This is a genomic window from Streptomyces sp. NPDC086989 (genome assembly GCF_044745505.1).
Lineage (GTDB): Bacteria > Actinomycetota > Actinomycetes > Streptomycetales > Streptomycetaceae > Streptomyces.
This window is the reverse complement of record NZ_JBIVAL010000026.1, coordinates 1-52,525: the sequence shown is the minus strand read 5'-3', so window position 1 is coordinate 52,525 and position 52,525 is coordinate 1. Positions and strand designations below refer to the sequence as shown.

Here is a 52,525-nt window from a genome sequence, read left to right as displayed (position 1 = left end):
GAACAACACCCACAACTCATCCGGCACCAGCCGCTCAACCAAATCCGTCATGCACGATTCAACGAACGATCACGCCATAAGAAACGGCGTCTAAGAAGCGGGGTGGCAGGGAGGCGCCGGCCAGTGGTCCACGGGGGTAGATGTTGCCGGGCGGGGCACCCCGTGATTCCACGCGCACCTCCAGCTTTCTGATGATCACGGCACGATCAACAGTGGCCTCAACAAGAAGATCCACGGAACTTCCCCCCAGCCACACCCACCCAGGAGACCTGCCCATCCAGTCACCGTAGGCCGACTTGTCTGACTCGGGTGGAGGGCCGATGTGTCCCTGCATACCACCGTACTGTTCAGCCTTCAGGATGATGGGGACTAGAGGTGTGGAAGCCAGCATGGCATCACGGCCACGCAAGATGGCTTTGTCGGCCCCGCGGGCCACGAGCCCGCCGAGAGCTGATGCGAGGCCCGCGAGAAGCGCCGCCACGATCCACTTACCAATCCCCGGCACTGCGAAAGCCACAGCAACAGCAGCAACCAATAGGGCAACGACGCCAGCTCGCAACCAGAGTCGACGAGACCCCACAGCTACCTCCTCTGGCTGCCTCCCGAAGCACCATGCTGCCTCTCCCCGGAATGGATTGGGTGAGACACGCTCTCCTGTGACAGGGAACCTTGAGCGTGTGCCATCGGATCGCCCCGGAACTGCGGTGCCGTGTGACCTTCGGGCCGCCACGGTCGGCCGCGCCGCCGGAGCGGTCCTCCTCGGGCGACAGGTTCGGCGACAGCAAGCCTCTGACCTGCTGTGATCAAACTGCGATGACACAAAATCGCATCCGTCAAAGTTCGATGGCGCAAGATCAAGGTTCGATGGCACAGGAGTGCGCCACGAGGCGCTACGTAATCGAGTGGAGGTGAAAGACCACCACCACCGGGTCGTCGCAGCGGCCTGGTGAAGCTGGGGGCAGCCTGATCCGGGGAACGCCGGGGAGGGCGGTAAGCAGCCCCGACAACGGCGGGACGGATCAATCCGGCGGTGCGGGGCTGGTGCGCCTACTTCCGGCCCGGGTGTCCTTCGCGACCTTCTCCTACCTGCGCAACTACATGTGGCACACGGTCTGGAGATGGGTCCAGCGCAAACACCCCAAGACGGGCCGAAGGAAGATCTTCAGCCGCTACTGCGGCCGTAGATCATGGTGGACCGGGGAGACCCGGGAGTTGTTCAACCCGATCACGGTAGGCACCACTCGCTACCGCTACCGGGGTGTGGCGATTCCCACGCCCTGGGACATCACGGGATAAGGGCAACCACCACGAACCCCTTCGGGGCTTGTGGAGAGCCGGGTGCGGTGCCAAGTCGCATGCCCGGTTCGGGAAGCGGTTCCGGGAAACGGGCCGGTCGAAAGACCGGAACCGAAGCGGTTCGCAGCGAAGACCGGGTACTGATGGTTCGTCTCACCGATGGTCAATCGAACACGTCAGCGGTGCATCGAACGCCGGACAGAAGCAATCAGGCACATGTGACCGTGTCGCCGATGCCACAAGGGCTCTGCGGACCTCTGAACTGCGGCACGCCCCCGTTCCGCTTTCATGCACCCCACCTCGCCGCGAGAGGACACTTCGCCGGACGGGGTATGCATCGGCTCCGGGGGAAGAAAGCGAGAGGAAACCCGTGGACGGTGAGGACCCCATGCCGCAGTGGCTCCTTCCGGAAGGTGATGGCCTTCCGGCGCGTCAGCTTGTAGAAGGGACCTTGGCCCCCGTCGTCGTTCTCGACGCGCAGCTGCGCCATCTGTACGTCAACCCGGCATGGGTCCAGGTCAGCGGCGTGCCCGCCACTGCGTTCCTGGGACGAACGCTCGGGGAAGTACTGCCGGACCTCCAGAGCCCGGACGACGTCCTGTTCGAGGTGCTCGCAGACGGTCAACCTCGGGAGGCAACCATCGCAGGAACGACAGGGGTCTCCTCACCGCTGGGGCAGAGGCTCTGGCGCGCGGTCTATCACCGGGTGGATCTACCGGGACAGGACGCGCGTCTATGCGGGATCGGCGTGGAGATCAGCAATCTGCGCCGCTATATGGACGACCTGGAGACCGCACATCAGAGGCTTGCCCTGCTGGACGCCGCTGCCGCGCGCGTCGGCACGACACTCGACATCGAAACCACATGCCAGGAGCTGGTCGACTTCCTGGCCCCCTCACTCGCCGACATGGCCGCGGTGGGAATCGTCGAAGAGGAGTTCACCGGCGCTCCCCCACCCCCTCCCGGCTTCCTGCGGCTGCGCAAGGTGAGGGGCTCAGCACCCCCTGGGATGGAATGGGTGCTGCAGCAGCTGGGCGGACCGGGACCGTACGTCGACGTTCCCCGTGGCGTCGCAACACGCCATTGCCTGGACAGCGGGCGACCATGGCTGGGCAACCTGGCCTCGGACGAGCTGTTCCAGAAGGTGACCACGGACCCCAAACGGACCAAGATCTTCCGAGCCGCCGGCATCCACTCGCTTCTCGTCACCCCGCTGATCACGGCAGGCCGCCCGGTCGGCGTCGTCCTTCTGGGTCGGGCCGGCGCATCGCAGCCCTTCGACGACAACGACCTCGCGACGCTCCAGGCGCTGGCCGGCCGAGCCGCCGTCTCCATCGACAGTGCGCGCCGCTACAGCTACGAACACACCATGGCGCTGGAACTCCAGCGGGCCCTGCTGTCCGAACCCCGCACCCCCCACCCCGCTGTGGAGGTGGCCGCCCGCTACCTCCCCTCCGGCCACAGCGTCCTCGTCGGCGGGGACTGGTACGACTCGATTCCCCTGCCGGGCTCCCGCACCTTGCTGGTCATGGGCGATGTGATGGGCCACGGCTTCCAGGCCGCTGTCGCCATGAGCCAGTACCGCTCCCTGCTGCGCACCATCGCCGCTTTCGGCGCGGGCGTCGACAAGATCCTCGGCGAGTTCGACCGCCAGGTCGCGCACCTCGGCCTTGACCGCCTCGCCACCTGTCTGCTCGCGGTCATGGATCCCGGTGCGGGCACCTGTACGACGGCCAGCGCCGGGCACCTGCCGCCCGCTGCCGTGCGACCGGACGGCACCATCGAGGTCTTGTGGCTCCCGGCCGGCCCGCCCATCGGCACCGGAATCGGCGGCTACGAATCGATCACCGTACGAATGGACCGCCGCACCACTCTGCTGCTCTACACGGACGGCCTGGTGGAACGCCGCGGCACAGACATCGACATCTCGGTGCAGGCGCTGGAGACGGTGAGCCTGCCGGCGGACGGCCCTCTCGACGACATGCTGGACACGCTCCTGACCCGCCTGGCGAACGGTGCGTACGAGGACGACGTCGCGATCCTCGCCGCTCGCCAGGCGACGGAAACGAACGACCCTCCCCGCCCGACCTTCGATGAGAAGCGCTCAACCTTCGCTGCGACAGAACAGTGACGAGGCGGCGCGGTGCAGGCGATCACTTGGCCAGGAAATCGAAGTCGGGTCGCCCGGAGGGGGCTCACCTCCGGGCTCCCACAGAACCGTGCGTGAACCTCTCGGTTCACACGGCTCTTGTCATCCTGGTCACCAGGCCCTCGGGGTCACCGCCCAGTGGGCGAAGAGTCTCGGGTGCTGGGTGGCAACGCTGACACCAGCGGCCAACCGGGCCGGACGGGCTTCGTCACTCCCGCGCCAGGGCGACGTCGCGCCGCCGAAGGTCTTGCACCGCCAAGGCCACACCCCGGCCATCGGGACCGCGTTCGGCATCCCGCGTGACATCCGCAGGCGGGAGTCGACGCCAGCTGGGGGGATGCGCACGGTTGGTCCTAGGCCCGCCTGGCCGACGAAATCAACCAGGGCCCCGGGACGACGTTTCGAGGGAGTACGTCGCCCGGTGGGAACGCGGCAAGGTCGCCTCCCCCGCCTTGTACCTCGCGGCACCATCGGCGTGCTGGATGGAGGACTCGGTGATGCGACGTGCGTTCCTCACCGATGTAGGCGCCACGCCGCCACGCGGTGATCGGCGCTGGGGCGGTGCTCACGGTCGGCCGGCAAGCGGTGCGGCCGGGAGCTCCTCGGTGGCGCGGGTGATGAAGTGGCGGGTGCTGTCCGGGGGCAGGGCCTGGACTTGAAGGTGGTCGTACATGGCGCCGTAGCGTTCGACGTCGGATCGTTTCTCCAGATACAGGTCGCTGGTGAACCGCTCCAGATACACCGTCCCGGCCCCGGGAGCTTCCGCTTCGAAGTGGAGGATGGAGAACTGTCCCGAGATGCCCGGGTGGGCCCCCGCAGCGTGTGGCAGGACCTGCACGGTGATGTGCGGCTGCGCGGCGAGGTGGTTCAGGTACTCGAGTTGTTCACGCATGACCTCGGGGCTGCCGACCACACGGCGCAAGGCCGACTCGTCCAGCACGACCCGTAAACGGAAAGAGCGGGCGGGGTGGTGGGCCCGGGGCTGGCGGCGCAGCCGGACCTCACGGCGTACCGCGATCTGTTCAGGGGTGGCCTGAGGGATCGTTTCCGCGATGACCGCGGCCGCGTAGGCGGGGGTTTGCAGCAGGCCGGGGATCACCAGCGGCTCGTAGGAGCGGATCGAGGAGGCCTCGGTTTCCAGGGCGATGTAGACGGCGTAGGGAACCTCGCCGCAGGCGACCCACCAGCCTTGGCGTTCCGCTTCCCTGGCCATCCGCATCAACGAGTCCACGACCTGCGGATCCGTGACCCCGTAGAGGGCGCACAGGTCCCGCACGTCACGGGCCTTGATAACGCGGTGGCCGTTCTCCAGGAAACTGATCTTAGGCTGGGAGATCAACAGCTTCTGGGCCACCTGCTTACTGGTCAGGCCGCTGGCCAGGCGGAGCCGGCGCAGCTCCGCGCCCAGCCGGCGCCTCCTGACGGTGGGATTTCCGTTCACCGCCACGGGCGGTCTACCTCCGGCTCGAACCCATCTACCAGCCGCGGAAATGACACGGTGCGGCCCCGGCGAGCGCGCTCGCCGTGCGGTAACGATCAACGAGGCCCGCCGACGAGCGTCACGTCCCACCAACGAACCGCGTGCCCAGCCAGGGCAGCATTCACCCAGACGCCATACCGGCTGCCCGCCTGCCTGCCGCGTTTCGCGACGCATCTGGAGCGGCATCGGGGGGTTGATGCTTGCCCGCTCCGGCGACCGGGCCGGCGGCATGGCCCACGCCACCCCCGCGTTGAACGCCCTGGCCCATGAAAAGCACAGCCTGGCCCTGCGCATGCTCCTCGCCGAAATCCAGGCCTGAGCTACCGGGGGACGATCACCGAGGCCATCCCCACACCCGCACGCCGGCGGCGGGTCAACGGCCCGCTGTTTTTGCCCCCCACTCCGGGCCAGGAGCGCGCAGCGGATACCGCCGCCGGCATGCCATTCCATTACCGGCGAGGCCTGCGTTCCGTGCTCTTGGCACCAGCCCACGGGGACGACGCCGCCGCAGTCGTGCCGCGTGCACGCAGCTCTGCCCCGGGCCCGCGTACGCCACCGCGTGGCGCTCCACACCGACGCCGCCGAGGCGGCGCCCCGCAGGCCGGCCGGTCAGGCCAGGCCAGGCCAGGCCAGGGTGAGAGTTGTGCGCAGCAGGTCCAGGAAGACGGTGGCCTCGCGGCTGGAGGGGCCGTCCGTCCGCGAGGCCAGAGCGACCCGGGCGCGTAGCGGCGGCTCGGTGATCTCCAGCGTCCGCAGCCCGAGGGCTGACGCCGCGCCGACAGGCAGAGCGGGAACCACCGCCACGCCGAGGCGCGCGCAGCGAGCTTGGCGAGGAACCGCAGAGCGGCTACCTCGAAGGCGATACGGGGCCGGAACCCGGCCTGCGCCGACGCACAGTCGAGTACTCCACGGATACCCGTGCCACGCGGCACGCTGATCAGTGAGCCTTTTCCAACCTGGTGGTGCTGGGGGCGTGTTGGACGGATCAACGGAACGACGAAGCTCCTGGTAGACGGGTTCACGACCAAGATCCGCCGTCCGCCAGGAGCTTCGCGTGCTTGTCTACCCGTCGTCGATCGACCTGTCCAGTCGCACCCTGCGGTACCTGACCGGACGACTCGCTGTACGGCGAGGGGAGATCGGGACCCGGTGGCGGCGTCTGACCACCGGCCGTCAGGCTCTCCTCGCCCTGGCCCATCTGCGGTGCGGTGACACCTACGCCCAGCTCGCCGCCGGGTTCGGGATCGGCATCGCGACCGCGTACCGCTACATACGCGAGGCCGTCGACGTACTGGCCGCTCTCGCGCCCACCCTGGCCGACGCGATGCACGTCGCGCGGACCAAGGCGTTCGTAATCCTGGACGGCACCCTGCTACCGATTGACCGGATCGCCACCGACACCCCGTACTACTCGGGAAAACACAAACGTCACGGCATGAACGTCCAGGTCCTCACCGACCCGTTCGGCCGCCTGCTGTGGGCCTCGCCCGCGCTGCCCGGCTCCACCCACGACCTGACCGCCGCCCGCACCCACGGCATCATCGATGCACTCACCGACGCCGGCCTCAAGTGCTGGGCCGACAAGGCATACCAGGGCGCCGACGGCTCCATCCGGGTGCCGTTCCGCGGACGCCGCCTCAAGCGGTGGCAGCGCCGCCACAACAGCACCCACGCCAAGATCCGCTGCCTCGGCGAGCAGGCCATGGCCACCCTGAAGGGCTGGCGCCTCCTACGCAAGCTCCGCTGCAGCACCAACCGCATCACAGCGGTCGTCCAAGCCGTCCTCGTCCTTCACCACGTGTCAACGTGAGGTTGGAAAAGGCTCACTGTCGCGGTCTGCAACAACTCGACATTCGCGAATTGGCCCGAAGGGGATACATGGTTCGGCCTCACCGACCGACACAAAGCCAGTGCATCCGCCCTCATTCAATGGACAAATGGAGCAACCGACGCGGTCAATTTCTTCGACCTGGGCGCATCGGTTAAATTCATGATTCCGGGATACAAGCCGGATGACATCGAAGGAGCCAAATGGCAAACCGTGCCACTTGGGCAGATCCGGTGCGACAGTAGACTCTCTACGGCACCCGCGTGTGTCATGTCTGGCCATAAGCCGGTTTGGAAGCTGGATGACCAACGCTATCCAGTAGCGGCCGCATACTACTGGCTGCTCCGGGAGAAACTCGCTTCCCACCCTGGAAGCCGAATGGAAAAATCCCCGCTACACCGAGAAGCCGACGGGCCGACTGCCACCGAAAATCGACGGCGGGTTTGCGATCGAGGTGTGACGGCGAATCTTGAACCATGGTCCGCCCACCCGGACGCCCTCGGCGACTCAAAAGGGATTCAGTGCGATGAATTCCCATTCGCCCGCACCAGGGAGAGTGGCGGCCAGACTTACACGAACGGAAAGCCGTGCGTGCAACTGTTTGCTAAGCCCGTGAATGGTAAGTGGATGCTCAACACGGACGGGCGCTACGCTCTACCCTCCGGCGCTACCTGGCCTCAAATATGTGGCCGCGCGGCCATTCCTGCCATTCAGAACGAAGCCGCTGGCTCCGACCTCGGAAACTTCTACCTGGCAAACCGCATGCTGCAGGATGACGGATTCTACTTCGAGTCGCCTCGATATGAAGGATGCAGCACGACTCAAGTCTGTACCATCCCGTAAGAGGATTTGATCACCGGGGGCGCGTCAGCCGACGTGCCCCCGGCTGGCTTTGTAAGCTTGTTATTTATCTACCAAGATCTTTTGGGTTTGACCTTGGCAGGTAATGAACAAGCTAAGAAAATCGCGGATCATACCACTCGATGGTTAGTTCGCCGGGCCGCACTCGCGGCATTAGCCCTCCGGCAGTCCCACGACCCCTGACGGAAGAATTCATTTCCCCTAGCATGCTCCGCAATGAGGGCCACTTCGGCTGATACTGCAAGCGCCCGTCGTCATAGGCAAGCACGGAACCGAGCAATGGGCCGGTACGATTGTCTAGAAACAGTTGACCTCCAGCTGAGTCGCTGGCAAGGGGCAGCCAATCTGAATGACAGGTAAGGCCGTAATTGTCCACAAGCGTACCTCGCCTACGCTCGTATTCTATATCCTCCAGCATGACGGTGCGATCAATCAAAATTTGATCGACACTCTTGAGAGAATACCCCCCGGGGAGATAGGCAGAAAGCGCGCCGCCTCGCGTGACAGGAGGGGCTCCATTGTGGCAGCGGAGAAGGGCCGGCAAGTCTGGGGGGGGAAGATACCCTACTGTGCCAAGCCTCTCGATCTCGCTTTCGCTGGCAGGTGGGTTCAGGGAGAGGAGAGTTCCCGGGGCGTTTGCTTCTAGCCAAGCGCGAAACATTTCCCACTCCTCGGCTATCGATAAAATCTGCATTGAAGGCTCCTTGTTGAGGTCGAACTTCCGGCACCCTATGGCATTTTTCGCTTTTCGCCGACAAGGTGGCAAAATGGATTGAAGGACCATGTCGTTGTCGGGGTCTTACCCTCAACTTACCTTCATTGCGCGGTCTCGTGTCTAAACGCCGGCAGAATCAGCCGCTCGCCTCTCGCTTTGCGCCGCCACCTATCCGGGAGTGCCTCCTTCACAGCCCTGGCTGCGGCCCTCGACCCGTGCGACGCCCGATCGCTCTGACCAGCGCGACCACGGCGACTCCCATCCCCTCTTCGGCGGCTTGGCAAGGCCAGCTCCGTACTGTCGGGCGCCCCAGGACGCCCACGTGATCAGGGCCCCCGGTCCCCCGGGTGTAGCCGGTCGGTTCAGATCCGGGTGCGGCTCTCGATCCGGACCCGGCCCGGAGGGTTCTCCATGTCATCCACGTGGTGAACAACGCGCGAATCCGTCGGTCGTTGCCCCCGTGCGCCGTCTCCCGCTGGTGCCGGCCATTGCAGGTCGAGCAGGCCCAGCTCGCGATCCGGGCGGCACAGCGGGCACGCAATCACGGAGGGCACGGTACGCAGCACTTCCATGGCCATGTCCCGGGTGACGGAGCGAGAGCGGGGTCCCTGGGGGCAGTCGCTGGTGTGGACGCGGGTCGGCTGTCGCTGGACGCCGATGCCGTACTCGCTCCACCACCGCGACGGCTCCGGGGCGGCCGTCGGCGAGCGATCTCGGCCTCGGCTTCCCGCACCGCCTTGATCTTGGTGTCGACACGTTCCACCAGGCCCGAGATCCCTGCGGCCGTACGCGCCAGGTCGGTACGGTCCCGGGCGGGGTGAGGCCGGCGCAGGGCTGCGGCGAGGAGCGCCAGGTCCTCGCGCATCTCCCCGAGGACTGCGTCGGGCGCCCGTCCGTTGTAGCCGCCCCGGTGCCGCTCGAAGGCGCCCTCCAGGTAGGCGAGATCGCCTGCGCTGTCGGCGTCCAGGCCGGTGTCGATGCCTTCCCGGGCCTGTGCGATGCCTCGCAGCACGGCGAACCCCGCCGTGGCCGCCACCAGGGTGAACAGCTGTCGTCGCTTCACGTCGTCGTCCTCCATCCTCTGCTGCCTGCGGTGGCGCCGGGTGTTCTCCAGGGCCTGGTCCAGTTGCTTGTCGGTCAGGCCGTAGACGGTGCGGGACGTAGACGGTGCGGATCTCCGGACGCCAGACCGGAGTCGGTAACCGCTTCTCGGTCTCCCAGCGCTTCAGGTTCTCGACCGTGCACACGAGGCCGGCGTCGGTCATACGCTTGGCCTGCTGTTCTCGGGTCCGCTCCGCCCGTTCCCTGATGGTGTGCCCTGCGCGCCAGCGTCGCGCGTGCCGAAAGCCCGAAGAGGACGGGCGGGAAGGCCACGGCCTCCGGGAAGACCACGGCCGGGAAGAAGCTGGCCGCGAAGAAGCGGATCCGCTCCAATCTGAGCGGCCTGTCGAAGGCAGACCTCTACAAGAAGGCGGCAGCCGCCAATTTCCCTGGCCGCTCGAACATGACCCGCGACGACCTGACGAAGGCACTGTCCCGACCATGACCCGGGAAGGCCACGACCCACGGCCTGCCCGCCTCTGCGACGAAGCGCCGGATCGGCGGAGGGGCGCTCCGCGAGCGGTCACCTCATGGTGGACAGCGACGGCGTTCCTCTTCCAAGGTCCGGGAAGCGCCCTCACCTGAATCCGCCAGAGCACTGGCCTGTGCCGTGGGCGGGCGGGTCATCGCCCGCCCACGGCACAGGCCGAGCAGGTCGAGCAGCTGCGCGAGGTCGGTGCGATCGATGGCGCGGTCAGCGACTGCCCGGCGCGCGGCGTCCCGGTCCACGGACCCCACCGGTGACAGCAGCGTCGATGCCTCCGTGGAGGAGAAGGGGTCTTTCATGGCGTGATGCCACCACAAACCACATCACCTGGCAGGGTGTACTGCTCCAACCGGCCTTGACCCGGCTCCGCAGGCGGGAGGCAGCGAAGCGGCAGCAGAGGCGCCGTTGGCCGTGGATTGTCTGTTCTCCCATCCCGCATCCATGATCCCCTTGATCCCTTGCGGACCAAGGGGGAAACGATGGACAAGGCGAGGCTGTTCCAGGACGGTCTCGTGGGTGCGAGGGTCTATGCCCACGAGATCGCTGATGAGCCCTGGTGGCGCCGGGAGAAGGTCCCGCTGGTCTGTCTGTTCTGCACGACACCCGTGGTGTCGCAGCGGGCCCCGGTGGGCCGCGCCCGCAGGAACGCGCTGTTCCGGCTGGCGGCAGGCCGGACCCATAAGGATGTTTGCCCTCTCAACCCGACCGAGGTCCAGCAGAATGCGTGGCTCCCAGGGCGTTGCCGTCATCAGCGGAGATGAGCTGCACCTCTTGCTGCCCGGCGACTTGACCCAAATCGATATTCCGACCGGTGTCGACGACGACTCTGCTGGGGCCGGCGGCCACGTCGGGGTGGACATCGCCACGGTACGGCCGCTGCTGCCCCCGCTGATCAACAGTGCAGTGGTCATCGCCCGGTTCCTGCAGAAGCACGATTTCGACCCCGCGGTGGTCGCCCGGTTCAAGGTGCGCCGCCCGGGCAAGGACACGGCGGCGGTGGCCTGGAGCGAGTTCTGCCACGGCCCGTCACCCGACGGCCAGGCCAGGCTGTACACGCGCCTGACCACCGGTCCCAAGCCCACCCATCCGGTCGCTCTGTACGGCCGCGTCACCTCCGTCAGCAACGACAGCCGCCACACGCCCGTCCTGCGGGAACGACTTCACCCTACGCATTCGCTCCGACCACCCCAGCCTTCTCGCACCGCTCACGGTCGGCGACTACGTCCTGGCTGTCGGCCCCTGGAAGGTCTGGACCCCGGACCAGGGCAGGCCAGAACTGCAGATGTTCGCAGAGGAACACTGGCAGCTCGCCCACTGGACCTACGACGACACCACCGGCCACAGCGGCCCACCCGCCTGCCCACCACCGCTCTCCCTCGCCCAGCGCACCCTGCGCCAGGTCCGCACCGCGGCAGCAGCACCCAAACCCGCGCCGGGGCCGCCCAGCAGTACCTCCGCGGTCCCCCGGTCGTTGCCGACCACTTTCCCCCCGGCCCCGGTTCCGGCAGCGGCACCAACGCCGCCCCCGCTCCTGCCCGCCGCGCCCCCGCCGACGCCCGTCACGCCGACACCCCCGTCGGCTCCGCCCATGCCGGGCCCCGCGATGCCCGAACTGCCGCCCGCACCTGCCGTGCCGCCGCGGCCCACGGTTCCGCCCCAACCCACGAGCCCGCCGCCCACTCGCACGCGCCGCAGCTGGTGGCTGTTCGGCCGACGCCGCTGAAGCCTCCATCGGCGGCGGGCGCCGACGCGGTTGAGGTTGGCGCGGCCGATCTCTGTCCACGGATATGTAGGCACTGGAACAGCGCTGTTTCATGGACGGACTACCCGTCAGCCCAGCCGCGCGCAGTTCCCCCGGACGCGCCCAGAGCCTGAACGCCGAGATCGATGCCGCGGGGCTGCCCTTCCTCCACCGGTTCGTCGAGCTCGCCGTCGCCTTCCAGCACGCCGTGCGCGAAGAAGACCAGGAGCTGGCCGCCGCCATCGGCCGGCTGCGCGAACTCACCGCGACCGGCAACTTCGCCTACTTCACCGACATCGCGCTCTTCATGGCTGAGACGCCCATGCCTGAGCCCTCTGCCGCCCGCTGGGTCACCGCCCAGGAGGACGTTCGCGCCGCCTGGCGCAGTCTTCTCCAGACGCGGCAGGAGCTGCTCGCCGGGCACTGACCTCGTGCAAGGCGGCTGCCCCGAACAGAATCGTGGCCGGGGCCGCCACTCAACCACTGTCGATTCAGGGGCCGAGCAAGGGCACGATCCGCGCTACGCGATGCCATCCGGCGATGAGGATGCCAGCGACAGCTGCCGCACCCGCGACCAGCCAAGGGCGCAATTCTTCGGAAATAAATCCGACTTTAGGGAGGAGTGCTGTCATCGCGACAGCGGCGATCAGTGCAGCAACAATACCGGCTGCAAAGTGCAGCGACTCCCGGAAAGCCATGCGAGTGGCAGACGGCGGGCTTAGCCCTGCCAGTTTTTCCTCAGGAAGCAGCCCGCCTACCATACCTTGCGAATACCGCTCTCCAATTTCGACAAGCATCGCGCCATACTCTTTCAGCCCTTTTTGGGGGTCGATATCGACACGGGCTAGCTGTGCGCGGAGGGCCTGAACGACGATCTGTCCATGTTGGCGTGCAGGTAGGCGCCGAGGAGAGCGGCGGGGAATGGACCGACAGGCGCTGTAGGCGTCTAGGATGTGCCGTTCGCCACTTCGGCAGTCGCGGTCAAGGCGGCGCACGGCTGCACTGCGTTCGGCAGGCTCCATATGGTAGGCGTCAGCGCATTTGGTCAGAACGCGAGTTGTCTCGTCAACAAGGGAGTATGGCAGATCGGGGCGGCGCTTCATTATCAGTGCAACAATGGGAAGCCCCAGCGCCAAAGATGCTGCAGCTCCAGTGGAACCCCCAACAATAATGCCTACGGCGGATGCAATAGATAAGTCCGGCGGGTGGTTGATGAAGTTACTCGTCTTCAGTCCTTCCCATCCCGCCTCCGCGTGGCTTGCGAACTGCTCTGAGGTATACCACCCGATGACGCGCATCACGGCCCCGATGACGCGATCGGTGAGCAGAACGCCGATTAAGGTGAATGTGCATATCATTCCGGCGGCTCCGAAGCAGGAGAACGCGGGAACTGATGTCCAGATAGTCAGCGCGGTGCGAGTCTGAGGTAGCCCGCTGGTAGTAATTCCCAGACGTTCCACGGAGTCGTCGAGCGCGGCCATACGACGTGCGGCTTCCGCTCGGCCGTTGCGACGTCTCTGTAGTCGAGTGCGCGCTCGCGCACGGCTGATGATGGTCAGCAGACTGTCGTTCGCCACTTCACTGTCCCCCTCTTCAACGGCGAGCTTGGCTCCGCGAGCCCGCCCCACATCATGGTCCAATTAGCGGTCCACGGCTGGCGGTTTGCTGCTATGCCACCTCATCGGCAGCTGGCTGATCGAGGAAGCCCTGCACTCAGGTGGTCCGAGGTACCCACCTCCTCAAGAGGCGACCCATGTCCGCAGCCGAAGGCTCCGCGACTCCGTCGATCCGAAGCTCTCCATCCGGCCTGCGGAACGGATAGCTTTCAACATCCTCGGGCAGGCTCCGGCCCTAGCGCTGGGCAAGCTCCTCCTCGCGGAGCGCGATCAGAACGCACAGGGGCCCGGACCAAATGTGGTCTGGGCCCCGCTCTCGTTCCTGGCCGGCTGTTCAGTGGCCGGGCGGTGAGGTCACTGGCTGTCGGTGTTCTTGCCCACGAGCGAGGACAGCAGCTCGACCATGGTCGCGTGGACCGTGCGCTGCTCGTCGATGAACCCGTCGATCTTCCGCTCCAGGCCGTCCAGACGCTGGGCGACGTGGCCGCTGAGGTTCTCGACCTTCTGTCTGACACCAGACTGCGGCACGCTGCGCGCCGGGGGGCCTTCCGTTCAGCCCTCTGCGGAACGACAGCGATGCCCGCGACGTCACCAGCTGCGCGTGGTGAGGGTCTCAGTGGCAGGGTTGCTGATTTTGACTGCGGTCTTCGACGATCTGCTTCAGCCGTGAGAGTGGAATGATCTTCTGGCCGGAGCGGTACTCGCTCCAGACGCTCCGGCTTCCCGTGTACCGCTGTTCGAGCTGGCTCACTGTGTACTCGGCGGTCAGGTCCCGCAGGAACTGCGCGAGCTCGTTCGCCTCGGCCGTGCGGCCCTTTAACGGGCCCGGCGGGCGTCCTGGTCTGCTCATTTGTCCCCCTCCATGGTCCAACTTGTTCACGCATGTTCGTGCAAGCTTGCGGATGTACGGAGTCTCTACCTTCGCTGACCTGCACAGACGCAGGTACGAGCCGCCATAATCAGATCAGGTCCGCGACCACCGGAGCCATCTTGCCCAGCCGCCCACGCCGGCCTCCGACACTGTGGCCCGAACCGCCTGGTGACAGCGGCGCCACTAGTCCTTCAACGTCGACCTAGCAGCCGGCCTGCTCGGTACCGTTCCGATGGAGCGGTCTTTCCACCTTGATCACCGTTCCGGCAGGGTAGGAGGGGAAGGCGATGCGCCAGAGGTTGTCAGGCTGGCCGTCGACCGTGAGGCGGGTCAAGGTGGTGGACAGGTCGGGCGTGACGTCCAGTACCGCGAGGGCGTAATCGGCGCCGGCTCCCTCTTCGGAGCCCACGGTCACAGACTTGGCGCTCCAGCGGCCCGCACCGTCCGTGCTGTCCTGGCTCACCGGTCTGAGGATGAAGAATTCCTTGTCGACGCGCATGCCGATCCACAGCTGGTGTCCCTGGGCGGGTTGCCCCTGGCCGGAGACGTCGATGCAGCGGGGAATCGGGCCGTCGGCAGGCTTCTCGATGGTGACTGCGTATTCGGGCGGGCCAGGGGCGGGCGTTGCGGGAGCCGGTGATGTTCCGGGCTCGGGCTGACTCTTGCCGGGTTCCGCCAGGCCGGTGGAAAGGGGCTCAGGTCCGGCAGCGGATTGTGCGGTACGGCTGGGGCTGGACGCGCCGGATGGTGACGTGTCGGACTGGCCCTTCGGTCGCTCGGCCTGGTTGGCGATGACGAGTACCGCGGCCAGGGCCGCCAGCGCTGCCCACTGTGCGGGTGTTCTCCAGCGCCTGAGCCGGTCCGTCCGAGGCTTCGGGCCTCGGGCGGATCCTGCGGGCCGGGGCGATGAGAGCCGTGTGCCGGGTTGCGGTGGCGCCGCGGACGCATCGCCGGGGGGCGCGGAGTCGGTGTCAGACGGGGTGTCCGGGTCCGCAGATAACGCGGCGAGTTCGCCCCGGAGTTCGGCTGGCTCCGGGACGGCACCGGGAGCGCCGACGGCTGGCCCCGGCGAGGGTGCGGGGGCCTCGACCGCTCCCGCCGGACGCCTCGCGGGGACGGCCGCGTCCGGGGGCGGGAACTGGCTGGGGGCCGACGCGGCGGCAGTCGCGGCCGTGTGCAGCCGGCGTGCTTCCTGCAGCCTGTGTCCCCTGGTGCGCGGGTCGCGGGCGAAGCCGTCCTCGATGATCTGGTTGAGCCGCGCGAACGGAATGATCTTCTGGCCGGAGCGGTACTCGCTCCACACACTCCGGCTCAGGTCGTAGCGCTCCTCCAGCCGGCTGACCGTGTACTCGGACGTCAGGTCCCGCAGGAACTGCGCGAGTGCGTTGGCCTCGGCGGTGCGGCCCTTTAACGGCCCCGGCAGGCGCCCTGGTCGGTTCACTTCTCCCCCTTCAGCGGCCCACATGTTCGCGGACGTTCGCACAAGTTCGCGGATGTCCGGTCTTCGCAGCCGCTCTGACCTGCACTGACGTGATCACGGTCCAACGGATAATCAGATCAGGTTCCAGCGTGGTGTTCCACCGCTTCCGCCAACCAGGACAGCGGAATCCACCACGGCGAAGGGACCACCCGTGAAAGAGCCGTTCATACGCCGGCCCAAAGCCATAGCGGCCCTGGCCGGGCTGGTCCTGGCCGTCGGCCTGGCCGTCATCCCCGCCCAGGCCAGCGTCGACAACCACTACGCCAAGTCCGACTCGACCGGAACTATCGGCAAACAGGCAGCCCCCGGCGGGCCGGTCACCCGCGAGCAGATCATCAGCCGGGCCAAGTCCTGGGTCGAGCAGGAAGTCCCGTACAGCCAGACATCGGGCTGGAAGGACGAGGCCACCGGCGGCGCCTACCGGCGGGACTGCTCCGGCTTCGTGTCCATGACCTGGCAGCTGAGGACGAGCCTGACCACCGAGACCCTGTCCAGCGTCGCGCGGCGGATCTCCGTCAACGAGCTCGAGCCCGGTGACGCCCTCGTCAACGAGACGAGCCATGCCCTGCTGTTCGGAGGCTGGACCAACAAGGCCAAGGGCGACTTCTTCTACTACAGCGAACCGCGTCCCGGTGGGCGGGCCAACAAGGCCGACGCCAACATCCACGACTACAAGGTCGCCGGCTACTTCCCCAGCAGCTATGTCCCGCTCCGCTACAAGAACATCACCACCACCCCGCAGACACCCCCATCCGCGCCGGCACCCAAACCGAGCACCACCGCGCCGGCCCCAGAGCCGAAGCCGAGCACGACCATCACGCTGGCGCCCAAGCCCAGCACCACGACGCCCGGCCCGAAGCCGAGCACCACCGTGGCCCCCAGCCCGAGCACAACCACGGCGCCACGTCCCAAGCCCAGCACGACCACGTCGCCGAAGCCGACTGAGACCACTACGCCGCGCCCGAAGCCGAGCACGACCGCGGTGCCGACGCCGAGTGCCACCACTGCGGTCAATGCCCCGGAAGCTGACGATTCCCTGCCGGCTGTCTCCGTGCCATCCGCTCCGGCGTCGGCTCCGGCCACCCCCGTCGATGGGCTGCCGACCGCCGCCCCCGCTGCTCCGGACACCCTCTGCACGCCGGCCCACCGGACCCGGTTCCGGCTCTGGATCCCGCCTTTCCCCTTCGTTCTCACCTTCTGACCGGCCCGGGCCGCTGCCGCGCCCGCCGCGTCCACTCCACCTCAAACACCCAGAAGGGACCCCTGATGAACCCCGTCATGCCCACACACGACCGACAGACCCCCCAACGGCCCGTGAGTACGAGCTGGTGGCAGCGCATCCACGGCGCCATCCGCATGCTCTGCCTCCTCCTCATCGGTGTCGTGGCCATCGGCGTCACCGCGAACGCAGCCACCGAGCGTCAGCCAGGTTCCGAGGCCGTGGCCATGGAGCAGATCGTGGCGGCCGGCGATGCCGTCTTCGCCTTGGCCGCCGACCATCAGGCCGTCTACAAGTGGTCCGCCGAACAGGACAACTGGGAGTGGGTGAAGGACGGGGCCCAGAAGCTCTACCCGGGTGGTGACACCGTCTACGCGATCGAACCGGGCCGCGGGGACATCAGCAAGTACAACCCCAAGACCGGCCAGTGGCCCGTCATCGGCGGCCCGGGCGCCACCTTCGCGGCCACCTCCAAGCACCTCTACGGTGTCAGCCCCGACCACAACCTGGTCATGGAGTACACCGGCAAGGACGATATCTGGCGCAAGGTCGGCAATCGCGCCCAGGACCTCTACGCCGGCCCCCAGGGCACCCTGTACGTCACCAACCCCGACGACAAGAACATCGTCAAGTACGACGGCGAGTGGAACGTCGTCGGGGGCCCCGGTGCCACCTTCGCCGTCACCGACAAGAGCCTCTTCGGACTGACCCCTGATCACCGCACCGTCGTCCAGTACGACCCGGACACGAATAAGTGGAACCGCATCGGCGGTGCCGCCGGAACCATCTTCGCGAGCAACACCCTCTACGCCACCAACCCCGACACCGGCGACCTCTACAAGTACAACGGCCGCCCGGACGCGTGGAACCGTGTCAGTGGCCGCGCGCAGGCCTTCGCCACCAGCGGTCACTACATCTACCGCCTCGCCCCCGATCGCCGTTCCGTTCAGAAGTACGACGGCGACGGATCCAACGACGCGTGGCGCGACCTCGGAGCACCGACGCCCCCGGCCAGCCGTGAGGAGAAGGTCGCCCGCCTGGACAGTCTGACCCAGCTCGGCCCGGAGGCGACCGCAGACTGGACCCGGACACTCGACGCACACCACAACGTCGTGCCGGACCGGTACGAATTCCGCTGGACGACCAACGAATGCAACTTCCCCGCCAGGAAGACCGTCGATGGCTACGACTTCACCGCCGCATGCATCCGGCACGACTTCGGGTACCGCAACTACCGGGACCTGCACGGTGAGAAGGAATTCCGCTCCAACCCGAACGGAAAGGCACGCGTCGACGAGATCCTTCTCCAGGACGCGAACAACGTCTGCATCGAGCAGGGACGCCAGCCCACTCTCCGGACGCCCTTCGACTTCACCGCCTGCAAGGCGGCCGCTCAGACCTTCTACTACGGGGTCAAGTACGGGGAGCCCGTCGTCAACACGATCACCAACCCCGGCGATCTCCTCCCCAGCCCCGAGGAAGTAGTCAAGGGACTCCTGAAGTGGCCCGGCATGGGCCGCTGAGCCGACCCGCAGCCCCGGCGGAGCGCTTCCCTCAGCGCCCTGCCGGGGCTGCGGGCTGACGGCGGCACTGCCGAGGTGTCCCCCGTTTCATAGGTGGTCGCATGTGAACCATCGACCCCGGAAAGTCTTGGGGCTCGGCCCGTACCTGTCAGGGCGTGCGGACGACCGCTCCCGAGACGAACCACTGCACAAGAGCCGCAGCCAGATGCACCCCGGCCCGGGCCGCTTCCAAGGTCTCGGGCACGGCGCCGTTCTGAGCGCCGTGCCGCGAGGTCTGCCCCTCCCACAGTGCGCGCATCATCGCCTCTACCGGGGCTACCGGGTCGCCGGCCGGGCTGGGGATCGCGGTGGTGAACTTGTGCCGCGCCTGCTTGAACTCCCCCAGCATCGTGCCAAGCGTGGCGGACCACCCCCGCGTCGGCGGGGAGAACTTGGGGCAGCGGACCAGCCAAGCCTCTGACCTGCTTCATTCTCCAAGTGAGAACGACGCCCGTTCCTGCCACTTCACGCCGTCGTGCACCATCAGTTCAACCGACGCGACATGAGATGTGAACGGGAGCTTGTTGGCGAGGTCGGCCTCGATCTCCTCCAGGACGGCGTCTTCCTGACCTTGAGCGATGGTCAGGTGCGGCACGATCTCGGCGAACCGGCCGCCATACGGCGGAGCCTCAGGCCAACGATTAGCGATCGCCTTGGTAAGCTGCCGCAACTGCGTGTCAGGTTCGGGGACGAGATGCAGCGCACTTCCGGGAGCCGTCCACACCTCTCGAACCGCAGGTCAAAGGCCTGGTGGTTGCCCAGAACCTCAGCGAGAGCGGAGTAGACGAGCGCATCTATTCGGCTCTCATCGAGGAACGGGAAGAGCACGGTGACGTGGGCTGGAACTCCGGCCTGGGCTGAGGGGTCGAGCCGTTCACGCCACCTGCGGGCGGACGGCTCCGCCTCCGGGATCCGGACGATGAGCCCCGTCTGGCCCGCCTGAAACGTACTGGTGCTGTCATCTGCCATGACACCGCATGGTGTCATCTCTGTCGCAGACAGCACCGGCTCTTTTTCCGCCGAACGATCACGACCGGTCTCCGAAGCCGGTCGACGGGCGAGGCGGCCAAGGTGTGCTTGCCCCGAGACGGCGCCTTTCACCTTCGATAGGGGCACGGTGGTGGGCGCCAGTCAGGTCGGCTCCGGGCTCTTCCCTCTCAGGAACTCGCGGGCGCCGCGGAGCCGGGTGCGCAGCTTCTGCTGCGTGGTGCGGCTGTCGAGTCGTACTTCGAGCCCGCCGGGCAGTCCTGTGCCAGAGCGGCGTGCGGAGGGCAGCCGAGCGGGGTCGAGCCCGTCGCGGCGGGCGATGAGCTCGCCCAGCTCGTAGCGGCTCAGGGCGTCAGGACCCGCGAGGTGGAAGACGCCGGCCGCGTTGGAGAGGGCGATCTCCCGCAGGGCTGCGGCCAGGTCCTTCACGTGGACGGGGCAGCGGATGTCGTCGGTGAACAAGGCGCCTTGCCGCGTGCCAGCTGCCAGCGCGTGCACCAGCTGCTCGTGCTGGGAGCGGCCGTGCCCGATGATCAGCGAGGTGCGGGCGACGACCGCGTCGGGGCACAGGAGGCGTACAGCGGTCTCGGCGGCCGCCTTCGCGGCCCCGTACGCGGTGAGCGGGTCAGGAAGACAGGACTCGTCGTACCAGTCGCGACCCGTTCCGGAGAAGACGGCGTCGCTGGAGACGTGCACCAGGCGGATGGAGCGGCTGGCCGCGGCCTGGGCAAGTCGGATCCCGCCTTCGGCGGTGACCGCCCAGTCCGCTCCGCCGCTCGTCGCGTTGATCAGCACGGCCGGAGCCACCGTGTCGAGGACTTTCTCCAGGCGGGTGGGGTCGCGAAGATCGAGGTGATGCCAGGTCGCCCTGCCCTCGTCGCCGGGACCGGAGTGGAACGTGGCGGCCGGGCGCCCTCCCGCGGATACCGCCTGGCGTACCAACTCGGCACCCAGAAAGCCGCTGCCGCCGATGATCAGCACAGTCATGCCGCTCACGTTAAGGGCGACGGGTGCCGCCGTGGGCTGCTTCGGCGGAACCCGGCGCAGCCACGATCGAGCGTCGCGGAACCCCGTGTGCGACCCTGCTGGTGGGGTCATCCTCGTACTGCCTGGGGTGATCTGTCGTCCGGCCAGGTCGGACGGTACGGGTCGTCGGTGATCCACCGCCGCCATGCGGTGTCGCGTCGTTCGCCTTGGTCAGTCTGCGCACACGCACAGGCTCAGCCACCGCACCCCAGCGGTCGGAACGGACGTCACCGCACATCCAACCGCCACGACCACCAACCCGACGAACCAATGAGGTCAGAGCACTAGCTGGGCGTGGAGTGGGCCTGATAGCGCTGCCCGGGAGCCTGCCATGTCCGTATGTGGGGCCGCTCCAGGGGTCAGCGAAAGGCGTTATGGCGACGCCGGACCAAGACCCAGATCACGGCGCCTGCGGCAGCCAGAGCCGCGGTGCCGGCGCCGAGCAGCCACGGGGCCGCTTGCCTCTTGGCCGTTTTCGCTGCCTCGTCCTGGCAGGTGCGGCGGGCCGCGTCATCGGTCCGGGCCACCCGGTAGCGGGCCCAGACCTCGTCCCTGCCCACCCAGTGGACCTCGTACAGACCGGGCTCAGCATCACAGCGGATCACCGCCGCTGTCGCGACCCCCTTGGCTCCATGCATGACGGGGCGGTTGGTGAAGCCCAGAGACGTGAGAGTGTCGCCGTACACCAGATCCGCGTCCGAGCCCGTGAGCGTCACCCTCTCGCCGCCCCGGAACGTCCGTACGTCCCACGGCGACTGCGGCCAGGAGTCACCCGCGGGCCAGCGCTCCTCAGGCTGATCCGGGGGAAGAGCCGCGACCTTCCAGGGACAGACCCTGCGTTCGGCCTCGTCGACGTCCGCGACCTTGACGGTCACCCAGGCATCGCCTTTGGCAGTGCTGGCGGGCTCGTCGGGCCGGCTGGGCCCGGTCCGCTCGACCGGGTAGACGCCCGGCAGAGTGTCACATGCCACGGTCGCCACCGCGGTGATAACCGGATCGTTCATCCTCAGCGTCCCGTGCTCAAGGAAGATTTCGGAGACCACCCAGTCTCCGTTCCTCCCCGGCAGGTACGAAGCCACCGTGAACGTCAGCCGATCACCGGGCCGCGCCGACAACTGCGCCCCCTCCGGCGTTGGGGCAGGCGGATCCACGGCCGGCGCCGCGAACGCACCGCCCGCCACGGCCGGTAACAACAGCAGTACCAGCACGGCAATCACGCCCTTCGTCCTCATCCCACCCATTCGCCCTCTTTCTCATCCTCTGACGATCTCCCGTACCCCTACATAGCCCGTCATCGAACTAATGGACCATTACAGCGAGGTAATCCGGCAGTTCGCGACCGGCGAGCGGGGCACCCAGGAGTCGGACGACCACAGCGGTACCTTCATCCGGCGGCGGGACTCTCCCGCCTCCACCCCATAGCGGGACTTGGCGGCAGCACGACAGCAACAGTGGAGCCCCGATCAGGGTCGAGCGGGCAGCGGCACCCCAGACGGACCGGTCGGTGAGCGGTCGGTGAGCGGTCGAGGAGAGTGGCGAAGAAGCCGGCAAGGAGAGGCTGGGCGCGGTCGCGGTCGCGGAGTTCGTCGTGGCCGAACCGAAAGACCTCGTAGCCGCGGAACTTCAGGGCGCGGTCGCCAGCCATGGTCGCGGTGTACTTCGTGTTGCCGGGTTCGGTACCTTCGTTGTGGGGGTAGCGCTGCATGTCGTCGACCTCCAGGACCAGGCGCCGGTTTCCCGGCAGCAGCATCGCGACGGAACCTTCTACGAGCCCCGCCCCACCGCAGCGACTTGAGATCTGCTAGAGGGGCGAATCGCAGCCAAACTCAAACGTCTCTACGGCGGCGTCGACCGGGAAATCTGGGTGATCGTTCCAGATTCCAGCGAAGGCGACCAGAAGGTTCCATGAGGCAGTTGCATGCAACTCGGTCCCTGCTGCCTGCTCAGGCACAACAGCTCGATGGAAGCGCACCGCAGCGATCTGCTTGTCTGCGGCCAGACGCAGAGCCATGGCAGTGCGGCGGGCTTGGCCTTGAAGCGGGGCCGCGTCAGGGATACGCGCCGACACGAAACGGACTAGCCGTGCGACCTGGTCGTCAGTGATCCGTTCCACCCATTCCCCCAGCCGTCAACAAGCCTATTCGCCTGGTGCGGCAGCAACTATCGCACCTCAGAGCACTCCTTGCCGTGCCCTGATGCTCCGCTTAGCGGGATCTACGAGTACACCGGGCGACACGTCCACGAGGTGATGCCCCCAGGCGACCTCCGCAGGAGCGCAGCTCCTTGACCAAAGGCATAGGGGCACCCCCAGTCGTCCACCGCCCCCCTCATCCGACAAGTGGTTGGTACCGGAGGAGCAGTGCAACCTGATCCCGGGCTTCATGCCGGCACCAGCCACGCCCTGGGGCCGAGAACGAGCCTCCGGCACCCCTCGCTGGAAAGCTCCCACGACTCGTCCGGGACCAGACACTCAACGATCCCCACCGCGGCCCGCAGCCCGCCGAGCGGCCAAATGAGATGACCGCTCAGGTGCGCTTTTCGGAGGAGGTACGGAATTGCAGGGCTACCTCGGCGGCGTCGGCGAGGCTCTGCTCGTCTGCGAGTACAACTTGGCCGAGGGTGCCGGAGTCGGTCCATGCGCAGATGACCTGGCGGCCCGAGGACGGCATGAAACCACAGCTCAACTTACCTCCCCAGGAGCCCGCTTCGAAGTCGGTGACCTCGGTCGCCCGTGCGCCGGCGAAGAAGTCTCGCAGCTCGTGCGACATAGTGTTCGAGCGCTTTTCCTCGGCCAGCCGCGGGTTCCACTCGACAGCGTTGATCTGAAGCACGGCGCCGACCGGTCCCTCGCCGGGACCGTCGTAGAACCAGTGCTTACCCGAGGAGGCTTTAATGGGCATGCGTTGCGCAAATTCGGCGGATTCCTCCGCATTAAGCATTCGGTACTTTCCGACCTGCGCGGCGGGGTCGACAACACGCTGATGCGCCTGGGGCTGCGCCGCGTCGGAGGGAGCCTGCGCTGCGGAATCCTGAGCGATGGGTGCTGCTTCGGCGGCGGGCGGTTCTCCCCCAGGGAGGGTGAACGCCCGCAGTAGCCCTACGGCGGCAACGGCCAGCAGCACGCCCCGTACGAGATTGCCTCTGCGTAGAGCCTCCTTACCGGCCTGCTCGGCGTCGGCCGCACTGATGGCAACGGGACCGCGGCGCCAAGTCCGGGTTGAGAACCAGATGACGGTCAGGGCGACTGCGGTGGCGAAAAGTACCCCAAACCACTGCCCGTCGGCATACGCCTGTGAATTGACATCGATAGATGACATGTACATGCGCGAAGTCTAATCGGCCTCACGGCGAACTCGCACATATATCCGCATCTGGTCTGGTTGCTCAGGCTTCAGCGTGTGGCGCCGACACCCATTGCCCCTCACTCCCCATCCTGGCGAGCTCATGCATGATGGGTCGGCCGGAGGTCGCAAACTGTATCGCTCGTCCCGGCCGTCACTCCTGCGACCTCCACCACAGCCGCCCTGCCAAGGAAGTCCTTTCCCGCTTCCGCCTCATGCACCCCGAGATCACCATCGTCCGGGCCGACTTTCGCTTATGCGGGCAAGATTGTGACCTGGGCAAAGCAACTGGTCGTCCGGTATGTCGATGCGGGCCGGCTCTCGTTCGAGGCGTTGCGGCGCCGGGCTGCCGCCGCCGCACCCCTTCTACTTGATCTTTTCGTAAGTTCGGTGGGTGTGGTGGGTGGATGGGTGAGAGTCTTCTGTCGTGTCGTCTCAACCATCGTCCGCGGTTTCTGGGTGGTCTGTTCCTCCTTTGTCGAGGCCGCAGTCGGCGGAGGCTCGGCGAGTCCGTGCGGCCGAGTTGTTCGGGCAGGGCCGCTCGAACGCCGAGATCGCGGGGATGGTGGGGGTCCATGCCGAAAGTGTGCGGCGGTGGAGACGCGCATGGGAGAACGGCGGAGCTCAGGCAGTGCGGCGACGGCCGGCATCCGGTCGCCGGCCGAAGTTGGGCGATGCCCAGGTGGAAGAGGTGCGGGCCGCGCTGGAGCGGGGCGCCCAGGCCCACGGCTTCGAGGCCGGTCTGTGGACGCTGGAACGGGTCCGTGTGGTGGTCGAGCGTGTGCCGGGGGTGTCCCTCTCACGGGCGTCGGTGTGGCGACTGCTGACCGGCCGGCTCGGATGGAGCCTGCAACGGCCCGAGCGGCGGGCGGTTGAGCGGGACGAGTCGGAGATCGCCCGCTGGATCGCGCATGAGTGGCCGCGCATCAAAAAGGGGCCGTGAACACACGTGCCTGGATCGTGTTCCTCGACGAATCAGGCGTCTCGCTCCTCCCGCAGATCCGCCGCACCTACGCGCCCCGCGGCCGCACTGGAAGCGCGCGTCGATGGCCGGGGCACTGGGCTACCACTCCACCGACCCCGACCGTGGGGCCTGCCTGTGCTTTCACCTCAAGCCCGGCAGCTACGACACCGCCGGCTCATCGAGGTCCTGGAGCAGATGAAGGTTGGGGACGTGGCCCAGCTCGGCGATGGCCTGCTGCACGGCACGCCGGGTCGACTCCTTGACACCGGTCGCGTGGTTGATGACGCGGGAGACCGTGCCCCGCCCCATCCCGGCAAGCGCGGCCGCTTCCTCCGGCGTCGGCGTGGTGCCAGGGCGCCGCTTCACCGTATTCACCCCACCCCCAGGGCACCCGATCTTACGGTCCCGGGCGGGCGCCTGATCGGCGGGTCGGCGTCGGTCGGCGGCCCGTTCGCCTGCCGTACGTCTGGCGCGGTTCCACCTTGTTCGCACCCCGTGTCCCGTTCGGCCTGGGCCGGGTCGGTCAAGGACAGGGCGGGGGTCAGCGGCGCAGGGTGACGGGCAGCGCCTCCAAGCCGCGCAGCATCATCGTGTTGCGCCAGCGCAGGTCGCGCTCCTGGCAGGCCAGGGTCGTTCCGGGGAAGCGGGCGAGGAGCGCGGTGAGCGCGATCTCGGTCTCCAGCTTGCCGAGCAGGGCCCCGAGGCAGCGGTGGATGCCACCGCCGAAGGCGAGATGGCCGGCGTCCTGGCGGTCGAGGATGAGGCGGTCGGGGTCCTGGAAGCGCGCCGGGTCGCGGTTGGCCGCGCCGAGGGACAGCAGCACGAACTCGTCCTGCGGGATCACCACCCCGCCGACGTCCACCGGCTCGGTGGTGAAGCGGGTGGTGGCCATACAGATGGGGGAGTCGTAGCGCAGGAACTCCTCGACGGCCCCGGGCATCCGGGTGGGATCGGCGCGCAGCCAGGCGGCCTGGCCGGGCTGGCGCAGCAGCGCGAGGCAGGAGGTGCTCAGCAGGTTCACGGTGGTCTCGTGCCCGCCGATCAGCAGCAGGGCGACCATGCCCACGATCTCGTCGTCCGTCAGCTCCCCGCGCTCGCGGGCCGCCAGCAGCTCCGTGAGCAGATCGGCGGGACGCTCATTGCGGCGGATACGGCGGTCGGCGATGGCCAGGACGTACGCGCCCATCTCCTGGACGGCTCGCCGGAACGCCGCGTGGTCGCCCTCCTGGGTGACGATGGCGGTCGACCACTTCCGGTAGAGGTCGCGGTCCTCGGGCGGGAAGCCGAGCAGTTCGCAGACGACGAGGATCGGCAGCGGGAAGGCGAAGTCACGTACCAGGTCCACCGTGGCGGTGGTGGTGCGGGTCGTGTGGCGCGCGGCTGCCGCGTCCAGCCCGTCGAGCAGTTCGAGGGTGATGCGCTCGACCATCGGCCGCATCGCCTCGACCCGCTTGCGGCTGAACGCCGCCTGGACCACGCGGCGCAGGCGGGTGTGGTCGGGCGGATCGCTGCTGAGCATATGGGTGATATCGGTGCCCATGTTGACGCCCTCGACCCGGCTGTCGGCCAGGGCCTGGGCGCGCCGCGCATCCTGCGCGAAGCGGTGGTCGGAGAGCGCGGCCCGGACATCGGCGTAGCGCGGGATGATCCACAGCCGCAGGCCGCCGTCGCTGTGCAGCACGGAGACCGGCGCCGATTCCCGCATCCTGGCCAGGATCGGGTACGGGTCGCTGAGGAACGTCGGAGGGTTCTGGCGCGGTTCCGTCGTCGTCTCGGGCTTGTCCGGCCGGTGCTTCTGCGGCCGGGGACTGTTCGTCCGGGGTGCTGCCGTAGCTGTGGTCATGATGTTCTCCTGTGCTCACCGGCACGGCCGGCGCCGCGGCGGGGTGCCGTGCGTGGCACCCCGCTGCGGCGCTGATGGGGCTCACTGCAGAGGGGACTTCTTCTCCGTGTCCTTCTTCGTGCGGGTGGTGCAGGCCGGCGCCGGGTCGTTCGGCCGGACCGGGACCGCCTTGTCCAGGGCGGCCTGGGTGTCCGGATGAATGATGAGCCCGCGCTCCCGCTCGGTGGCGCTGATGGGGTCGACGCGCAGTCCGTGACGCTTCATGGGGTTGACCTTTCTTCGGTTTTTTCGGTGTGGTGGACGGGGTGGTGCGAGCCGGTCCGCCCGCTGTTGCGGTGGTCGGCGGTTCTGGGGGAGGTGCGCAGCGCGTCGTCGGCGTAGCGCACCATGGCGGACCAGGCGGCGGCGTATCCGGCTGGGTCTCGGCCCAAGTCGTGTCCGCCGCCGAGCCACCGGACGCGATGCGGGACGTCGTGGCGCCGCAGCGCGGCGAGGTAGCGTTCGATCTGTTCCGGAGGGCACTTCTCGTCGTCCGTCGAGGCGGCGAGGAAGAGCGGGCCGCGTACGTGGCCCACATAGGTCATCGGGCAGGCCGCGCGATAGCGGTGTGGCACCTGCTCGGGGGTGCCGCCGAAGAGGCGGTCGTCGACCTCCCGCAGCGCCGGAGTCGTCGCCCGGTACGCCGCCGTGTAGTCGGCCACCGGGGCGACGGCCAGCCCCACGTCCCACAGCCGGGGCTGGACGCCCATCGCCAGCAGCGTCAGGTAGCCGCCCCAGGAGTAGCCGCACAGGCCGGTACGGCCGGGCTCCGCGACACCCACGTCGATGAGGTGGCCGCGCACCGCGGCGAGGTCTTCGAGCTGGGCGAGGCCGACCCGGTGGCCGAAGTCGTCCCGCCAACGGGGGCCGTAGCCCGTCGAGCCGCGGTAGTTGGTGCGCACCACGGCGAATCCGGCCCGGACCAGGGCCTCGGTCCGGCCGTCGTAGGCGTCCCGGTCGTGGGTGTGGGGCCCGCCGTGAACGAGGAAGACCGTCGGCCAGGGGCGGTGGCCCGCCCTGCGGCCGGGCGGGGTGGCCACAAAGCTGTGGATCTGCCCGTACGGCCGACGTGTCCACAGCTCGCGGCGCCTGGGTCCGGTCGTTCCGCCGGGCGCCGTGCCGCGTGACGCCGTCGTGGAGCGGCCGGAGTGGCTGGAGTGGCCGGAGTGGCCGAAGTTGTCGAGACGATCCGGGGGTTCCGGGTGCTCCGGGCTTTCCTGGCTTTCCGGGTGGCAGATCAGTGGCCGGGGCGGTTCGCCGTCGCGGCTCCACAGGAAGTGGACCGTGCGGTCGGGTGCGCAGGAGAAGTCGATGATCGTGCCCTCGGGCGTGGGAAGCACCGTCGTCGTACCGCGGTCGAGGTCGGCGCGGAGCAGGCGGCTGCGTCCCGCCCGGTCCTGCTGGACCAGCGCCGTGCGGCCGGGCCCGTACCAGCAGGCGGTGATCTCCGTATCGAAGTCGAGCGCGGAGCCGGGACCATGCGTACGGATCCCCTCGCCCTGCCGCCAGAAAGCCAGGGTGTAGCGGCCCGCGCGTTCGAGGACGAGCAGCAGTTCCGGCCGTGCGGTGGTGAGGTCCGGGCGGAAGCCCAGCGCCCACACCGCGCCACCGTCGCCGTCCCCCGCTGCGCCGGGGATGGCGTCCACGAGGACGCCGGAGGCCGGTGACCACAGCCGGACCGCGGCCGGTCCGGCCGGGTACCCCGCGGTGGCCAGCAGCCGGCCGCCGGGGGCCAGGCCCACCACTGCCGCATAGCCGGGCTCCTCGGCCACCAGGCGGGCGCGCTCGCCCGGTCGGCCGAGGTAGTACCGCGAGCCGTCCGCGACCCCGACGCCGACGGCCGCGAGGCCGCTGCGGGGGTCGAAGGCCAGGCCGTGCATCCGCCCGGCGGGTACGCCGTCGAGCGCCGGGCGCGGGTGCCCGCCCTCGAACGGCCCGCGCAGCCAGCGGCCTTGACCGCCGGGAGCGGCGTCGAACCACCACAGGCCGTGGCCGTCCGGCTCGATGGCGGCGGTCTCCACACCCAGCGGTGCGGTGGTCGCCTGGCGGCGCTGATCTGTCGTCAGGTCCCAGGCCACGATCTGCGGGAGACCGTCCACGTACCGGGTCTCGACCGCTCGCCGGCCGTCGCCGGCGGCGAAGGACGGGACGTGCACCGCCGTTCCGATACTGCCGCTCATCGCCATCCCTCCCTTCGTGGTGTCCGCTTCCGCCGCCGGTGGCCTTGGCTGTGGTGGGCTCCGACGTCCATCACACTGCCGGACGGGCGGGCTGCGCGGCAGGGAAGAAAGCGCAGCGGCACCGACAGTGACCAGTGCCGGTTCTTCCCTGGCACCGGACGGTGGGCGGGCGACAGGGTGCGGGGGCGATCACATGGCCCGGACCCACCGAGGAGAAAGAGGCGACCCGATGACGATGGCGGCGACCCAGCCCGGCACAGCCCCCGTCCCACCCGCCGGAGCGCCGAAAGGCACACCGGGTGGCAGGCCGAGCCGTGCGCTGAGGGCGGTCTACGTCGCGGGCGCGGTGACGGCGTTGGGCACCCAGATGACCATGCTCGCGCTGCCCTGGCTGGTGCTGGAGACCACCGGCTCGGCCACCCGGGCGGGCCTGGTCTTCGCCGGCCAGGTGCTGCCGATGGCGCTGCTCGGCTTCGCGGGCGGAGAGGTCATCCAGCGCCTGGGCGCCCGCCGGACCATGGTCATCTCCGATCTCGCCCGCGCTCCGGTGGTGGCGCTGATCCCGCTGCTGCAGAACCTGGGCGCGCTCAATCTGGCCGTCCTCATGGCGATCGTCGTGACGCTCGGGGCGCTGGCCGTTCCGTACCATGCGGCACAGCGGGTGCTGGCGATGGAGCTGCTGAGCCCGCACGCCCGCTCTCTGGCCCGCGCCAACAGCGCGCTGGCAGGTGTGACGAACGGCTCGGCGTTCGTTGGGCCAGCGCTCGCGGGCGCGCTGATCCCGCTGGTGGGAACCACATCGGTGATATGGCTGGACGCGGCCTCGTTCGCCTTCTCCGGATTGCTGCTGCTGCGTCGCGTCCCGGCAGGGGGTGGCGGGGCCGAAGGGTCCGCGGCCGGGCCGCGCGGCCTGTGGGCGGGGGTGCGGCATCTGTGCGGCGACTGGTTCCTGAGCCGGGCGATGCTGTCCACCGTGGTGTTCGGGCTGATGCTGCGAACCCAGATGATCACCATGCCGGTGCTGGCGTTCACCCGGTTCGAAGGGGACGCCAGGGTCGGCGGCCTGCTGGTCGCCGCCTATGGCGCCGGTGGCCTGGCGGGCTCGGTGGCCGCCTATGTGCTGGCGGCACGGGTCGCCCCCGTACGGCTCGCCTGTACGGCCCTGGTCTGCGTCGCTCTGCCCCTGTGGACGCTCCTGGTGCCCATGCCGGTCAGCGCGCTCGTCGTCGCCGTCGGCCTGTCATCGGCCGCTGCGCCCCTGGCGAACGCGCCGCTGATGGGCCTGCTCTCCGCACGGCTGCCGGACGGCTTCGGGCCCAAGGTGTTGCAGGCCGTGGTCACGATCAGCACCCTGGCCGGGCCTGTGGGCTTCCTGGCCGCGGGCACCGTGCTGGACCGGGCGGGTGTCGCGGCGGCCCTGTGGGGCGTCGCCGCGCTCGCGACGTTCGCCAGCGGCAATCTGATCCTGGCCCTGCGCCGCCTCCGGGCCACCGAGGACCTGAACTGACCTGGTCTTCAGAGAAGATCCCGGTGGACGAGGGTCACGCGGCGGTGGGGTTCACCGGAAGCCCTCCTCGCGGTACTCCGCGTCCGAGGCCGCCGCGGTGGCCTCGCGCAGCTCGATGCGGCGGATCCGGAGGCCGCTGGTGATGACCAGCGACAAGCTCGCCTCCGCCTACGCGCTCGTACGCCCTTGGTACTCACCGAGCCTGCGCCGGGAGCGGTGGTGGCGCAGGCTCGTGATGGCCCAGGACATCAGGTCGATCCGGGACCGTTCGGCGGGGTCGGTGTCTCCGGTGTGCTGGAGGACCCCGTGGCGCAGCGCGGCCCGGGTCACGGCCTGCACGCCCGCGAGGTGGGTGTCGTGGAGGTCCTCCCTGGTCGAGCCGAACACGGGGCGGGCGGTGGTCCACGGGTCAGGGCGAAGGCGCCAGTGGTAGTTGGCGCTCTCGGCCAGGCCGCGGACCAGGACGCGCGGGGGTCGTGCGGCGATGTACGCGGCGATCATGCCGGCGGCCTCGGCGCCCGGGGGCTTCCGGGGCCACAGGGCGAGGGCGGCGACGACGCCTGCGGGGATATGTCCAGCCGGCTGCCGCTGGCGGCGTACCAGGCGTCGGCGACCGCCTCGCCGAGGACCGAGCCGGGGCTACGGCTGACGGTGATCGGGGGCAGTCGATCGTGCCGGCGTGCCGGGCACAGCCTGGATCGGTGTAGTTCTGGGCGGTCTTGTGGGTGAGTGCCTGGTCAACTGCCTCGATCACGTGGGCGGCGGAGGTGGTGTCAGCGGACATGAGGGTTCCAGGGCGTAGGCAGTTCTGCTGGTTAACAGGGAGGCAGGGCCGGGACGCGGGCGGGGACGCATCGTCCGTTGCCCCGGGCCCTGCACGTCGTGGTGACGGGCTCCGTACGAGCGGCCACCCCTTGCGCGGTCAGAGGACTCCGTGGCGGGACAGATCCGGCTCGCACAGGAAAACGGGAGGTCCGGCTGGAGCCCGACGACACCCTGCTCATGTTCACGGACGGGCTGGTGGAGCGGCGGGACTGCTCGGTGGAGGACTCCCCGGGCCACCTCGTGAGCGCGGCGGACTCCTCGGCCGGGGACCTGGACCGGCAGCTGGACCGCCTGCTCGCCGAGTGCCGCTCCGACACGGACGACGACACCTGCGTCATCGGGATCCGGGTCGGCTGACACCGCCCGCGACGCAGGGCCTCACCGCAGCGGTGGGCCGGCCGGGGGTTCGGGATCGGCGCCCACGAGCTCCGGCTCCAGACCCTGGCCGGGCGTGGTGCGCCGGCGGCCGACGTCACTGCGCCACGCCTCGAACGCGAAGGCCGTGGCGGTGACGACCGCGATGCCGAGCAGCCAGCCCCCGACCACGTCGCTCACCCAGTGCACCCCCAGCGCCACCCGCGTGAATCCGACGCCGAGCACCGACGCCGCGGCCAGTACCCATGGCAGCGCCCGCCAGGCCCGCGGGACCAGCGGGAGCAGCACCAGCAGCAGCACGGCGCAGGACGTGGTGGCCGTCATGGCGTGTCCCGACGGGAACGAGAACCCGGGCGCGTGGGCGACGGGGTCGGGCAGGTGGGGCCGGGCGCGCTCGACCACGTTCTTCACCAGGAGGCCCACCAGCCCCCCAGCGGTAGCGGTGCAGGCGGCCCAGGCGGCCAGCCGCCACGCCCGGCGCCGCAGCAGCCACACCACCAGCGCGGCCACCAGCAGACGCATGGTCAGCGGCCCCCAGACGACCTGGGTGAAGAACTCCAGCACCCGCACCCAGCCGGGATGGCCCAGGACGGCGCGGTGCAGCCGCCCGGCCGCCCCCTGGTCGAGCCGGAGCAGCGGACCCCACTGCGACTCCACCAGCACCAGCGCGAGAGAGAACGGCACGGCCGCCACGGCGGTGGCGGCCGAGGTCACCACCAGCCGTGCCCCGAACCGCGCGTCGGCCCTGCTGCGGCGGTTCATACGCCGGGGTCCTTCATGACCGGCTCGGACACCCCGGCCCGCACCGCTTCGAGCTGGGCGGCGAAGGACAGGCCCAGGAAGAGGGCGAGCGAGGTCAGGTACGACCACAGCAGCAGCGACATGAACGCACTGAGTGGCCCGTACACGGTGGTGAAGGAGCCGCTCGCCCCGACGTACAGGCTCAGTCCCCAGGTCGCGGCGAGCCACAGCACCAGATAGACGCCGGCGCCGAACGCCAGCCACGTGTACCCGGGCTGCGTACGCCGCGGGGAGCGGCGGAAGACGGCGCTGGTGGCGGCCATCGCGAGCAGCGTCCCGACGGGCCAGCGCAGCACGTCCCACACCCGGTGGGCGCCCGGGCCGAGGTGGTAGGTCTGCGTCATCGCCACGCCCAGGTCGGAGCCGAGGACGGTGACCGAGAAGGCGAGCCCGAGCGGGAGCCCGGCCAGCAGCGCCATGACCAGCCCGCGGGTGTACTTGTGCAGGAACGGGCGGTCGCGCTCCACGCCGTAGATCCGGTTGGCGCCCCGCTCCACCTGGCACATGCCGGTGGTGACGTTGGCGACGGAGAACAGCAGGCCGAGCCAGAGCGCCGCCTCCCCGCCGTCCCCCGCATGGCGGTGGCTCTCGCGCAGGGCGTCGTCCACCACGCCCTGGCTGGGGCCGCTGACGATCCGGCGGATCGTCAGCTCGGCCATCCGCCCGGCGTCCTCGGTGTGGAGCACGCCCGAGAGCCCGATCAGCGCGATGGCGAGCGGCAGGATCGCCAGGACCGTCTGCAGGGCCAGGGCTCGGGAGTGGCTGAACCCGTCGGCGTAGCGGAACCGGACGAAGGAGTCCCGTACGAGGTTCCAGCCGCCGTGGCGGCGCAGCGCGGCCCATGCCTCCTCACCGGAGAGACCGTCGCCGTCCGTGCGCAATTCCGCTTCGGCCGCCTCGACTTCGCCGAGGGGCGGTACCCGTGTGGCGGTGCCCATGTGTGTTTCCTCCTCCCGTTCAGTGCCCTGCGCGGAGGGCGGCGGTCCCCTGCGCCCCGTTCGCGTCGCCGGCGGGCGTGCCGGTCCGCGCCGGCGCGGGCAGGCACATCAGCAGTGCCCCCGGCTCGACTTCGGCGCTCACGCGGGTGCCTGCCGGGCAGGCGTCGCCGTCGATCTCGCGCGCCTGTGCCCGTGTGAAGCGGAGGTCGATCCGGGCGGCGCTGAAGTACTCCAGTGCGCCGTGTGCCGCACGCCGTCCGGGCCCGCCGGAAGAAGTCCGCCCCGGTCCGCCGTCCGCCGGCCCTCCCGTCGTGCGGGCGGCGAGGTGTCCGGCCGCCGCGAGCCACCCCCCGACCCCGCGGGGGTCGAGCAGCACCACCTCCAGCCGGCCGCTGTCGGGACGCGCGTCCGGCAGGAGCGGCAGCCCGCCCTGCAACGTGCCCACGTTGCCGATGACGACCATGCGGGCCCGCCGCTCCAGTACGGGTCCCCCGTCGAGCTGGATCGACAGCCGCATCCGCGGATCGCGCAGGTGACGCAGGGCCGAGACGACGTACGCGGCCCAGCCCAGGCGCTCCTTGAGCCGTGCCGAGGCGTCCCGCACCATGGCCGCGTCGAACCCGGCGCCCGCCATCACCACGAACCTGGTCGGCGCGAGGCCGTCGCCGCTGACCCGTCCCACGTCGAGTCCGACGGCCTTCCCGGACAGGGCCTCCTCCAAGGCGGCCACCGGATCGGACGGCAGCCGCAGGTTGCGGGCCAGGAGGTTCCCGGTCCCGCAGGGCACGATCGCCAGCGGGATCCCGGTGCCGGCCATCACGTCGGCGCAGGCCCGTACCGTTCCGTCCCCTCCGCACACCACGACCAGCGACGTCCGCGCCCCGGTCGTGCGTTCGGCCAGCGCCCCGCACGGGGCGTCGGCGGAGGTCTGTTCCCACACCTGGTCCGCGTACCCGTGGCGGCGCAGTACGGCCCGCACCCGGTCGGCCGTCCCGGCGTCGCACCCGTGGGGGTGGCGGACCACCACGACGCGGCCCCGCGCCCCGTCCGCCGGGCCGCCGCCACCGCCCGGGCCGCCCCCGCCGGGCCGGCTGGCGGGCAGGCCGGGGCGCTCCGCCCGACCGGGTGCCGTCCGCGCCCCCGCCAGCCCCAGCGCGTACGCCATGACGAACAGCGTGCAGGCACCGTTCAGCAGCCCCGCCACCACGTCCGAGGGATGGTGCATGCCCCGGTAGACCCGCGAGCCGGCCACGGCGACGGGGAGCAGCAGGAGCACGCCCACCACGACCGCCCGCCGGGCGCCGCGCAGCCGCCCGGCCGCGAGCACGGCCAGACCCCCGAAGAGCGCCACGGAGGCCCCGACGTGCCCGGAGGGGAAACTGGACGTCGGCGGCGCCGCGTCCAGGTGGGGCACACCGGGCCGGGGCCGCTCCACCATGAGCGTGACGAGTACGAAGACGGCCGACTGAGCGGCGACGGAACCCGCCAGGAACACCGCGTCCCGCCACCGGGGCGCGCGGGGCAGCAACAGCAGGGCGGCGCAGGCCAGCACCGTCAGCACGATCACGCTCTCCGTCCCGGCCAGCAGGGACAGCGCGGCGGAGAGCACGTCGGGGGCCGTGCTGCGGCGGGCGGCCAGGGCGCGCTCGACCGCGTCCTCGGAGGACAGCGGCCACCGGCCCGCCAGGGGCCCGGTCACCAGCACCCCCAGGCCCGCGACGCACGCCGCCTGCACGGGCAGCAGCAGGAGGAGTCGGCCGGGTCTCGGATCCGCGTCGTGTGCGTTCGTCATTGACGGCGTGTTACCCGGGAGCGCCAGGTCATGCGTGGAGGGGCGCGGCGAACCCGCATGCCCCGGCGGCGGCCCTCAGGCGGTGCGACGCGTCAGAGCCCGGCGACCTTGGCGCTCGCCGACCCCCAGGCGGCCCTCGCCTGTCGGCCGCTCAGCACTATGCCCGCTCGACCGTGGTCCGTCAGCCACATTCCGGGACAAGCTGCAAACCCCAGGCTTCGCGCACAGCTGCCGGTCAGGCCCGCCGCTCTCGGCCCTCGCGTGCCGCTGGCCCCGGTCGGCGGTGGGCTGGCAGACGCCGCACAGGCGACCCGGGACCTCGTGAGCGCACTCAGCCGCCTTCCGTGTCGGGCGGGCAGACCGTGCGCCCGCGGTCCGGGCAGGGCCCGGGCGCCGCCTCCCGCAGCCGGCGCGGCTCTTTCCGCTCCCCCGCCTCGCGTTCACGTACAGGCTCGGCTACACCGTGCTGGATCCCGTCATGGCAGCGGCCTCCCCCGGAAGAAGCGGGGGAGGCCGATCTGTACAAGCGGTATACGCGGCGGTTGCGCGACGCTGGATGTGGCGGCGTCATGAGAGCGCCACGTTCAGAACCTGGAGCTGTCAGTACCCGTCGTGGTGCTCGGCCTTGTAGTGACCGTCCTTGTCGCCGCCACTCTTGTTGATGCAGACGTTGCCGAAGGCCGGGTTGAGGAGGCCGACGACGTTGACGGTGTTGCCACAGATGTTGATCGGGATGTGGATGGGCACCTGGACGACATTGCCGGACAGGACACCCGGGGAGCCGATAGCAGCGCCCTGGGCCTCGGCGTCGGCGGCAGCCATGCCGGCCCCGCCTGCCAGGAGAGCACCGGCGGCGGCGGTAACGGCCATGGCCTTGGTGAAACGCGACATCAAGATCTCCTTGATCTCTCAATGAGCAGGAAACTGCTCGGACGATGAATCCCACAACAGCCCCAACCACCCATCCGTCACGGGCAATGGGCCGAACCAGTGACCGACAGAGGTCCGGCCGCCGAACCGGAGGAGGTTTGGATGGGGGCGATCACCTGCCGCGAACGGGGGCAGGCACAGCCGGTGTGGCTTAGCGCTCTATTTGACCCGTCCGGTCAGATGCACGCTCAGTACTCGGTGGAGCCCGTCCACGGCGTCCCGTACGGTCGGCCCGTGATGATCAAAACGGGCGACCCCCGCAGTCTCGGCGTCCCTTCCTCCGAGGCACGGTTGCACTTCGATGCGGAACTGCAGGAGCTCGGCGGCGGGCCGCGGCGCCGCTTGCTCATGGTCGATGACGAGCCTGCCTTCGAGCTCAGCTTCTACTGCGGAACGTGCCCGCTCCTGTTCCGCCGGCTGGAGACCGCCCGGGAGAAGCTGTCGCTGGAGCGCATGCAGGAACGGCTCACCGGAGCGCTGGCCGAACCGAACGACGGAGGCGTGATCGGGGCGTTCGGTGCGTTGCTGCCGGAGGGCGAGTATCTTCCGCTCCTCCTGGACGTGGAACCCCGGCTGGTCATCCCCGGTAAGGAGGGCGACTACTTCAGCGGCGAACAGGTAACGACGTGGGGAATCGACCAGTTCTGGGGCCTCCCCGAGTACCCACACACTCCGTACTACCGGACCTTCGAGACCGTGGTCGATGAGGACGCCCACCTCTACGAGTTCATCGTGCCCATGGTTCCCCCGACGTGGAACGAGCGGGAGCGCGTCGAGGAGTACGTCGCGCTCATGGAGCGGGAAACGGTCCCCACGGCGGTGGCGGTCTCCACGCTGGACGTGTGCCAGCCCGCCATCGACCGAGCAGACGACTACTTCGTGCACTGGGGCCTGACCCATTTCCTCCTCGACGGCCACCACAAACTGGAGGCCGCTGCCACCGCCGGCCGGCCGGTGCGGCTCCTCTCGCTGCTGACCTTGGGCGAGAGCCTGGCCAGAGCCGAAGACGCCGCCCGGCTGCCTGCCTTGCGCGCCCAACCCCGCTCGGCCCGGGCAACCAGATAAGCGGCCCGACAGATCCTGCCTGCGCCAAGCCGGGCCCCAGGATCCCAGGCGCAGACGTCGAGCAGCATCCCGTCCAGCGGGCCGCCCACCAGGCTGCACATGGCTGTGACCCGGCTTCCGCACCAGGTCCGGCTCATCCGGGTCCGGCCCGTACACACAGCGGCCCCATCACGAAGCATCCGCGAGAGCGGACCGCTCTTCGTAAACCGCCATTCGACTGGAATCTCCCCGCGTTCGGACGTGTGCGCGCATCATCGGGCCGGCGTTCTGTGAAGCTCGGCGGGTCTGGCGGCCTTGGGGAGCCGGAGTGGTTCCAAGCCGCCGCTGCCCCGAAACGGAAGGTCAGCTGCGCCCATGCTCATCAACCAGCTCGCCCTCGTGTCCGAGACCAAGATCAACAAGATCAACCCCTCGCAGATCAGCCGGGTCGCCGCCGCGCTCCAGAAACAGGCGACTCGTGACTTCGCACCGCTGTGGCAGGTGAACGCGACGGTGGACGCCTTCGACAGGCTGGAGGACGTTCCCGTCGGGTACTGGCCGCTGATCGTGGTTGACGACGTTCCCGACGCGGCGGGGTACCACACGGACGAGAACGGCCAGCCCTTCTCCCTGATCGAGTTCAGCGACAGCTGGTCGCTGACCGCGAGCCACGAGATGCTGGAGATGCTGGCCGACCCGTTCGGGAACCGCCTGGTGTCCGGCAAGTCTCCCCACCCCGAGCAGGGGCAGGCCCGGTTCCTCGTCGAGGTCGCCGACCCCTCGGAGGCCGAGGAGTTCGGCTACACCGTCAACGGGCTGCTCGTCTCCGACTTCTTCCTCCCGCGCTTCTACGATCCGGTCACCGTCCCGGGCACGCGCTACAGCTTCGGCGGCCACATCACGGCGCCCCGGACGATCCTGCGCGGCGGATACATCAGCTGGGAGGACACGGCCACCGGCGAGTGGTGGCAGCAGACCTGGTTCGATGGCAAGCAGCCGACGTTCCACAGACTCGGCAAACTGTCGGGCAGCGGCAGCATCCGCGAGGCCATCGACGCCCAGACCAAGACCGTCAGCCGCCTGGCCGCCAGCGGCCCCTCCTCCAAGCCCTACCTGGCCGCGCGGACCCTCACGGCGCGCGTGAAGGAGTCCACCGGCGCCCAGGCCGACAAATGGCGCGCCGAGATCGAGCGGTTGAAGGGGGCCAACCCGGCGGCTAAGGCCTTCAAGGCCAAGGCCAAGGGGAAGAAGGCGAAGTGAGGAGGACGATCGTTCCCGGACGCCCCTCGTCCCACCTGCCGGGGAGGCTGTCGTGAGCGAGGACGCCCAGCAACGCAAGGAGCGCGCGGACCGCCTGCGCAACAGGATCCAGCGGCCCGAGACCGAGCCCGAGTCTCCGGAGCAGGAGAGCCTGAAGGAACGCGTCGAGCGCCGCATGCGAGAGCTCGACGAAGCCGATCGCGATCGCCGCAATCACCAGGACGAAGGCAGCCAGGAAAACGGGCACCAAGACGGCGAACCCTGAGAGCGCCGGGCCGTGCCCGGTCGGCAACTGACTCCGGCCGGACGTACGGGCACGCCTTGAAGCCGGGTTCCCTCGTGTCGTGGCCCTGCCGGTCAGAGGCCGGCTGCCTCCTTCACCAAGGCCACCGCCAGCCCGAACGCGGCGTCCGAACGCGGCGTCCGAACGCCGTCCAGGGCACCGGCCCGGGCTTCGCACCGGGGAGGAGCACGAGCTCGTCGAGCCGCAGGAGCTCGACGAGATCGCGCCGCGCCTGTCGCAGACGATCGAGATCACCGGGTTCGTGGACCTGGACACCGTGGACCCGGTCTTCTTCGACAAGACGTACTACCTCGGGCCCAGGGACAAGGAGTACTGACTTCAGCCGGCTGAACAAGGAGCAGCAGCGGCGCCTGGGCGCGCTTGGGATGAGCCGGCGCGGGCCGTGCGAGCCCCCACAGCAGCCGGCGGCCCGGCACGACCACCACCGTCCGGGTGGCCCGCGGAAGCCTCCCACAAGGGCATCCAGACCCTCGCGCAGTGCCAAGAACGTGAAGGCGGGGGGGGTGATATCGGCCGGACCGCCGGACGGGTCGGCTGTGGCCTCGTCCTCGCTCGTCCGCGCGGCCGGCCCGGCGGCCACCCGCCCGCCTCCAACCCCGAGCCACCCCGCCACGCGACCGCGCCGAACGCTGCATCGGGAGCCGAAACAGCACCGGACCGTCGCGACTTTGGACGACATCGCGGCTGCACCCTCAACGGCAACCTGGCCACCGCACCGACATCGTCCGGCTCCGCGACCTCATCGGGAGCGATCAGATGCCGTTCAGTGCGGTCCGAAGATCATGAGAGCGACGAACGCCACGACGACAACGGCAGGTACGACCACGAGGCCCACCACGGCGGGAGTCAGCCGGTCCCGGAACCGCTTCGGGGGCCGGACGCGTGCGCTCTGGTCCGTGCTCAGCTCCCACCAGTCGACGACCCGTCGGAACTGCTCGTCGAAATCGGGGGCGGGATGCATGCCGCTGCGATAGAGCCCGGGCAACGAACGACGCCGGCCGCCCAACAGAAACATACGGACCGCATACGACGACGCTCCCTGCCCTTGGGTCTCGCGCACGTCAATCCACTGGATCTCGTCCCAAGGGTAGGTGCGGCCGTGTCCAAGGCCCCAACAGATGGTTATCCCGTCGGCCCCGACCCTGCTCCAGCTCCGGGACGACAGCAGGACAAGCGGGGCGATGAGGGCGATGCTCCCGCCCACCAGCCAACAAAACTCCACCCGGCCGAGCGTGACGAACGCCGCGAACCCCTCGACGACCAAAACGACAAGTGCCAGCACCAGGGACGACGTTGTCGGGCGATTCCGGTTCGCCGACGGGTAGTTCAGTTCGATCATGCCCGGACACTACGCCTCCGGTCGCGGCCGCGAAACGGCCGGGGCCGGAGCGTCGCCCTTCAAGTGCGCGGCGACATCTGAGAGGGCGGTTCGTGAGCTGAGGTCTGTTTCCGGGTGAGGCTGGGACAGGGCTGCTGGTCACGGTGCTCGGCCGGTTACTGCTTCCTGGCGAAGCTGCCGGTATCGACTTCGGTGAGGATGTCGAGCTTGACCAGGCGTTTCAACTGGCCCGTGTCGGGGCGGTCCGACGCCGGGTTCGAGGAGATCACACCGGCCGGCCGCCGCCGGCCCCCGCCGCGGCCGCCGCCCCGCACCCGCCGAGCTGCCTGGGCTGCGGCCCGCCTTCGGACCGGCCATGGCCGCAGCGCTCCGCGCGGCCGGCCTCACTGGGGAGACACGAGGCGACGAGTGGCTGCTGGTCGTCTTCGACCACGTAGCGACACCTCGTGAGACGGGCCCGGCCTTCGAAGCCAAGTCGGGCTGCTGACGCCGGGCCACCGGGGACCGTCAACGCCTCGGCGGCCTGCCCCGGCATCGGCTCCACCGGCGCTCTGAGCACCATCCCCGCAGCCTCCCTCGCGGCATGGCAGAGAACCGCACGAGGCCAATGAGGACCCGTACCGTGGCCGCGCGCACGCCTACAGGTCGCGGCTGGCCGCCTGGAGGCGGCCGGGGGCGGCTTCGGTCGCCGGGCCGTGGACGGTGGTGCCGGCGAGGACGATGTTCAGCCGGCGGACGGCGTTCTCCGCGTCGGTGAACTCCTCCAGCGTGGGGACGATGGTGCCCAGCGCGTGCTCCCGGTCGGCCGTCAGGGCGCGCCAGTGCAAGACGGGGGACAGTGCGGCAGCGGCGCGGCCGAGGAACCAGGCGAGTTGTCCGTGGGTGTGGGCGGTGCCGACGGCCAGGACCGCGAGGGCTTCGCGCAGGTACTCCAGGCGTTCGATGCCCGGCAGAGCCTCCTGGACGGCAGCGGCGCCCACGAACGCCCCAAGGCGCGTGGCGGTAGCGCGGGCCAGGGCCGTGTCGGCGTCCGACAGCGCCCACTGGCCGGCGCTGGTCTGCCGCTCAATCTGCGCTGTGAGCAGGGCGACCTGTGCTCCTATGCCCATGCCGGTCGGTCCGGCGTCAGGCGCAGCAGCTGGTCCGGCCGCACGCTGGGGCGACGGGATGTGTCCTGCGGGCCCTGCCTGTCCCGCAGTGGGGAGTTTGGGCAGGACGTCGAAGACGGCACGGGCACCGGTGAGGTCGAGGAGGCGGGCGACCTGCGGGCTGAGATCCGCGAGGGCGAACGAGACGCCGGCCTCCACAGCAGCGTGTCGGACCCGAAGAAGCTGGTTGAGGCCGGCGCACCCGCAGAACGACAGGCCAGAGCAGTCGACCGTGAGGGCCCGCGGAGGGGGCGGTTCGCGAAGGGCGGCGGTCAAGGCGCGGGCCAGGGCAGGCTCGGTGTCAATGTCGGCCTCGCCCACCACAGCCAGGACACGCGTCTCCGCATCGCCTGACAGCCGGTGGAAGCTCAGCTCCGACATCACCCGATCAGGAGCAAGGATCTCTGCTCCGTGCGCAGGCTTCACGCAAGGGTCGTGTTCCATGGTGCCCGTCCCTTCGGTCGGAGCCCCCCGCCACCCCAGGGACGGGTGGAAGTGCGCAGCCACGCGGCCGCACGTCGAGGAGGTCCGTACCAGAAGCGCCCTCCCCCAGGAGGACGCGGCAGCGCGGGAATCACCAACGGCTACCTGTCACCCTACCCCTGAAGCGAAGACCTGATCCTCACCGGCGGCCGCCGCCTCCCCGCCGCGCGCCCGCGCACCCCACATCAGAGCCGCACACCCCTCTCGGCGTCCACAACGGACCTTCACCTGCCGTCCGACACGACGGGGCCGAAGGTGTGCTCGACGCGGACCCGAACTCGCTGGTGGTAACGGTTGTTTCCCTCTTTCCAGACCGGGAGTCCCTTGCCGCTGGCCGACGGTGCGGATGACGAGTCCGGTGCCCTGGTAGCCGCCGTCAGCAATGGTCGCGGTGTGACCGGTGGCGGCCTTGGCGCCGGACTCCTCCCAGCCACGGAAGTCATGACGGTTGCCCGGCATGGGCCGGCCGACCAAGCGGCGGAGGGCAGCGTAGGCCGCGTGGGACTTGCCTGACCGTGACGGCCCCAGCAGCAGAAGCCGCGCTGCGGCCCCCGTCCGCGCACGCACCGCCCCGCCCTGGCGCTCCGCCCCCGGTCGGCACGTTTCCCGCCGGTCAGCCGTCGGCGAGCGTCACCTGGCGCCGGAAGGCGGCCGGGTCCCCGAGGTGGCCGACGATCCAGGCCGCCACGGTCGCCCGGGTCGCGGTGCCCGCCCGTGGCAGCGGCGCGTCGTACACCGCCCGGGGCCGCTCCGAGGCCGGCCCGTCCTTGAGCATCGGGACGCGCACGACGGTCCACGGCACGGGCGAGCCTGCCAGCCCCTCCTCCATCCGGGCGAGGTCCCGGTGAATCTCCCGGTACAGCCGGTCCACCACCAGCCGCGTCACCACCCGCTCGGCGAACGGCAGATGGCCGCTGTCCAGCCCCGCCGAGGACATCGCCAGCACATGGCCTACCCCATCCGCGGCGCAGGCGGCGACCACCTCCCGCGCGCCGGCGGAGAAGACAGTGGTGGCTCCCCGGCCGGCCGTGCCCAGCGCCGTGACGACCACGTCATGCCCCTCGAACGCCCCGCGCAGCGCCCCGTGGTCCCGGACGTCGGCCGTGACCACCCGCACCGCCCCCTGGACGGAGACCGGCAGCCGGCTCCGGTCGCGTACGACGGCCGTCACCGCATGGCCCGCCTCCAGGGCACCCTCGGCGACCAGCCGTCCGGTACGCCCGGCCGCACCCACCACAGCGACTCTCATCGTTGCCATCCCGCTCCTCCTCGGTTCCGTCGTGCTCCGCCGCTGGAACTTCAGTCAGACAGGCTGTATGACTGAAACCAAGTGAACCACACCGCACAGCGAAGGGGACAGACGCCATGGAAGCCCACCAACCCGCCCAGTCGGAGCCCGCCCACTACCCCGACCTGGCAGGCCAAGTCGTCGTGGTCACCGGCGGCAGCCGCGGCATCGGCGCGGAAACCGCCCGCGGCTTCGCCCGTCAGGGCGCCGCCGTGGCCGTCATCGGCCGGGACGCGACGGCCCTCACCGCCGTCTCCGAAGACCTGCGCTCCCTCGGAGCCAAGGCGCTCGCCGTCACCGCCGACTGCACCGACGCCGCCGCGCTCGCCCGCGCGGCGGCTGCGATCGAGCACGACCTCGGCCCAGTGGGCGTCCTGGCGGCGTTCGCGGGCGGCGACGGCGCTCCGATCGCGACCGTCCGGGAGAGCGCGGAGCACTGGCGCTCGGTCGTGGACGCCAATCTCACGGCCACCTTCCTGACGGTCTCCGCCTTCCTGCCCGGCCTGGTCGCGCGCGGCGCCGGCTCGGTGGTCACCATGGCCTCCACGGCAGGCCGGCTGCCCAGCGGCGCCTCGGCCGCGTACGCCGCCGCGAAGGCGGGCGTGCTGATGTTCACCCGCCATCTGGCCCTCGAGGTCGCGGGCAGCGGCGTCCGCGTCAACGCCGTCGCGCCGGGCGCAGTCCGCACCGAGCGGACCGCCGCCCGCATGCCGGCAGATGTCCAGCGGGCCGTGGCGGCCGCCCACCCCCTTGGCCGCCTCGGCGAACCGGCGGACATCGCCTCGGCCACGCTCTTCCTGGCCTCCTGCGCCTCCTCCTGGATCACCGGCCAGACCCTCGACGTCAGCGGCGGCCGCGTCATCGTCTGAGCCTCCCGTCGGCGATACTTCCTGTTCACGCAGGGCCCGTCGGCCGCACCAGCCCTCCAGGAAAGCGAGGCGGCCGACGGGCGGACGAAGTGGAGGCGAGCGCGATGAGCCCCCGGGCGTACCGGATGGGACAGCGGCAGGCGGACGTGGACGAGACGCGGGTGCGGATCGTGAACGCGGCGCGCGGCCAGCTCGGCGAGACCGGCGCGCTGTCGCTGGACGCGGTGGCCCGACGGGCGGACGTCGCCCGGGCCACCGTGTACTACCAGTTCGGCAACAAGACCGGTCTGCTGGAGGCGGTCTGTGACGCCCTGGCCGCCGACGGCGGCATGGACCGGCTGGCGCAGGTGTTCACCCTCGCCGACCCGTGGCAGGCGGTGGACCGGTTCGTCGCGGTCCTCGGCGACTTCTGGGCGGTGGACCGACTGTGCACCCGTCGGCTGCGCGCCCTCGCCGCCCTGGACGAGGAGGTCGGCCGCGTGGTCGCCGCCCGCGACGCCCGCCGCCGCCAGGGCGCCGCGGTGCTCACCGCCCGCCTCGCCGGAGCCCCTGAGGACGCGGCCGCCGTGCTCACCGTCCTCACCTCCTTCGAGACCTTCGACGCCCTCGCCTCCGAAGCCGGCGACGGCGCGGACGTACGCAGCGCCACACCGGTGGTGATGCGCCTGGTCAAGGCCGCTCTCTGCGCCCCTCCGGGCCCGTCGGAGACCGCCTGAGGCACCGCCCGGCCCCGAGGCGCTCGGTACTCATGACGGGCATCTTCGCTGGTGAAGGCGGTGCGCGGCTACGGCGCACCCTCACCTTCGGGGCAAGGCACCGGACCTCCGATGCGGATTCTTCGGGACCTTCCAAAACCTCCGCGACGGCCGCCTGGTGACGCCCAGTGCCGTCGTTCTCCTCGACAGGGCCACCCGCAGCTCCCCGAACATCTCCCCGCTGTCCGGCACCGAACAGAGCACCATCGGGGCGGGCCCGTAGGCCCGACGCCCGGTCGACTGAGGGCCGGATCGGCCGCGGCCTTATGGTTCGGAATCATGACGAGGACCACGCCACCGCGCCCGCTCGACGTCGAGGGGCTCTTTCCCGGGCTCGCCGCCCATCGCGGCATGACCACCCGGTTGCACCCGCGGCCGGGCAACCCCGACGCGTCGGTGAGCTCCGTGGGTGGGCCGATGCTCTGGCCGGCGGACGAGCCGTGGCCGGTGTGCACCGACCCGCACCCCCACAGGCGCGGCCGCCGCCCCGCGGACATCCACCAGGAGCGGCAGCTGTCGGCCGCCGCGTGGGCCCGGGACCCATGCTCAGGCCCCACGGACGAGGAAAGGCGGCTCCTGGAGGACCTCAGGCGCAGGCACCGGACGGCGGGAGAGGGCGGGGAGACGGACCCGCTCCCGATGATCGGTCTGGCCCAGCTGTACCGCCGGGACGTGCCCGACCTGCTCGCTGGGCCGGAAGACAGCGATCTGCTCCAGGTGTTCTGGTGCCCCTTCGACGCGCATGGCCAGAACCGGACCGGCATGCTGCTGGACCTGCGATGGCGCCGGTCGTGGGAGGTCGTCGAGGTCATGGCGCAGCCGCCTGTGCCGGAGGTCGTGGGCTTCGAGGGATACGTACCCGAGCCGTGCGTGCTGCATCCCGAGCGGGTGGTCACGTACCCCTTCGCGGGGCTGCTGCCCGAAGAGCTGTGTGCCCGAATCGTCGCCCGGGAGGAGGCCCTCGAAGAGGAGGCCGAGGAAGCGGACGTGGAGGAATGGGACTGGCCGACCTACCAGTTCGACCTGTCCATCCCGCCCGGCTGGCGTGCCGGGGGCTACCCGTCCTGGAACCTGACTGACGCCACCGCCCTGGGCTGCCCGGCCTGCGCGGCCCCGATGGAACTGCTGCTGACCATCGACAGCGAGGAGTGGGGCGGCGGAAGCGGCAGCTGGATGCCGCTGGAGGAACGGGACCCGGCCGTCAGCGCGGGCCTCGGACCCACCGGGGTCACGGTGGGCCGCTGGGGCAAGCTGAACATCTTCGCCTGCCCCGCCGACCCGGGACATCCACACCTCAAAAGCATCCAGTAGCCGCCGCACGAGGACGCTCGGAGGCCGGCCCCGGAGCCGGCGGCGTGACGCCGGGGCGTACCGGGCAGTCGGCATCCGGCCCGCAAAAGACACCGCCCTGAAAGGTCGGCTGGGCTGTCGGCAACGACGGAACATAATGCCGATATGGACCTGAGACCGGAGTTGCAGCCCCCGCCCGTAAGCCAGCAGCGACTGACTGAGCTGTGCGCCGAGGTTGAGCGGATCGCTGAGCTACTGCTCGCCCGCCCAGAGGTGGCGGGCGAGGCGATCCAGGCGTTCAACGCGATGACCGGTCACGACTACGTAGCTCTCGACTTCGCCGAGTACGACGGAAGCAGGAGCCTGGAGGAGTTCGCGAGGGAGGCGGCCCGGCCCGCTCGCCCCGTGGTCGCGGACATCACCCAGGACGAGCTCGTTGAGATCGTTCGCAGACTCATGACTGCCTCTGCGGAGAGCGACTACTATCTGCGGCTCCTGGAATCGAACGTGTCGCATCCCCGGGTGAGTGACCTGGTCTTCCATCCCTCGGACAGCCTTCAGGGCTCGTCTCCCGAGCAGATCGTCAATGAGGCTTTGAAGTACCGGCCGTTCGCGTTCTGAGCGGCGCCCCGGCCGCCGCCCGAGCCGTCGGCGTGGCTGATTCGAGCGCGGCATCGGAGGGGGCCGGCTCCCGGTCCGTGTCCACGCCGGAGGCTGCTGGGACGCCCGCAAACGCTGTTCGGCCCGGCGGCGGTGGTAGACAGCCTCGGGCCGGATCCCGGCGGCGCCTCACACCCATCGGCCAAAACCGCGACGATCGAGCCCTCGTGACGGCCTGTCTCATCGACCCACACCACGCCGCGGCGCTCCTTTCGCACCTACGACGGACGTCAGGATTCCCTGACGTCTCCACGACGTCAGGGAATCCTGACGAGCGATGGTGCTTTCCCCAAACCGGTACGCCCGGCGGGGCTGGGGCGAACAGCCGACGGCGGTGACCGACGGGGAGCGCCGGCCGTTGTTGCTCGAACAAGCCGACCCGCGCCAAGACGTACGCCGGGCCGCGGGCGACATGCGCTTTCGCCTCGGGTCCCGCCTCGCCTGACCCGCATCCCGCCGCACCGCGGCATGCCAATAGGTGGCTCCCCGGGGTCGTGGCAGCCGGATCCGTGTGGAGCGCTCCACCCCGTTTCCCAGGAGACGCCGCGGATAAAGGCATGGCCAGGTGCGTGCCCCTCCACGTCGGCCTCACTGTTCCCCGCGACTCCTCGCAAGACGTCGCCGCTGGGGGCTGCCCGCACGAGTCCAGTCGGCGAACCACCAGGCTGCGGTGACAACGGCAGCCCAGAGCAGCCCTTGCAGCACGGCTTGTGGCCACGCCGCCGACTCACCCCACCGCTCGACTCCCGTCAGCACCCCCCAAGCCACCACGAGAACCACGGCCGTACGTACACGTCGATGCTTGAACATGCGCACAACCTGCCCCGGACGCCGAAGGCCAACAGAGATCAGTACGGCATTTTCAGAGCGGGCCGTGGTGAAAAATGCGCCGGTCCCCTCGCTGGCCGCATAGGGCAGCGGATCCCGGTCAGGTGCGTGGGTGAGCGACCGACTACGTGAACGGAGGCATGACGATGGACTGGCGTCACCGAGCGGCTTGCCGCGAGGAAGACCCGGACTTGTTCTTCCCCATCGGGACCAGTGGCCCAGCCCTGCTCCAAGTCGAGGAAGCCAAGGCGGTGTGCCGCCGATGCCCGGTCGTGGAGCGCTGCTTGGAGTGGGCTCTGGAAGGGGGCATGGACATGGGCGTGTGCGGAGGCCTCACCGAGGAGGAACGGCGCGCCGTCAAGCGGCGCAGGGCTCGGGAGGCACGGGCTCGCCTCCACCCCTGACCTCGCCTGCCCTCGATGCCCCTTTCCGGCGGGTTCACTTCACGCTCCCCCTGTTCTTGCCGGGCCCGCAACTGCTCTGCGGCCTCGGCTTGGGCCTGCTGCAGGCGGGCATCGGAGTCGCTGCGGTCGCGTCGGCGGGCATCCTGCTCCTGGCGGAGCAGACCGCGTATCGCGCCCGCCGAGTCGCCGAGCACGGCCGGCAGTGGGCCGGCCCTTCGACGCCCGCGTTCGTGGGCATCGATCAGTGGGGCCACGTCACCGGCGGCATGGTTCCGGACTCCCAAGACCCGCCAGGACTGCAGGTGAGCGACGCCGCGCTCGACCGGTGGCCGGGCCGCGGCCAGGGCACGGTTCAGGGTCTTCTCGGTGAGGGTGAGTTTCTGCAGGGGTCTGCATACGCGTGGTCACCCAGGGGCCGCCGCCCTGGTAGGCGAGGTCGGCCAGGACGGGGACACCCTGACGCTCGCATATGCGGATGATCCGGTGGGTGCGGGCGGCGGTCAGGTCGTGGGTTCGGCCCGGCAACGCGGGTGAGATCCACAGCAGCCCGCCGTCCGGATCGGTGACCAGCTGCACGTTCACGCCGTGCCGGCGGTGCTTACGGCAGTAGTCGGCGCGTCCGTTGCCGACCCGGTCGCACTCGGCAAGTGTGCCGTCCAGCAGGACGAAGTCCGGGTCGGTCTCACGCAGGACCTTCAGCAGACCGGGGCACGGTCGGCGAGCAGGTCGATGACCCGGCTGGTGTAGGCGTGGGCGGTGGACTCGCTGATCCCGAACCCGGCAGCGATCTTCGCCAGGGTGGAGTGTTCGCGCAGGTACACCAGTGCCACCATCGCACGCTGAGACGGGCGGAGCTTGCAGCGCCGGTCGCCCTCACGGGTGACGACCGGCATGGTCACTCCCCCCCTTGCCTCCCTTTGGGTGCCCCCCTGACTCCCCCTCCGGCTTCCCCCGATGCTTCCCCCCTTGTGAGGCGGCTTCGTCACCCGCCCGCCAGATTCGGGCTTGCGCCCGGACTCCCCGGCTGACCTGCGACGGGGGTGCAGTGGTGACTACAGAACCCGTCACTCACCGGTGGATTACAGGCTTGCCCACTGAGCACCACGTCACCGACCACCTTCAGCACGGACAACCACCGCCCCCGACCCCCCGGCGAATCGGGAATCGAACCCGCGCCGCCGTTTGCCGTCCTGTCGGTCGGTCCGCTCAGAGCCAGCCCTGCTGGGCCGCTTTCAGGCCGGCCTCGAAGCGGCTGCTGGCGTGGAGGCGTTCCATCAGCGCGGACATCTGGCGGCGGACGGTCCGCAGGGACACCCCGAGGCGCTTGCCGGCCGCTTCGTCCGTCATCCCCGAGGCCAGGAGCTTGAGGAGTTCGAGTTCGCCCGCGGTGGGCTTTGAGTCGGTGGGGCGGGGGCGGTCCGCGCCGAGGGGGACGGCGGAGTCCCAGGTCTGCTCGAACAAGGTCAGCAGTGACGCCACGATGCCGGGTGCGCGGGTGCACAGGGCGCCCAGGCGGGAGTTGGCGGGGTCGATCGGTACGACGGCCACCTTGGCGTCGAAGATCAGCAGGCGGGGCGGCAGGAGCGGGCTGGTGCGCACCTGGCCGCCCTCCTCCGTCAGCCACCGGGCGTAGGCCAGCGTCGCGGGGTCGTTGCGGGCACTGTCCTGATAGACCGAGCGCATCTCGATGCCACGGCCGAGTGCGCGCCGGTCGAGCGGACGCGAGGCCTCCAGGCTCGCCTCGGACAGGGCGCCGCCGGGCAGGATCGCCGTGAACTCCCGTGCCAGCCCGTGGGCCAGTTCCTCCAGCCGGCTCTGTATGGCATCCATGCCGACGAGCCGTTCCGCTCCGTCGACCTCCGTGTTCGGTCGGAGGTCCGCGAACTCCGATACGACCCGCACGGCGGCAGCCTTGCTGCGGGCCAACTCCGCCTGGCGGCGGGCCAAGTCTTCCTCCTGCCGGCGTAGCAGTAGCTCCAGGCCCAGATCGGGGCTCACCGCACGCAGTGCGCCAGGGCTGTCCCGTGACGGCCTCAGCAGGTCGAGATCAACGAGCCGGTCCAGGCCGCTGCGGACTTGCGTCTCGGTGAGTCCGAGGCTCGCGCACAGTTCGGCCACACCCCCCGATGGGTCGGCCAGCATCCCCCGGTACACGGCTTCGACGTCCGGTCCCAGCCCTAGTGATTGCAGCACTCTTCAGCCCCCCAGCTGATCTTCGGCCGCTCGCACGAGCGGCCGATTCGATGATCGTAAGCCACACGTGGCACCAAGGTGACAGGCGCGTTGGTGCCTGCCCGAACCCCTTCTGCGCACGTCAGAAGGGCAGCAACATGGTGATCACCGGAACGGCGGGGGCGAAGGTCCCCGACTCAAGGCCAGAGCCGCAAGGACGGTCCGGAGCAGCGCGCAGCAGCAGTCACCGAATCCACTCCACAAGCCTCGATCCAGGGGGATCCCATGTCCCGCACCGCCCGCATCGCCGCTGCCGCCGCCGTGTCCGCCCTCCTGTGCGCCGGAGCCGTCACGACCGCCTCCGCCGCTGTCACCGACGGGAGCACCAAGATCACCGCTGCGGGTCCGGGCAGCATCAACTGGGACACCGCCCCGAAGGCCGGCGCCGACAGCATCAACTGGGACTGACCCTGATGCGCGTGGTCCGCGCCTCACTCGCCGGAACTCCCCCGGGTCCCGCACAGGAGAGCGCGCTCGCCCTCGTCTCCGATCTGATCTGGGCGCGCACCGCCTCGTCCCACGGTCTGGAGCACCTGCGGGCCAAAGCCTCCGACGAAGGCATGGACGTCTACCTCTTCCTGCGAGCCGCGTCCGAGGATGCAGCCCTCGACCAGGCGCACGCCATCCTCACCGACGCCCGCGCACCCCTCGTCTCGCACGGCTACCACGCCACCGCGACGCACCGCTGACGCCGCCTTCTCCGCCCTCGGCCCCGGGTTCCTGCCCAGCACCCCCGACGTCCCCGCACCGAGGCTCCCTTCGGCCTGCCCACTTCCAGGAGATCCGCCATGTCCCACACCGCCGCGCCCCGTCGCGTCCGCAGCGCCGTTCTCGCCGGAACGAGCCTCCTTGCGGTGGCCGCCGTCTACGGCGTGAGCCAGCAGGCCAGTGCCTCCGCGACCGACGCTCCGGTGCCGGCCGCCGCCGCCGCGGCGACCGGCGCCCCCCGGGCCGGCGGCACCGTGGCTGCCCCCGCCGGGACCCCTGCCCCGGACCCGGCCCGTACGGCCGCCAGCCCGGCCACCGGGGCGAGCACGACCCCGTCGGCCAGGCCGAGCCAGGCCGCCCCCGCGCAGCGCGTGCTCAACCCCACCGAACTCCCGGACAGCACCCGGCAGCAGTGGAGGCCCATGAGCGACGTCAAGTCGCTTCCGCTCAGTGGGGACTTCCAGCTCAACGAGTGCGTGACCGTCAAGAAGGCGACCGCCTGGAAGCAGCAGGGCTACCTCGGCTCCTCCCGCGAAACCATCGCCGTCCAGGACACTCTCACCTTCCCCGACGAGGCCACGGCGGTCTCCGCATATCGCGAGACCGTCGAGGCGATGAAGAACTGCCAGGCGACCAGCCGGGCGCTCCAGAAGCAGAGCGCGCTGCCCCAGGACGCCGCCGTCCGGGAGACGGCCACCACCGCCGAGAGCGCGGCCTGGCAGCGCCGCTGGACCGCAGTCCAGGGCCTCTCGTCCCCCGGCGACCAGGCCAACCACGTCTACGCCGTACAGCGCGGATCCGTCCTCGCCTTCCTTCACTTCGACGAGGCGGCATCCCCGGGCACCGCCCCGTCCTACGACTTCCGAGGCGACGCCACCGTCCTGCGGACCCTCGGCGCACAGCTCGACAAGTGATCCCGAGCGGATCCAACCACCACACGCCCCACCAGCACTCTCAGGAGTCACGCATGTCCATGAAGCGTTCCGCCGCCCGCGCTGCCGCCACCCTGGCCATCGCCGGTCTTGCCAGCACCGCCGCCGCAATCCCCGCCCAGGCCACCGCCCCCGCCACAGCCACGGCCACGACCCTCGCGGCAGCCACGGTCTCCTCGTCCGCTGTGGGTGGTTCCATCACCCGAAGCGAGGTCATCGAGCGCGCCAAGTACTGGCTGGGCAAGAGCCTCACGTACAACCAAGGCGGTTCGTACCCCGACTCGGACGGCAAGTACTACCGAACCGACTGCTCCGGCTACGTCTCGATGGCCTGGCACCTGACCAGCAGCCTCAACACCGTCGGCATCGGGGACAGCGCCGACACCCACGAGATTTCCCGCAGCCAGCTCAAGGCCGGTGACGTTCTCAACAGCTACTACGACCACGTCATCCTCTTCGACAAGTGGGACGACGACGCGCACACCAAGTTCTCGTACTACAGCTTCGGTTCGACCCCGGTGAAGCATGTCACCGGCATGTCCATCAACGCCTCCACCATCGACGGCCACCCCAACGGCGACTACAAGGCACTCCGCTACGGCAAGATCGTCGACGGGTCGGCTTCCGGCGTGTCGTCGCCGGTGTCGATGGATGCTGGTGCGACGCACGTGGCGTTTGTGGATGGTAACGGCAGTGTCGCAAACGACTGGGTCAGCAACGGCGCCTGGCAGGGCCCCGCCGGGATCGGCGGGAAGGCACGGGCGGATTCGCCGGTGGTCCTCAATGCCAGCGCCGACCACGCGTTCTTCATCGACGCCGACGGCAATGTGATGAACGACTGGGTCAGCAACGGCGCCTGGCAGGGCCCCTCCGCGATCGGCGGGAAGGCGCGACCGGGATCGCCGATCGCGACCAATGCGGCCGGGACGCTGGTGACGTTCGTCGACACCAACGGCAACGTGGTGAGCGACGCGGTGAGCAACGGCGCCTGGCAGGGCCCGACCGCCCTGGGCGGCAAGGCCCGCGG

51 protein-coding genes and 7 pseudogenes are annotated in these 52,525 nt (G+C 69.7%); 27 read left to right on the top strand and 31 right to left on the bottom strand.

Going from position 1 to position 52,525, the window contains the following annotated elements; all coding sequences use genetic code 11:
* The first annotated feature begins 1,018 nt into the window (after window positions 1-1,018).
* Window positions 1,019-1,296, top strand: a pseudogene (locus ACIPK4_RS37065) (group II intron maturase-specific domain-containing protein).
* Between the two features lie 370 nt (window positions 1,297-1,666).
* Complete coding sequence (locus tag ACIPK4_RS37060) at window positions 1,667-3,427, top strand: SpoIIE family protein phosphatase (RefSeq protein ID WP_402321501.1); 1,761 nt, start codon at window positions 1,667-1,669, stop codon at window positions 3,425-3,427.
* A gap of 583 nt (window positions 3,428-4,010) precedes the next feature.
* Here ACIPK4_RS37060 and ACIPK4_RS37055 read toward each other — a convergent pair.
* Entirely contained in the window at window positions 4,011-4,892 is an 882-nt protein-coding gene (locus ACIPK4_RS37055; RefSeq protein WP_402321499.1) for a helix-turn-helix domain-containing protein, read from the bottom strand.
* Between the two features lie 229 nt (window positions 4,893-5,121).
* Between ACIPK4_RS37055 and ACIPK4_RS37050 the strand changes: the two genes are divergently transcribed.
* Window positions 5,122-5,244 carry a hypothetical protein gene (locus tag ACIPK4_RS37050; protein ID WP_402321496.1) on the top strand — a complete coding sequence of 41 codons (123 nt, stop codon included), beginning with the start codon at window positions 5,122-5,124 and terminating at the stop codon, window positions 5,242-5,244.
* Window positions 5,245-5,534: 290 nt separating this feature from the next.
* On the opposite strand, the gene ACIPK4_RS37045 is transcribed toward ACIPK4_RS37050, so the two are convergent.
* Window positions 5,535-5,723: a hypothetical protein gene (locus ACIPK4_RS37045; RefSeq protein ID WP_402321494.1), complete on the bottom strand. Its 189-nt coding sequence runs from the start codon at window positions 5,721-5,723 to the stop codon at window positions 5,535-5,537.
* Window positions 5,724-5,979: 256 nt separating this feature from the next.
* Here ACIPK4_RS37045 and ACIPK4_RS37040 point away from each other — a divergent pair, with 256 nt between their 5' ends.
* On the top strand, window positions 5,980-6,735 hold the full coding sequence (locus ACIPK4_RS37040) for a transposase family protein (RefSeq protein ID WP_402321491.1): 756 nt from the start codon (window positions 5,980-5,982) through the stop codon (window positions 6,733-6,735).
* A 973-nt stretch (window positions 6,736-7,708) separates the two neighbouring features.
* On the opposite strand, the gene ACIPK4_RS37035 is transcribed toward ACIPK4_RS37040, so the two are convergent.
* The 4 genes from ACIPK4_RS37035 to ACIPK4_RS37020 form a co-directional block, all read right to left on the bottom strand.
* Window positions 7,709-8,275: an SMI1/KNR4 family protein gene (locus ACIPK4_RS37035; RefSeq protein WP_402321519.1), complete on the bottom strand. Its 567-nt coding sequence runs from the start codon at window positions 8,273-8,275 to the stop codon at window positions 7,709-7,711.
* 416 nt (window positions 8,276-8,691) lie between these two features.
* Window positions 8,692-8,988, bottom strand: coding sequence for a DUF6233 domain-containing protein (locus ACIPK4_RS37030; RefSeq protein WP_402321516.1), 297 nt, complete (start codon window positions 8,986-8,988; stop codon window positions 8,692-8,694).
* Window positions 8,871-9,392 (bottom strand): hypothetical protein, encoded by a 522-nt coding sequence (locus ACIPK4_RS37025; RefSeq protein ID WP_402321522.1) that lies wholly within the window; start codon window positions 9,390-9,392, stop codon window positions 8,871-8,873. The genes ACIPK4_RS37030 and ACIPK4_RS37025 overlap by 118 nt, the downstream gene beginning before the upstream one ends.
* Window positions 9,393-9,958: 566 nt before the next feature.
* Window positions 9,959-10,216, bottom strand: coding sequence for a hypothetical protein (locus ACIPK4_RS37020; RefSeq protein ID WP_402321488.1), 258 nt, complete (start codon window positions 10,214-10,216; stop codon window positions 9,959-9,961).
* A gap of 1,515 nt (window positions 10,217-11,731) precedes the next feature.
* Between ACIPK4_RS37020 and ACIPK4_RS37015 the strand changes: the two genes are divergently transcribed.
* Window positions 11,732-12,085, top strand: coding sequence for a hypothetical protein (locus ACIPK4_RS37015; RefSeq protein ID WP_402321485.1), 354 nt, complete (start codon window positions 11,732-11,734; stop codon window positions 12,083-12,085).
* A 64-nt stretch (window positions 12,086-12,149) separates the two neighbouring features.
* Here ACIPK4_RS37015 and ACIPK4_RS37010 read toward each other — a convergent pair whose 3' ends face one another.
* The 4 genes from ACIPK4_RS37010 to ACIPK4_RS36995 all read right to left on the bottom strand — a co-directional run bounded on the left by ACIPK4_RS37010 (window position 12,150) and on the right by ACIPK4_RS36995 (window position 15,586).
* Entirely contained in the window at window positions 12,150-13,139 is a 990-nt protein-coding gene (locus tag ACIPK4_RS37010; RefSeq protein ID WP_402321482.1) for a hypothetical protein, read from the bottom strand.
* 489 nt (window positions 13,140-13,628) lie between these two features.
* Entirely contained in the window at window positions 13,629-13,802 is a 174-nt protein-coding gene (locus ACIPK4_RS37005; protein ID WP_402321479.1) for a hypothetical protein, read from the bottom strand.
* Between the two features lie 85 nt (window positions 13,803-13,887).
* The gene (locus ACIPK4_RS37000) at window positions 13,888-14,124 is read right to left on the bottom strand and encodes a hypothetical protein (RefSeq protein ID WP_402321476.1); all 237 of its coding nucleotides are present in this window, start codon (window positions 14,122-14,124) and stop codon (window positions 13,888-13,890) included.
* 223 nt (window positions 14,125-14,347) lie between these two features.
* A complete protein-coding gene (locus ACIPK4_RS36995) occupies window positions 14,348-15,586 on the bottom strand; it encodes a hypothetical protein (RefSeq protein ID WP_402321473.1) in 1,239 nt (412 codons plus the stop codon).
* 190 nt (window positions 15,587-15,776) lie between these two features.
* Here ACIPK4_RS36995 and ACIPK4_RS36990 point away from each other — a divergent pair, with 190 nt between their 5' ends.
* Both ACIPK4_RS36990 and ACIPK4_RS36985 read left to right on the top strand, forming a co-directional pair.
* Window positions 15,777-16,826: a hypothetical protein gene (locus ACIPK4_RS36990; RefSeq protein WP_402321470.1), complete on the top strand. Its 1,050-nt coding sequence runs from the start codon at window positions 15,777-15,779 to the stop codon at window positions 16,824-16,826.
* A 77-nt stretch (window positions 16,827-16,903) separates the two neighbouring features.
* Entirely contained in the window at window positions 16,904-18,367 is a 1,464-nt protein-coding gene (locus ACIPK4_RS36985; RefSeq protein ID WP_402321467.1) for a phospholipase A2, read from the top strand.
* 148 nt (window positions 18,368-18,515) lie between these two features.
* On the opposite strand, the gene ACIPK4_RS36980 is transcribed toward ACIPK4_RS36985, so the two are convergent.
* The 6 genes and pseudogenes from ACIPK4_RS36980 to ACIPK4_RS36955 all read right to left on the bottom strand — a co-directional run bounded on the left by ACIPK4_RS36980 (window position 18,516) and on the right by ACIPK4_RS36955 (window position 23,742).
* Entirely contained in the window at window positions 18,516-18,755 is a 240-nt protein-coding gene (locus ACIPK4_RS36980; RefSeq protein ID WP_402321464.1) for a hypothetical protein, read from the bottom strand.
* Window positions 18,756-18,833: 78 nt separating this feature from the next.
* Window positions 18,834-19,375: pseudogene (locus ACIPK4_RS36975) on the bottom strand (2'-5' RNA ligase family protein).
* Between the two features lie 162 nt (window positions 19,376-19,537).
* Complete coding sequence (locus ACIPK4_RS36970) at window positions 19,538-20,380, bottom strand: SDR family oxidoreductase (protein WP_402321461.1); 843 nt, start codon at window positions 20,378-20,380, stop codon at window positions 19,538-19,540.
* Window positions 20,381-20,778: 398 nt separating this feature from the next.
* A complete protein-coding gene (locus ACIPK4_RS36965) occupies window positions 20,779-21,636 on the bottom strand; it encodes a hypothetical protein (protein WP_402321458.1) in 858 nt (285 codons plus the stop codon).
* Between the two features lie 167 nt (window positions 21,637-21,803).
* Window positions 21,804-22,169, bottom strand: a complete 366-nt coding sequence (locus ACIPK4_RS36960) for a hypothetical protein (RefSeq protein ID WP_402321455.1) — start codon at window positions 22,167-22,169, stop codon at window positions 21,804-21,806.
* Between the two features lie 775 nt (window positions 22,170-22,944).
* Window positions 22,945-23,742, bottom strand: a complete 798-nt coding sequence (locus tag ACIPK4_RS36955) for a hypothetical protein (protein WP_402321452.1) — start codon at window positions 23,740-23,742, stop codon at window positions 22,945-22,947.
* A gap of 182 nt (window positions 23,743-23,924) precedes the next feature.
* Between ACIPK4_RS36955 and ACIPK4_RS36950 the strand changes: the two are divergent.
* Both ACIPK4_RS36950 and ACIPK4_RS36945 read left to right on the top strand, forming a co-directional pair.
* Window positions 23,925-24,048 (top strand): annotated as a pseudogene (locus ACIPK4_RS36950) (IS5/IS1182 family transposase); the annotation flags it as partial.
* Window positions 24,049-24,187: 139 nt separating this feature from the next.
* A complete protein-coding gene (locus tag ACIPK4_RS36945; RefSeq protein ID WP_402321449.1) occupies window positions 24,188-24,703 on the top strand; it encodes a winged helix-turn-helix domain-containing protein in 516 nt (171 codons plus the stop codon).
* Window positions 24,704-24,922: 219 nt separating this feature from the next.
* On the opposite strand, the pseudogene ACIPK4_RS36940 reads toward ACIPK4_RS36945, so the two are convergent.
* The 4 genes and pseudogenes from ACIPK4_RS36940 to ACIPK4_RS36925 form a co-directional block, all read right to left on the bottom strand.
* Window positions 24,923-25,090: pseudogene (locus ACIPK4_RS36940) on the bottom strand (LacI family DNA-binding transcriptional regulator); the annotation flags it as partial.
* 175 nt (window positions 25,091-25,265) lie between these two features.
* Window positions 25,266-26,567: a cytochrome P450 gene (locus ACIPK4_RS36935; protein WP_402321446.1), complete on the bottom strand. Its 1,302-nt coding sequence runs from the start codon at window positions 26,565-26,567 to the stop codon at window positions 25,266-25,268.
* 81 nt (window positions 26,568-26,648) lie between these two features.
* Window positions 26,649-26,831: a hypothetical protein gene (locus tag ACIPK4_RS36930; RefSeq protein ID WP_030873678.1), complete on the bottom strand. Its 183-nt coding sequence runs from the start codon at window positions 26,829-26,831 to the stop codon at window positions 26,649-26,651.
* Window positions 26,828-28,786, bottom strand: a complete 1,959-nt coding sequence (locus ACIPK4_RS36925) for a prolyl oligopeptidase family serine peptidase (RefSeq protein WP_402321443.1) — start codon at window positions 28,784-28,786, stop codon at window positions 26,828-26,830. The genes ACIPK4_RS36930 and ACIPK4_RS36925 overlap by 4 nt, the downstream gene beginning before the upstream one ends.
* Before the next feature lie 193 nt (window positions 28,787-28,979).
* Between ACIPK4_RS36925 and ACIPK4_RS36920 the strand changes: the two genes are divergently transcribed.
* The gene (locus ACIPK4_RS36920) at window positions 28,980-30,293 is read left to right on the top strand and encodes an MFS transporter (RefSeq protein ID WP_402321440.1); all 1,314 of its coding nucleotides are present in this window, start codon (window positions 28,980-28,982) and stop codon (window positions 30,291-30,293) included.
* Window positions 30,294-30,461: 168 nt separating this feature from the next.
* Here ACIPK4_RS36920 and ACIPK4_RS36915 read toward each other — a convergent pair whose 3' ends face one another.
* Window positions 30,462-30,794, bottom strand: coding sequence for a hypothetical protein (locus tag ACIPK4_RS36915; protein WP_402321438.1), 333 nt, complete (start codon window positions 30,792-30,794; stop codon window positions 30,462-30,464).
* Between the two features lie 381 nt (window positions 30,795-31,175).
* On the opposite strand from ACIPK4_RS36915, the gene ACIPK4_RS36910 reads away from it, so the two are divergent.
* Window positions 31,176-31,475 carry a SpoIIE family protein phosphatase gene (locus ACIPK4_RS36910; protein WP_402321513.1) on the top strand — a complete coding sequence of 100 codons (300 nt, stop codon included), beginning with the start codon at window positions 31,176-31,178 and terminating at the stop codon, window positions 31,473-31,475.
* A 21-nt stretch (window positions 31,476-31,496) separates the two neighbouring features.
* On the opposite strand, the gene ACIPK4_RS36905 is transcribed toward ACIPK4_RS36910, so the two are convergent.
* The 4 genes from ACIPK4_RS36905 to ACIPK4_RS36890 all read right to left on the bottom strand — a co-directional run bounded on the left by ACIPK4_RS36905 (window position 31,497) and on the right by ACIPK4_RS36890 (window position 35,915).
* The gene (locus ACIPK4_RS36905) at window positions 31,497-32,255 is read right to left on the bottom strand and encodes a phosphatase PAP2 family protein (RefSeq protein WP_402321436.1); all 759 of its coding nucleotides are present in this window, start codon (window positions 32,253-32,255) and stop codon (window positions 31,497-31,499) included.
* Complete coding sequence (locus ACIPK4_RS36900) at window positions 32,252-33,232, bottom strand: YihY/virulence factor BrkB family protein (protein WP_402321433.1); 981 nt, start codon at window positions 33,230-33,232, stop codon at window positions 32,252-32,254. The genes ACIPK4_RS36905 and ACIPK4_RS36900 overlap by 4 nt, the downstream gene beginning before the upstream one ends.
* Window positions 33,233-33,251: 19 nt before the next feature.
* Window positions 33,252-35,024 carry a diacylglycerol kinase family protein gene (locus tag ACIPK4_RS36895; protein WP_402321431.1) on the bottom strand — a complete coding sequence of 591 codons (1,773 nt, stop codon included), beginning with the start codon at window positions 35,022-35,024 and terminating at the stop codon, window positions 33,252-33,254.
* Between the two features lie 600 nt (window positions 35,025-35,624).
* Window positions 35,625-35,915, bottom strand: a complete 291-nt coding sequence (locus ACIPK4_RS36890; RefSeq protein WP_402321428.1) for a chaplin — start codon at window positions 35,913-35,915, stop codon at window positions 35,625-35,627.
* 276 nt (window positions 35,916-36,191) lie between these two features.
* On the opposite strand from ACIPK4_RS36890, the gene ACIPK4_RS36885 reads away from it, so the two are divergent.
* From ACIPK4_RS36885 to ACIPK4_RS36870, 4 genes are all read left to right on the top strand, one after another.
* Window positions 36,192-37,019 carry a hypothetical protein gene (locus ACIPK4_RS36885; protein WP_402321510.1) on the top strand — a complete coding sequence of 276 codons (828 nt, stop codon included), beginning with the start codon at window positions 36,192-36,194 and terminating at the stop codon, window positions 37,017-37,019.
* 354 nt (window positions 37,020-37,373) lie between these two features.
* The gene (locus tag ACIPK4_RS36880) at window positions 37,374-38,258 is read left to right on the top strand and encodes a hypothetical protein (protein WP_402321425.1); all 885 of its coding nucleotides are present in this window, start codon (window positions 37,374-37,376) and stop codon (window positions 38,256-38,258) included.
* A 52-nt stretch (window positions 38,259-38,310) separates the two neighbouring features.
* Window positions 38,311-38,523, top strand: a complete 213-nt coding sequence (locus tag ACIPK4_RS36875) for a hypothetical protein (protein WP_402321423.1) — start codon at window positions 38,311-38,313, stop codon at window positions 38,521-38,523.
* Window positions 38,524-38,602: 79 nt separating this feature from the next.
* A complete protein-coding gene (locus tag ACIPK4_RS36870; RefSeq protein WP_402321421.1) occupies window positions 38,603-38,878 on the top strand; it encodes a Ku protein in 276 nt (91 codons plus the stop codon).
* Window positions 38,879-39,325: 447 nt separating this feature from the next.
* On the opposite strand, the gene ACIPK4_RS36865 is transcribed toward ACIPK4_RS36870, so the two are convergent.
* Window positions 39,326-39,901 (bottom strand): hypothetical protein, encoded by a 576-nt coding sequence (locus ACIPK4_RS36865; RefSeq protein ID WP_402321418.1) that lies wholly within the window; start codon window positions 39,899-39,901, stop codon window positions 39,326-39,328.
* A 355-nt stretch (window positions 39,902-40,256) separates the two neighbouring features.
* On the opposite strand from ACIPK4_RS36865, the gene ACIPK4_RS36860 reads away from it, so the two are divergent.
* A complete protein-coding gene (locus tag ACIPK4_RS36860) occupies window positions 40,257-40,388 on the top strand; it encodes a hypothetical protein (RefSeq protein WP_402321416.1) in 132 nt (43 codons plus the stop codon).
* A 151-nt stretch (window positions 40,389-40,539) separates the two neighbouring features.
* On the opposite strand, the gene ACIPK4_RS36855 is transcribed toward ACIPK4_RS36860, so the two are convergent.
* From ACIPK4_RS36855 to ACIPK4_RS36845, 3 genes and pseudogenes are all read right to left on the bottom strand, one after another.
* A complete protein-coding gene (locus ACIPK4_RS36855) occupies window positions 40,540-41,430 on the bottom strand; it encodes an STAS domain-containing protein (protein ID WP_402321413.1) in 891 nt (296 codons plus the stop codon).
* A gap of 353 nt (window positions 41,431-41,783) precedes the next feature.
* Window positions 41,784-42,006 (bottom strand): annotated as a pseudogene (locus ACIPK4_RS36850) (transposase); the annotation flags it as partial.
* Between the two features lie 139 nt (window positions 42,007-42,145).
* Window positions 42,146-42,790, bottom strand: coding sequence for an NAD(P)-dependent oxidoreductase (locus tag ACIPK4_RS36845; protein WP_402321411.1), 645 nt, complete (start codon window positions 42,788-42,790; stop codon window positions 42,146-42,148).
* Window positions 42,791-42,897: 107 nt separating this feature from the next.
* On the opposite strand from ACIPK4_RS36845, the gene ACIPK4_RS36840 reads away from it, so the two are divergent.
* The 7 genes from ACIPK4_RS36840 (at window position 42,898) to ACIPK4_RS36810 (ending at window position 47,626) form a co-directional block, all read left to right on the top strand.
* Window positions 42,898-43,689, top strand: coding sequence for an SDR family NAD(P)-dependent oxidoreductase (locus tag ACIPK4_RS36840; protein WP_402321408.1), 792 nt, complete (start codon window positions 42,898-42,900; stop codon window positions 43,687-43,689).
* 104 nt (window positions 43,690-43,793) lie between these two features.
* Window positions 43,794-44,405 carry a TetR/AcrR family transcriptional regulator gene (locus ACIPK4_RS36835; protein ID WP_402321405.1) on the top strand — a complete coding sequence of 204 codons (612 nt, stop codon included), beginning with the start codon at window positions 43,794-43,796 and terminating at the stop codon, window positions 44,403-44,405.
* Between the two features lie 318 nt (window positions 44,406-44,723).
* Window positions 44,724-45,755 (top strand): hypothetical protein, encoded by a 1,032-nt coding sequence (locus tag ACIPK4_RS36830; protein ID WP_402321402.1) that lies wholly within the window; start codon window positions 44,724-44,726, stop codon window positions 45,753-45,755.
* 144 nt (window positions 45,756-45,899) lie between these two features.
* The gene (locus ACIPK4_RS36825; protein ID WP_402321399.1) at window positions 45,900-46,355 is read left to right on the top strand and encodes a bacteriocin immunity protein; all 456 of its coding nucleotides are present in this window, start codon (window positions 45,900-45,902) and stop codon (window positions 46,353-46,355) included.
* Window positions 46,356-46,407: 52 nt separating this feature from the next.
* The gene (locus ACIPK4_RS36820) at window positions 46,408-46,494 is read left to right on the top strand and encodes a hypothetical protein (protein ID WP_402321507.1); all 87 of its coding nucleotides are present in this window, start codon (window positions 46,408-46,410) and stop codon (window positions 46,492-46,494) included.
* Between the two features lie 177 nt (window positions 46,495-46,671).
* Window positions 46,672-46,839: a hypothetical protein gene (locus ACIPK4_RS36815; protein ID WP_402321396.1), complete on the top strand. Its 168-nt coding sequence runs from the start codon at window positions 46,672-46,674 to the stop codon at window positions 46,837-46,839.
* A 529-nt stretch (window positions 46,840-47,368) separates the two neighbouring features.
* Entirely contained in the window at window positions 47,369-47,626 is a 258-nt protein-coding gene (locus tag ACIPK4_RS36810; protein WP_402321504.1) for a WhiB family transcriptional regulator, read from the top strand.
* 284 nt (window positions 47,627-47,910) lie between these two features.
* On the opposite strand, the pseudogene ACIPK4_RS36805 reads toward ACIPK4_RS36810, so the two are convergent.
* A pseudogene (locus ACIPK4_RS36805) lies at window positions 47,911-48,519 on the bottom strand (transposase family protein); the annotation flags it as partial.
* A 313-nt stretch (window positions 48,520-48,832) separates the two neighbouring features.
* Entirely contained in the window at window positions 48,833-49,819 is a 987-nt protein-coding gene (locus ACIPK4_RS36800; RefSeq protein ID WP_402321394.1) for a LuxR C-terminal-related transcriptional regulator, read from the bottom strand.
* A 264-nt stretch (window positions 49,820-50,083) separates the two neighbouring features.
* On the opposite strand from ACIPK4_RS36800, the gene ACIPK4_RS36795 reads away from it, so the two are divergent.
* The 4 genes and pseudogenes from ACIPK4_RS36795 to ACIPK4_RS36780 form a co-directional block, all read left to right on the top strand.
* The gene (locus ACIPK4_RS36795; RefSeq protein WP_402321391.1) at window positions 50,084-50,266 is read left to right on the top strand and encodes a hypothetical protein; all 183 of its coding nucleotides are present in this window, start codon (window positions 50,084-50,086) and stop codon (window positions 50,264-50,266) included.
* 11 nt (window positions 50,267-50,277) lie between these two features.
* Complete coding sequence (locus ACIPK4_RS36790; protein WP_402321388.1) at window positions 50,278-50,547, top strand: hypothetical protein; 270 nt, start codon at window positions 50,278-50,280, stop codon at window positions 50,545-50,547.
* 99 nt (window positions 50,548-50,646) lie between these two features.
* Complete coding sequence (locus ACIPK4_RS36785) at window positions 50,647-51,480, top strand: hypothetical protein (RefSeq protein ID WP_402321385.1); 834 nt, start codon at window positions 50,647-50,649, stop codon at window positions 51,478-51,480.
* Window positions 51,481-51,533: 53 nt separating this feature from the next.
* Window positions 51,534-52,525, top strand: a pseudogene (locus tag ACIPK4_RS36780) (hypothetical protein); the annotation flags it as partial.

Bases quoted from the DNA above. Each gene is read 5' to 3' on its own strand.
- ACIPK4_RS37050 (WP_402321496.1), top strand. From the start codon at position 5,122: ATGCTTGCCCGCTCCGGCGACCGGGCCGGCGGCATGGCCCACGCCACC.
- ACIPK4_RS37035 (WP_402321519.1), bottom strand. From the start codon at position 8,275: ATGTTTCGCGCTTGGCTAGAAGCAAACGCCCCGGGAACTCTCCTCTCC.
- ACIPK4_RS37020 (WP_402321488.1), bottom strand. From the start codon at position 10,216: ATGAAAGACCCCTTCTCCTCCACGGAGGCATCGACGCTGCTGTCACCG.
- ACIPK4_RS37015 (WP_402321485.1), top strand. From the start codon at position 11,732: ATGGACGGACTACCCGTCAGCCCAGCCGCGCGCAGTTCCCCCGGACGC.
- ACIPK4_RS37010 (WP_402321482.1), bottom strand. From the start codon at position 13,139: ATGGCCGCGCTCGACGACTCCGTGGAACGTCTGGGAATTACTACCAGC.
- ACIPK4_RS37000 (WP_402321476.1), bottom strand. From the start codon at position 14,124: ATGAGCAGACCAGGACGCCCGCCGGGCCCGTTAAAGGGCCGCACGGCC.
- ACIPK4_RS36985 (WP_402321467.1), top strand. From the start codon at position 16,904: ATGCCCACACACGACCGACAGACCCCCCAACGGCCCGTGAGTACGAGC.
- ACIPK4_RS36980 (WP_402321464.1), bottom strand. From the start codon at position 18,755: ATGCTGGGGGAGTTCAAGCAGGCGCGGCACAAGTTCACCACCGCGATC.
- ACIPK4_RS36970 (WP_402321461.1), bottom strand. From the start codon at position 20,380: ATGACTGTGCTGATCATCGGCGGCAGCGGCTTTCTGGGTGCCGAGTTG.
- ACIPK4_RS36960 (WP_402321455.1), bottom strand. From the start codon at position 22,169: ATGCTGCTGCCGGGAAACCGGCGCCTGGTCCTGGAGGTCGACGACATG.
- ACIPK4_RS36955 (WP_402321452.1), bottom strand. From the start codon at position 23,742: ATGTACATGTCATCTATCGATGTCAATTCACAGGCGTATGCCGACGGG.
- ACIPK4_RS36935 (WP_402321446.1), bottom strand. From the start codon at position 26,567: ATGACCACAGCTACGGCAGCACCCCGGACGAACAGTCCCCGGCCGCAG.
- ACIPK4_RS36930 (WP_030873678.1), bottom strand. From the start codon at position 26,831: ATGAAGCGTCACGGACTGCGCGTCGACCCCATCAGCGCCACCGAGCGG.
- ACIPK4_RS36925 (WP_402321443.1), bottom strand. From the start codon at position 28,786: ATGAGCGGCAGTATCGGAACGGCGGTGCACGTCCCGTCCTTCGCCGCC.
- ACIPK4_RS36920 (WP_402321440.1), top strand. From the start codon at position 28,980: ATGGCCCGGACCCACCGAGGAGAAAGAGGCGACCCGATGACGATGGCG.
- ACIPK4_RS36915 (WP_402321438.1), bottom strand. From the start codon at position 30,794: ATGATCGCCGCGTACATCGCCGCACGACCCCCGCGCGTCCTGGTCCGC.
- ACIPK4_RS36905 (WP_402321436.1), bottom strand. From the start codon at position 32,255: ATGAACCGCCGCAGCAGGGCCGACGCGCGGTTCGGGGCACGGCTGGTG.
- ACIPK4_RS36900 (WP_402321433.1), bottom strand. From the start codon at position 33,232: ATGGGCACCGCCACACGGGTACCGCCCCTCGGCGAAGTCGAGGCGGCC.
- ACIPK4_RS36895 (WP_402321431.1), bottom strand. From the start codon at position 35,024: ATGACGAACGCACACGACGCGGATCCGAGACCCGGCCGACTCCTCCTG.
- ACIPK4_RS36890 (WP_402321428.1), bottom strand. From the start codon at position 35,915: ATGTCGCGTTTCACCAAGGCCATGGCCGTTACCGCCGCCGCCGGTGCT.
- ACIPK4_RS36885 (WP_402321510.1), top strand. From the start codon at position 36,192: ATGATCAAAACGGGCGACCCCCGCAGTCTCGGCGTCCCTTCCTCCGAG.
- ACIPK4_RS36880 (WP_402321425.1), top strand. From the start codon at position 37,374: ATGCTCATCAACCAGCTCGCCCTCGTGTCCGAGACCAAGATCAACAAG.
- ACIPK4_RS36865 (WP_402321418.1), bottom strand. From the start codon at position 39,901: ATGATCGAACTGAACTACCCGTCGGCGAACCGGAATCGCCCGACAACG.
- ACIPK4_RS36860 (WP_402321416.1), top strand. From the start codon at position 40,257: ATGGCCGCAGCGCTCCGCGCGGCCGGCCTCACTGGGGAGACACGAGGC.
- ACIPK4_RS36855 (WP_402321413.1), bottom strand. From the start codon at position 41,430: ATGTCGGAGCTGAGCTTCCACCGGCTGTCAGGCGATGCGGAGACGCGT.
- ACIPK4_RS36845 (WP_402321411.1), bottom strand. From the start codon at position 42,790: ATGGCAACGATGAGAGTCGCTGTGGTGGGTGCGGCCGGGCGTACCGGA.
- ACIPK4_RS36840 (WP_402321408.1), top strand. From the start codon at position 42,898: ATGGAAGCCCACCAACCCGCCCAGTCGGAGCCCGCCCACTACCCCGAC.
- ACIPK4_RS36835 (WP_402321405.1), top strand. From the start codon at position 43,794: ATGAGCCCCCGGGCGTACCGGATGGGACAGCGGCAGGCGGACGTGGAC.
- ACIPK4_RS36830 (WP_402321402.1), top strand. From the start codon at position 44,724: ATGACGAGGACCACGCCACCGCGCCCGCTCGACGTCGAGGGGCTCTTT.
- ACIPK4_RS36825 (WP_402321399.1), top strand. From the start codon at position 45,900: ATGGACCTGAGACCGGAGTTGCAGCCCCCGCCCGTAAGCCAGCAGCGA.
- ACIPK4_RS36815 (WP_402321396.1), top strand. From the start codon at position 46,672: ATGGTGCTTTCCCCAAACCGGTACGCCCGGCGGGGCTGGGGCGAACAG.
- ACIPK4_RS36810 (WP_402321504.1), top strand. From the start codon at position 47,369: ATGGACTGGCGTCACCGAGCGGCTTGCCGCGAGGAAGACCCGGACTTG.
- ACIPK4_RS36795 (WP_402321391.1), top strand. From the start codon at position 50,084: ATGTCCCGCACCGCCCGCATCGCCGCTGCCGCCGCCGTGTCCGCCCTC.
- ACIPK4_RS36785 (WP_402321385.1), top strand. From the start codon at position 50,647: ATGTCCCACACCGCCGCGCCCCGTCGCGTCCGCAGCGCCGTTCTCGCC.